Origin of the sequence: Pandoraea terrae (genome assembly GCF_902459695.1) — a bacterium.
GTDB classification, from domain to species: domain Bacteria; phylum Pseudomonadota; class Gammaproteobacteria; order Burkholderiales; family Burkholderiaceae; genus Pandoraea; species Pandoraea terrae.
Genome location: NZ_CABPRZ010000030.1, coordinates 1 through 57,671, shown reverse-complemented (window position 1 = coordinate 57,671; position 57,671 = coordinate 1). Strand labels below are relative to the sequence as shown.

At 60.5% G+C, this 57,671-nt stretch carries 41 protein-coding genes and 2 pseudogenes (1 of these 43 running past the window's edge); 25 read left to right on the top strand and 18 right to left on the bottom strand.

Annotated features, from left to right (window positions below):
- A protein-coding gene (locus tag PTE30175_RS24425) for a PAS domain-containing hybrid sensor histidine kinase/response regulator (RefSeq protein ID WP_150699664.1) crosses the window boundary here: on the bottom strand, positions 1-783 show its 5' end (the start). Its footprint begins 834 nt before the window's first position; the window shows 783 of its 1,617 coding nt (coding positions 1-783); it begins with the start codon at positions 781-783; its stop codon lies off the left edge, out of view.
- A gap of 258 nt (positions 784-1,041) precedes the next feature.
- Between PTE30175_RS24425 and PTE30175_RS24420 the strand changes: the two genes are divergently transcribed.
- From PTE30175_RS24420 to PTE30175_RS24405, 4 genes are all read left to right on the top strand, one after another.
- Entirely contained in the window at positions 1,042-1,545 is a 504-nt protein-coding gene (locus PTE30175_RS24420) for an inclusion body family protein (protein ID WP_150699663.1), read from the top strand.
- 91 nt (positions 1,546-1,636) lie between these two features.
- Positions 1,637-2,173: an AidA/PixA family protein gene (locus PTE30175_RS24415; RefSeq protein WP_150699662.1), complete on the top strand. Its 537-nt coding sequence runs from the start codon at positions 1,637-1,639 to the stop codon at positions 2,171-2,173.
- Positions 2,174-2,374: 201 nt separating this feature from the next.
- Complete coding sequence (locus tag PTE30175_RS24410; RefSeq protein WP_150699661.1) at positions 2,375-3,118, top strand: helix-turn-helix transcriptional regulator; 744 nt, start codon at positions 2,375-2,377, stop codon at positions 3,116-3,118.
- 107 nt (positions 3,119-3,225) lie between these two features.
- A complete protein-coding gene (locus PTE30175_RS24405; RefSeq protein ID WP_150699660.1) occupies positions 3,226-3,714 on the top strand; it encodes an Rrf2 family transcriptional regulator in 489 nt (162 codons plus the stop codon).
- Between the two features lie 66 nt (positions 3,715-3,780).
- On the opposite strand, the gene PTE30175_RS24400 is transcribed toward PTE30175_RS24405, so the two are convergent.
- From PTE30175_RS24400 to PTE30175_RS24390, 3 genes are all read right to left on the bottom strand, one after another.
- Positions 3,781-4,746, bottom strand: a complete 966-nt coding sequence (locus tag PTE30175_RS24400) for a glycerophosphodiester phosphodiesterase family protein (protein ID WP_150699659.1) — start codon at positions 4,744-4,746, stop codon at positions 3,781-3,783.
- A 99-nt stretch (positions 4,747-4,845) separates the two neighbouring features.
- A complete protein-coding gene (locus PTE30175_RS24395) occupies positions 4,846-6,243 on the bottom strand; it encodes an MFS transporter (protein ID WP_150699658.1) in 1,398 nt (465 codons plus the stop codon).
- 5 nt (positions 6,244-6,248) lie between these two features.
- Complete coding sequence (locus PTE30175_RS24390) at positions 6,249-6,902, bottom strand: DsbA family oxidoreductase (protein WP_150699657.1); 654 nt, start codon at positions 6,900-6,902, stop codon at positions 6,249-6,251.
- Between the two features lie 317 nt (positions 6,903-7,219).
- Here PTE30175_RS24390 and PTE30175_RS24385 point away from each other — a divergent pair, with 317 nt between their 5' ends.
- The gene (locus PTE30175_RS24385) at positions 7,220-7,528 is read left to right on the top strand and encodes a hypothetical protein (RefSeq protein WP_150699656.1); all 309 of its coding nucleotides are present in this window, start codon (positions 7,220-7,222) and stop codon (positions 7,526-7,528) included.
- A gap of 22 nt (positions 7,529-7,550) precedes the next feature.
- Here the strand turns inward: PTE30175_RS24385 and PTE30175_RS24380 are convergent, their stop codons facing one another.
- The 3 genes from PTE30175_RS24380 to cysD all read right to left on the bottom strand — a co-directional run bounded on the left by PTE30175_RS24380 (position 7,551) and on the right by cysD (position 11,740).
- Positions 7,551-8,750: a helix-turn-helix transcriptional regulator gene (locus PTE30175_RS24380; RefSeq protein WP_150699655.1), complete on the bottom strand. Its 1,200-nt coding sequence runs from the start codon at positions 8,748-8,750 to the stop codon at positions 7,551-7,553.
- A gap of 153 nt (positions 8,751-8,903) precedes the next feature.
- Positions 8,904-10,799 (bottom strand): sulfate adenylyltransferase subunit CysN, encoded by a 1,896-nt coding sequence (gene cysN / locus PTE30175_RS24375; RefSeq protein WP_150699654.1) that lies wholly within the window; start codon positions 10,797-10,799, stop codon positions 8,904-8,906.
- The gene (gene cysD, locus PTE30175_RS24370; protein ID WP_224788953.1) at positions 10,799-11,740 is read right to left on the bottom strand and encodes a sulfate adenylyltransferase subunit CysD; all 942 of its coding nucleotides are present in this window, start codon (positions 11,738-11,740) and stop codon (positions 10,799-10,801) included. Before cysD ends, cysN begins: the two co-directional genes overlap by 1 nt.
- A gap of 211 nt (positions 11,741-11,951) precedes the next feature.
- Here cysD and PTE30175_RS24365 point away from each other — a divergent pair, with 211 nt between their 5' ends.
- The 5 genes from PTE30175_RS24365 (at position 11,952) to PTE30175_RS24345 (ending at position 16,844) form a co-directional block, all read left to right on the top strand.
- Positions 11,952-13,061 carry a DUF1214 domain-containing protein gene (locus tag PTE30175_RS24365; protein ID WP_150699652.1) on the top strand — a complete coding sequence of 370 codons (1,110 nt, stop codon included), beginning with the start codon at positions 11,952-11,954 and terminating at the stop codon, positions 13,059-13,061.
- Positions 13,058-14,242 carry a sulfotransferase family protein gene (locus PTE30175_RS24360; protein ID WP_150699651.1) on the top strand — a complete coding sequence of 395 codons (1,185 nt, stop codon included), beginning with the start codon at positions 13,058-13,060 and terminating at the stop codon, positions 14,240-14,242. The genes PTE30175_RS24365 and PTE30175_RS24360 overlap by 4 nt, the downstream gene beginning before the upstream one ends.
- 21 nt (positions 14,243-14,263) lie before the next feature.
- Positions 14,264-15,229 (top strand): DHH family phosphoesterase, encoded by a 966-nt coding sequence (locus PTE30175_RS24355; protein WP_150699650.1) that lies wholly within the window; start codon positions 14,264-14,266, stop codon positions 15,227-15,229.
- A gap of 236 nt (positions 15,230-15,465) precedes the next feature.
- Positions 15,466-15,945, top strand: coding sequence for an SRPBCC domain-containing protein (locus PTE30175_RS24350; protein ID WP_150699649.1), 480 nt, complete (start codon positions 15,466-15,468; stop codon positions 15,943-15,945).
- A gap of 107 nt (positions 15,946-16,052) precedes the next feature.
- Positions 16,053-16,844 carry an SDR family oxidoreductase gene (locus tag PTE30175_RS24345; protein ID WP_150699648.1) on the top strand — a complete coding sequence of 264 codons (792 nt, stop codon included), beginning with the start codon at positions 16,053-16,055 and terminating at the stop codon, positions 16,842-16,844.
- 91 nt (positions 16,845-16,935) lie between these two features.
- Here the strand turns inward: PTE30175_RS24345 and PTE30175_RS24340 are convergent, their stop codons facing one another.
- The 3 genes and pseudogenes from PTE30175_RS24340 to PTE30175_RS24330 all read right to left on the bottom strand — a co-directional run.
- A complete protein-coding gene (locus tag PTE30175_RS24340; RefSeq protein WP_150699647.1) occupies positions 16,936-17,721 on the bottom strand; it encodes a sulfite exporter TauE/SafE family protein in 786 nt (261 codons plus the stop codon).
- A gap of 295 nt (positions 17,722-18,016) precedes the next feature.
- Positions 18,017-19,411, bottom strand: a complete 1,395-nt coding sequence (locus PTE30175_RS24335; RefSeq protein ID WP_150699646.1) for a sensor histidine kinase — start codon at positions 19,409-19,411, stop codon at positions 18,017-18,019.
- Positions 19,411-19,719: pseudogene (locus PTE30175_RS24330) on the bottom strand (winged helix-turn-helix domain-containing protein); the annotation flags it as partial. The pseudogene PTE30175_RS24330 and the gene PTE30175_RS24335, both read right to left, overlap by 1 nt.
- Here PTE30175_RS24330 and PTE30175_RS24325 point away from each other — a divergent pair.
- The 6 genes and pseudogenes from PTE30175_RS24325 to PTE30175_RS24300 all read left to right on the top strand — a co-directional run bounded on the left by PTE30175_RS24325 (position 19,616) and on the right by PTE30175_RS24300 (position 26,918).
- Entirely contained in the window at positions 19,616-19,933 is a 318-nt protein-coding gene (locus tag PTE30175_RS24325) for a TolC family protein (RefSeq protein ID WP_150699645.1), read from the top strand. The pseudogene PTE30175_RS24330 and the gene PTE30175_RS24325 sit on opposite strands and share 104 nt — an antisense overlap.
- A gap of 197 nt (positions 19,934-20,130) precedes the next feature.
- Positions 20,131-20,994 (top strand): annotated as a pseudogene (locus PTE30175_RS24320) (ABC transporter substrate-binding protein); the annotation flags it as partial.
- Positions 20,995-21,077: 83 nt separating this feature from the next.
- Complete coding sequence (locus PTE30175_RS24315; RefSeq protein ID WP_150699644.1) at positions 21,078-22,844, top strand: ABC transporter permease; 1,767 nt, start codon at positions 21,078-21,080, stop codon at positions 22,842-22,844.
- On the top strand, positions 22,837-23,904 hold the full coding sequence (locus PTE30175_RS24310) for an ABC transporter ATP-binding protein (protein ID WP_150699643.1): 1,068 nt from the start codon (positions 22,837-22,839) through the stop codon (positions 23,902-23,904). Before PTE30175_RS24315 ends, PTE30175_RS24310 begins: the two co-directional genes overlap by 8 nt.
- A gap of 76 nt (positions 23,905-23,980) precedes the next feature.
- Positions 23,981-25,048 (top strand): porin, encoded by a 1,068-nt coding sequence (locus PTE30175_RS24305; RefSeq protein WP_420819674.1) that lies wholly within the window; start codon positions 23,981-23,983, stop codon positions 25,046-25,048.
- Between the two features lie 172 nt (positions 25,049-25,220).
- Complete coding sequence (locus PTE30175_RS24300) at positions 25,221-26,918, top strand: SulP family inorganic anion transporter (RefSeq protein WP_150699641.1); 1,698 nt, start codon at positions 25,221-25,223, stop codon at positions 26,916-26,918.
- Between the two features lie 761 nt (positions 26,919-27,679).
- Here PTE30175_RS24300 and PTE30175_RS24295 read toward each other — a convergent pair.
- A complete protein-coding gene (locus tag PTE30175_RS24295) occupies positions 27,680-29,161 on the bottom strand; it encodes a sulfatase-like hydrolase/transferase (protein ID WP_224788952.1) in 1,482 nt (493 codons plus the stop codon).
- 339 nt (positions 29,162-29,500) lie between these two features.
- On the opposite strand from PTE30175_RS24295, the gene PTE30175_RS24290 reads away from it, so the two are divergent.
- Positions 29,501-29,698, top strand: coding sequence for a hypothetical protein (locus PTE30175_RS24290; protein ID WP_150699677.1), 198 nt, complete (start codon positions 29,501-29,503; stop codon positions 29,696-29,698).
- A 159-nt stretch (positions 29,699-29,857) separates the two neighbouring features.
- Entirely contained in the window at positions 29,858-31,954 is a 2,097-nt protein-coding gene (locus tag PTE30175_RS24285) for a Na/Pi cotransporter family protein (RefSeq protein WP_150699639.1), read from the top strand.
- Positions 31,955-32,673: 719 nt separating this feature from the next.
- On the opposite strand, the gene PTE30175_RS24280 is transcribed toward PTE30175_RS24285, so the two are convergent.
- Both PTE30175_RS24280 and PTE30175_RS29300 read right to left on the bottom strand, forming a co-directional pair.
- The gene (locus PTE30175_RS24280; protein WP_150699638.1) at positions 32,674-34,026 is read right to left on the bottom strand and encodes a PDDEXK-like family protein; all 1,353 of its coding nucleotides are present in this window, start codon (positions 34,024-34,026) and stop codon (positions 32,674-32,676) included.
- 198 nt (positions 34,027-34,224) lie between these two features.
- Positions 34,225-34,563, bottom strand: coding sequence for a WYL domain-containing protein (locus PTE30175_RS29300; RefSeq protein WP_150699637.1), 339 nt, complete (start codon positions 34,561-34,563; stop codon positions 34,225-34,227).
- A 307-nt stretch (positions 34,564-34,870) separates the two neighbouring features.
- On the opposite strand from PTE30175_RS29300, the gene PTE30175_RS24270 reads away from it, so the two are divergent.
- A complete protein-coding gene (locus PTE30175_RS24270) occupies positions 34,871-35,398 on the top strand; it encodes an HD domain-containing protein (RefSeq protein WP_150699636.1) in 528 nt (175 codons plus the stop codon).
- A gap of 118 nt (positions 35,399-35,516) precedes the next feature.
- Here PTE30175_RS24270 and PTE30175_RS24265 read toward each other — a convergent pair whose 3' ends face one another.
- From PTE30175_RS24265 to PTE30175_RS24245, 5 genes are all read right to left on the bottom strand, one after another.
- The gene (locus tag PTE30175_RS24265) at positions 35,517-38,396 is read right to left on the bottom strand and encodes a dynamin family protein (RefSeq protein WP_150699635.1); all 2,880 of its coding nucleotides are present in this window, start codon (positions 38,394-38,396) and stop codon (positions 35,517-35,519) included.
- A gap of 651 nt (positions 38,397-39,047) precedes the next feature.
- Positions 39,048-40,565, bottom strand: a complete 1,518-nt coding sequence (locus PTE30175_RS24260; RefSeq protein ID WP_150699634.1) for an SAVED domain-containing protein — start codon at positions 40,563-40,565, stop codon at positions 39,048-39,050.
- 9 nt (positions 40,566-40,574) lie between these two features.
- Positions 40,575-41,519: an AAA family ATPase gene (locus tag PTE30175_RS24255; RefSeq protein WP_150699633.1), complete on the bottom strand. Its 945-nt coding sequence runs from the start codon at positions 41,517-41,519 to the stop codon at positions 40,575-40,577.
- A gap of 2 nt (positions 41,520-41,521) precedes the next feature.
- Complete coding sequence (locus PTE30175_RS24250) at positions 41,522-42,031, bottom strand: HORMA-1 domain-containing protein (RefSeq protein WP_150699632.1); 510 nt, start codon at positions 42,029-42,031, stop codon at positions 41,522-41,524.
- 7 nt (positions 42,032-42,038) lie between these two features.
- Positions 42,039-43,004 carry a CBASS oligonucleotide cyclase gene (locus PTE30175_RS24245; RefSeq protein WP_150699631.1) on the bottom strand — a complete coding sequence of 322 codons (966 nt, stop codon included), beginning with the start codon at positions 43,002-43,004 and terminating at the stop codon, positions 42,039-42,041.
- An 853-nt stretch (positions 43,005-43,857) separates the two neighbouring features.
- On the opposite strand from PTE30175_RS24245, the gene PTE30175_RS24240 reads away from it, so the two are divergent.
- The 6 genes from PTE30175_RS24240 to PTE30175_RS24215 all read left to right on the top strand — a co-directional run.
- Positions 43,858-44,823, top strand: a complete 966-nt coding sequence (locus PTE30175_RS24240; RefSeq protein ID WP_150699630.1) for a helix-turn-helix transcriptional regulator — start codon at positions 43,858-43,860, stop codon at positions 44,821-44,823.
- 66 nt (positions 44,824-44,889) lie between these two features.
- Positions 44,890-48,285 (top strand): TM0106 family RecB-like putative nuclease, encoded by a 3,396-nt coding sequence (locus PTE30175_RS24235; RefSeq protein ID WP_150699629.1) that lies wholly within the window; start codon positions 44,890-44,892, stop codon positions 48,283-48,285.
- A gap of 39 nt (positions 48,286-48,324) precedes the next feature.
- Positions 48,325-49,551 carry an HNH endonuclease gene (locus PTE30175_RS28880; RefSeq protein ID WP_224788951.1) on the top strand — a complete coding sequence of 409 codons (1,227 nt, stop codon included), beginning with the start codon at positions 48,325-48,327 and terminating at the stop codon, positions 49,549-49,551.
- A 68-nt stretch (positions 49,552-49,619) separates the two neighbouring features.
- Positions 49,620-50,348 (top strand): hypothetical protein, encoded by a 729-nt coding sequence (locus PTE30175_RS24225; RefSeq protein ID WP_150699628.1) that lies wholly within the window; start codon positions 49,620-49,622, stop codon positions 50,346-50,348.
- A gap of 148 nt (positions 50,349-50,496) precedes the next feature.
- The gene (locus PTE30175_RS24220) at positions 50,497-53,478 is read left to right on the top strand and encodes a DEAD/DEAH box helicase (RefSeq protein WP_150699627.1); all 2,982 of its coding nucleotides are present in this window, start codon (positions 50,497-50,499) and stop codon (positions 53,476-53,478) included.
- 1 nt (position 53,479) lies between these two features.
- Positions 53,480-57,671 (top strand): DNA methyltransferase family protein (locus tag PTE30175_RS24215; RefSeq protein ID WP_224788950.1); only part of this gene is annotated, 4,192 nt, incomplete at its 3' end.

Below are 57,671 nucleotides of genomic sequence, written 5' to 3'. Positions count from 1 at the left end.
GGGAAAGCCCATGCGAATGCCACGCTGTTGCGCCAGCGGCTCAACCATGCTTTCGCATTCGCGCATGGCGTCGGCCAGCGACACCGTTTCCGGCGATAGCGACACCTGCCCGGACTCGATCTTCGCGAGATCGAGGACTTCATTGATCAGTTCGAGCAGGTGCCATCCGGCCCGCAGAATCTGATCGATGCTGGCCCGCTGGGACGGCGTCGGCGGCGGGGAATCGGATGCCATCAGTTGCGCGAAACCGAGGATCGCATTGAGCGGGCTGCGCAACTCGTGACTCATGCTGGACAGGAAATCCGATTTTGCGCGGTTGGCGCGTTCGGCCGCCGCCCGCGCCTGCTTTTGGTCCTCGATGTCGGTACAGGTGCCAAACCACTTGACGAGATTTCCATCGACGTCTTTAGCCGGCAATCCGCGGGCAAGAAACCATCGATAGACGCCATCGGAGGCTCGCTTCAAGCGGAATTCAATCTCAAATTCGCAGCCCCTTTCCAGGGCGCTCGACCAGCGATCGATGGTGGGTTGCAAATCATCCGGGTGGAATGCTGGCTCCCAACCCCAGCCTTGGGTTTGCTCAATCGTGAGTCCTGTATAGGTGACCCACGGTTGGTTATAGTATTCGACCCCGCCTTCCGGGTTGGCTGTCCACACCATTTGGGGCATTGCATCTATGAGCGATCTAAAGCGCCGTTCGCTCTCGTCAATCTCGCCGTCCGAAAGCGCCGGCCCCGGAAAACAAGGCAACTTTGCCGATGCATGCACATGTGGTTTTCGCATGATCCGCTACCCAAATATGCGTAAATTTATATGATAGTGCAGCCTGGCCACGTCGCGACGTGCCATGCGCGGGGTACGCGTGCGCGTCTACCTATCCAGGTTGCTAGCTATTCTCGCCTGCCGGTGCTTTCTAGACTGGGGCACGGCCTATCGGTTGCCGCCGCCATGTCCCGACGTCCCGACCGACATGCCGCGCGCGGGGCGTGCTGCTGGCAATGCGCCCGCACGATTTCCGTCAAACCTCATTGTGGAGCGCATATGTCCCAAGTCACGGATGTGCTGGTCGCGATCGACACGAAGACGATTCTCGACCGCTACGGCAGGAACAGCAGCATCAGCAATCCGCCGCTCATCGATTTCAAGCACGTCTTCATGATTGTCACCCAAGGCAATGTGGTGAGCGGTCAGGCGGGCGGCGAACTCGATGTCGCCGCTACCATCGGCGACGTGATTCGTTGGCGTGAATGCTCGCTGTCGCTCGGCTTCGAGCAGCAATGCATTTTCTACAAATTCATCGGTAATCAGGGCAACGAATTGATCTCGCCGCCGTCGTCGCGCGAGTCGGAAGTCTGCATCCCCGTCCCGAATCCGCAAGATCCGACCAAGCCGAAGAAACAGATGGTGTCGAACTATTTCTGGTCGTGTGAAACGCTCAAACGCGGCCGCGTCACGTATCACTTCCAGTTCATGATCCTTGATCGAAGCGGGAAGCTGTGCGGCTGCTATCAATGGGATCCGTTCATCAGCATCCGCAACGACTGACGTCCATCGGGCGCCATGGCGCCCCGCGCGCGCCGGCGCGGCTTGCGGCGCGCGCGTGCGACACGTTCGCACGCCAACCACAGGAGTAACGATGTCTTCGACACAATCGTGTTCCCGGGACTCGGCGCAGATCGTCGACGTCCTGCTCGCCGTCGACGTACTGACTTTGCTCGCCCGGTATCCCGGCGCGAGCCGCGATCCCGGCATGCCGACCCCGGTCGATGGGGAAGCGTCTTTTGTCCTTGCACCGTCGATGCAAGGCATCGAGGCGGACCGGGCAGGCCGGCTGCGCGTGTGCGCCGCGGCGGGCGCGAAGCTGCGGCTGCGCGCGACAGCGCTGGCCTTGCGGGGCGAACATGCGGTGCTGCTCAGCGAGGTTCGGCAGCCGCAAGACAGTCGCTCACTGTCGAGCCCGTCGTCTGAAGTGGATGCGCACGCGGAGATCGGCGTGCCGCAGGCGCAGCATCCTGAGCGGCCGCTACGCCGGCCGGCCGTCGACCACTTCTGGCAAATGTCCGTCCTGGGGCAGGGGCGGGGGGAGTTTCGTGTCGGCATCATGCTGACCGGACGTGACGGCGTACCGCTGGGCTGCTTTCGGTTTTCGTTGGCTTACGAGATTTCCGAATAGCGTCCTGCGGCATCGATCCGGCGCCGGGATCTGCGCGTGCCGGCACGCAGGGCCTCCCGCGCCGCTGAAGTTCTTGTTAGGATGATCGCACGCGCGTGACGGCGGCGACGCCTCGCACGCGATCTTCCCGCCCCCCACGACCGGCCCCCCGCAACCGGCATTCGCGCGCCTGTGCGAAGGCCTCTGAAATGGCGAGGTGGCATGGCATCCGGTGCACTGACCTTCTGTCATTGGCTGCGGCATCTGGAATTGGCCGCGCAGCGTGACGTCGAATCCTGGTTCGCTGCCCTGACGACGCTGTCGCGCGGCTTCGGCTTTCAGCACACGGCGTTCGCCGTCCTGCCACGGCAGGGGACCTGCGAACAGGCGACGTTCGCGTGCAGCACGTATCCCTCCGATTGGCGCCGCCGTTACCGGGAATGCGATTTCGCACAGATCGACCCGCTCGTCGCCCATGCGCGCGAGCATGCCGTGCCGCTGGTGTGGACATCGCGCCAGTATGCCGGCCCGGAACAGCGGGCGCTTTACGCCGAAGCGTGCCGCCACGGGTTGCGTACCGGCGTGTTGTTGCCAATGCACGGCCCGGGGCTGTCGCCAGGCATGCTTTGCCTGGCGACGCGCGAATGCGCGCAGCCGCGCGTGCTGGCCCGCCTGACCCAAACGTTGCCGTCGCTCGCCCTGCTTCGCGACGCCGCGCAGGAGAGCGGGCGGTGTTTTGTCGAGCAGCACGCCAACGAGGCGGCGCCGCGTCTTACGCCACGCGAACGGGAATGCGTGACCTGGGTCGCACATGGTAAGTCGACTTGGGAAATTTCTCGTATCTGCGGATGTTCCGAAGCGACCGTCAACTTTCATATGGGCAACGTTCGGCGCAAATTCGGTGTGACCTCACGCAACGTCGCCGCACTCAAGGCGGCGACCATGGGCATGCTGGAGTTGCCTTGATCGTAGCGGCATTTCCGGCAGCGGCACGCGGCAATCGAAACGGCAGCGCGATAAAGATGCATCTCGTGGCCATGTTAAACTGGCGACGCCCCTTTTTGCGTGCCTTCATGCGACTGACCGACCATACCGACTACAGCTTGCGCACCTTGATCTACGCCGCGGTTCACCCCGGCGAGCTGGTGCACGTTCAATCGGTCGCAGACGCTTTCGACATTCCCAAGAACCATCTCGTCAAGATCGTCCAGAAGCTCGGGCAAGCCGGGTTCCTGCATACGGTACGCGGGCGCGCCGGCGGAATCCGGCTTGGGCAACCGGCCGAGGCGATCAATCTTGGCGCCGTTGTCCGGGCCATGGAGCCCGATTTCGCGCTCGTCGAGTGTTTCCAAAGTGAAGGGAATGCATGTGTCATCACGCAGGCCTGCGGCTTGCGCGGGGTGTTGGGCGAAGCGCTGGGCGCCTACTTCAAAGTACTCGACCGCTATACGCTGGCGGATCTGACGACCCAACCGGCTACCCTGCAGCGATTGCTGGGCGAGGCGGTTACGTCTTCGGTGCCGCTCGCCGCCGTTACCGTCAAGGGCAAGTCCCCCCGGTAGCTGTCTTCAATCACCCGCATCGCCATCGATTCGGCGCGGCAGGGGCCGGCGCGAGGGTTCATGCGCTCAACGCTGCTTCAGCGCTTCCTTGAGGCGGCTCGGCGAATCGGTCATCACCGCGTCGATGCCGAGCCTGGCGGCGGCGTCGTAAGCTTGCGGCGTCTCCACGCCGAATGCCACGATGTGTACGCCGCCCTGCGACTTGAAACACTGGACGGCGGCAGGCGTCCACCAGTGTGCGTCCACTTTCGAGACACCCTGGCCCAGCGTGAAGTGTTCAACGACCTCCACCTGGCGCTCAAACTCGATGCCGGCCCATGTGCCCGGGGCCGGCGGCGACAGGCATGCGCCGCCAAGCGCTACGCCGACGAGGCGGTTGCGCGTCGCATCGCGCGATTCGAACAGTTGCGCTTGCGGGCGACGAACCCGCATGCGATCCGTCGCCTCGGCATCGGTTGAGTACAGTCGTGTGCGTGGCCACGCGCCGGTGTCGTCGAGCACCTTGGCAACCGCTTCGACGAGCGGCGCGGCAGGGGCCTGTTTCATGTCGAGCAGGATGGGCACTGACGGCGGCACGGCCGCAATCGCCTCGCGCAAGGTCGGGATCGCCACCGGATGGTCGCGGAACGGATAGACAGGCGCGCCGTCCGCCCCTTTGCGGGTAAATGCGTAACCGGCGTTGAGCGTGCGCAGTTCGGCGTAGTCGAGTGCATTGACTTTGCCGCGGCCATCGGTCAGTGCCGCCAGATCGGCCGGACGGTACATCACGGGCACGCCGTCGCGTGTGATCTGCACCGTCATCCAAAGCGCGTCGGCGCCATTCTCCAACGCACTGGCGAAGGCCGGCAGGGTGTTTTCAGGCATGTCGCCCGTGCCGCCGCGATGGGCAACGATCAGCGGATTTGCCGATGGCTGCGGCGTGGCGGGGGCCGCGTGTACGGAGATCGTCACGCAAGCGGCCGACACGCAGGCCAGCAGGCCAACCGTGGCGACACGGCCGAGCAGCGGCAAACCGGTGCGCGTGAGTACCATGGCACACGCGGGAGCGCGCGGCGTCGAATGTGGGAGCGTCATCATATGCATCAAAAGCTTAGCGATGCCCGGTGACATTGCAGTGACGATCGAATCCGTTCAAATCAACTGCCGCGCGCCGCTGGCGAGGCAGCCCAGGCCGGCGAATGCCGCGCCCCATGCCAGCGCAAGCGTCGGGCCATGCGGTCCCGCGATACCGAAGCTTAACGCGACAAGCGCTGCACCACTGGCCTGCCCGAGCAGCCGCGCCGTACCGACCATGCCGCTCGCGCCGCCGCTGCGTTCGGGTGGGGCGCTCGCCATGAACGCCTTGAGGTTCGGTGACTGGAAAAAGCCGAAACCCAGACCGCATAGCGCCATGCGCCAACTGATGTCCCACACGGCGGCGTGTTCCGGCATCAACGCCAGCAGCGTCATGCCCGCACACAGCATGGCGAGTCCGATCGCGCCGAGCGCACCGGGCGGATAACGATCCGACAAGCGTCCTGCGATCGGCGCCACGGCGGCCACGAAAAATGGCCATGGCGTCATCAGGAAGCCGGTCTCGATCGGGCTGCGGTGCAGCACGTTCTCGAAATAGAACGGCAGCGAAACGAGCCCGAGCCCCTGCGTCGCAAACGCGCAAATCGCGGTGACCGTCGCCAGCGCGAACATCGGCAAACGGAACAGGTCCACGGGCAGCATCGGCGCACGATGACCGCGTTCGCGGCGAATCAGCAGCAGCGCACTCACCACCGCGCCGGCGAATGCGAACGACGTGGATACCGCGTCGGCTCGTTGCGCGGCCTGTCCCAGCGCGAAAATCAGCAACGCAAACGTCAACACGTTGAGCAGCGCGGCGACAATGTCCGGCCGGTGGGCGCTGCGCGGCGTTGCCGGCAGATGCGTCCGGCCGAGCAGCAACGCGAGCAGGCCTGTCGGAATGTTGATCAGGAACAGCCATGGCCACGTCCCGATCGACAGGATGACGGAGGCCAGCGTCGGGCCGATCGCGAATGAAATGCCGACGACCAACGCGTTCATCCCCATGCCGCGCCCCAGCCGATGGGGCGGATAGAGAAAGCGGATCAGCGCGATGTTCACGCTCATGACCGCCGCCGCCCCGACGCCTTGCAACACGCGCGCCGTCGCCAGAAAGCCGAGCGAGGGCGCGAGGGCGCACAGCAGCGAAGAGAGCAGGAACACACTGATGCCACTGATGAACACCCGCTTGTGGCCCACGCGCTCGCCGAGCGAGGCGAACGGCAGCAGCGTGGCGACCATGGCGAGCTGGTAGGCGTTGATGATCCATACGGACGCCGAGGGCGTCGTGCGCAGGTCGATCGCCATTTGCGGCAGGGCGGTGTTGGCGATGGCGGTATCGAGACTCGCGAGCGACACGGCGAGCAGGATCGCCGCCATCGCCTTGCCGCGGCCGGCGGCCGGTGCGTCGGGCGCCAACTTCGGCTGCGCCGGCGGCAACGCGATTTCGGCAGCGGTTTCGGAGACAGGCAGCATGATCGTCAGCCCTGCGCGATGATTTGGCGGATGGCTTGCTCGAAGACGTCGGCCGGTTGACCGCCGGATATCAGGTGCCGGTTGTTGAAGATGATCGACGGTACCGAACGGATGCCGAGGCCTTGATAGTGCGCCTCGAGCGCGCGCACCTGATCGGCGTATTCACCGGACGCGAGGATCTCGCGCGTGCGGGCGGGATCGAGCCCGGCGGCGGCGGCGGCAGCGACGAGCACCTCGGGGTCGCTGGTCTGCTTGCCTTCCGTGAAGTACGCCTTGAACAAGGCTTCCTTCAGCGCCTGTTGCTTGTCATTGCCGATCGTCGACGCCCAATGCAGCAAACGGTGCGCGTCGAATGTGTTGTACGCGTGTGTGCGCAGGTCCATTCGCATCGGAAAACCGACCGATTCGGCGCGCGCCGTGATGTTCGCCTGATTCTGGGCGAGTTGTTCGGGCGAGAGACCATATTTGCGCGAAAGATAGTCGGACAGCAGCATGCCTTCGGGCGGCATCTCCGGATTGAGCTCGAACGGGCTGAAGTGCAGGTCGACATCGACGTCGGCACCCAGGCGCGCGATGGCTTGCTTGAGCGAGGCGAGGCCGATGGCGCACCAGGGGCAAGCGACGTCCGAGACGAAATCGATCTTGAGGGAAGTGGTCATGATGAACTGACTGAACGAATGGAACTGACGATCGGGGGGACGCGGGTTCCGGATGCGGCCGCTAGCGGCGCATCGCCCGCAACGGCGAAATCGTCGCATAAATCGGGGCAGCGTGTCGGCAGGCGCCGCGATCGTCCGAAAAGGCTGATGTGGCGGTGCAGCACGCCGTCGGGCGCCGCCATGCAAGCGGTTTCGTCTGGCAAAACATTCATCGCTCAGACGTGTCTCCCGCGGCGGGGTTCGCCTCGGGGACTTTAGGGGGACGCGGGCTGTTTACGCTCCGGCAGGCATACACACATCGCCGATTCGGAGGAGCCATGGGGGTGAAATTTAGGGATCCGATTCACGGTCACATCGAGGAAATCAGCATTGGCGCGTGTCTGGCCGCGTTCTTCCTGGGGCCGGTGTACCTCCTGGCAAACGGATTCCGAAGCCATGCCGTCATCTGGCTATGCATGGCGCTGCTGCCGGGCGTCGTCGGCGGCAGCGAGTGGCTCATTTTTTCCGTGCCGGCCACCTGTGCGATCTACGGCGTGCTGATTCATCTGTTGATCGAGAACAAGTACCGTTCGCTCGGATGGCGGCAAGTCCCGGACGACACGCCCCGGGGGCCCGGGGCAGCGTAGTTCAACGCATCGCGCGGCGCGATCAGACCATGCCGACGACGCTATTGAGAAGCATCTTCACCAGCACGGCCTGACGGGTTGCGCCCGTTTTGGCGAAAACGCCGCGCAAGTGCGTGCGTGCCGTGTTCTTCGCAACGCCGAGCGCTTCGGCGGCTTCATCGAGGGTCAGCCCGTCGACGAGCAACAGGGCAAGTTCGGTTTCGTTCGGCGTGAGATGGAACAGTTTGCGCAGCGTCTCGCGCGACGCTTCGGGCGATCCGACGGGATCGCGAATGAACACGGCGAGCGCGGGCCGCCGCAAGCGCTCGCGTGCGTCGTAGGTGCGGGGAATCGAACGGATCAGCACACTCAGCGGGGCGGTGCCGCCGGGGCGCGACAACGTCGTCACCTCCATGCGCGGCGTGGTGGCGTGCAGCCGCGCTTCGAGCGCCGCGTCGACCAGTTTCTGGAATTTTCGATGCTCTATCGGGCAATGCGCATGCAGGGCACCCTGGCTCAGATAGACGCCGTCGGCGGCAGCGAGCAGCCGGTCCGCTGCGAGATTGCGCTTGATGACCCTGCCGGATTCATCGAGGATCGCGGTGCCGACGCGCATCCGGTCGATGGTGCCGGCATAGAGGATCCGCTCGGCCTCGAGTTCGTCGAGCGTGTTGTACAGCGCGACGGCCTGCTGCAGATGCGGCGACAGCACGGCGATCAATGCCTTGTCTGCCGCGCCGAAATCCTGGCTGCGGTGCCCGCGCGTGACGAACAGGGTACATTCCACCCCTGTGTCGGTCCGCAGCGCGGACGCCAGGACGTACCGCAGATCGAGCGGTTTCATGTACTCCAGGTAGAACTCGTGCGTGGACCAGGCGGCCTCGCCGAACATTTCGTCGCCCGTGATCGTCTGGCCGGCCGGCAGTTCGGTGAACGGACACATCGCATAGTAGGTCTCGCTGTACGACGGCTCGCCGGGCAACAACGCCCCATAGACGGAGGCGTTGACGATCAGGCCGGCGTGTTCGCTCGCGGGATTGCGCAGCACGAGCGTTGCGAAGGTCGCATCGAAGCGCTCGCGCAGCCATTCGAGCAGACTGGCCCACGGCGTGGACTCCGTCGGGCCGCGATAGACGTGTTTCAGCAAGCCGCTGACGTCGGCAGCCGACAAGCCGGACAGCGCGAAGGGCGCTCCCGCATCGCCGGTATCGCATCCTGCCTGGTATGGGGTCGCGCGCGTCATGATGACCGTCTCCCGGAAAAAGCACGCCGATTCTCGTGAATCCGTCGTCGGATCATGGGCGTCGCGCGACCCGCGCGCATCGTCCGTTTTGTCTAGGGCCCCGGCGAACCGGTGCAGACTGGCCCGCGGGGTGCGTGCGGGCCAGCCGGTACATCAACCGCGCTCGACCAGCCACGCAACGATCTGGTCAGCCGCAGCCTCGGGCGACACCTGCGTCGTGTCGATGTGCAGTTCCGGCTGCTCCGGGCGCTCGTACGGCGAATCCAGCCCGGTGAAATGCTTCAACTGGCCTTGCCGCGCCTTTTTGTACAGCCCCTTGGGGTCGCGTCCTTCGGCAACTTCGAGCGGCGTATCGATAAACACTTCGACGAACTCGCCCGGCTGCACGAGACTGCGGGCCATGGCGCGCTCCGCACGGAACGGCGAGATGAACGACACCAGGACGATCAGCCCGGCGTCGAGCATCAACCGCGACACTTCCGCCACGCGCCGGATGTTCTCGACACGGTCGGCATCGGCGAAGCCCAGGTCCCGATTCAGCCCGTGCCGTACATTGTCGCCATCGAGCAGATACGTGTGCTTGTGCAGCGCGTGCAGCTTGCGCTCGACCAGATTCGCGATGGTCGACTTGCCGGCGCCGGACAGTCCGGTGAACCAGACGATGCGCGGCGTCTGCCCGTTGAGCGCGGCCCGCGCGGTGCGGTCCACGTCGACCGCCTGCCAATGCACATTCTGCGAACGTCGCAGCGCGAAATGGATCATGCCGGCGCCGACCGTGCTGTTCGTCAGCCGGTCGATGATGATGAACCCGCCCATGTCGCGATTTTCCTGGTACGGATCGAACGCGATCGGCTGGTCGAGGCTGAGATTGCACACGCCGATTTCGTTGAGCTCGAGCGTCTTGCCGGCCAGATGCTCCAGGGTATTGACGTTGACCTTGTACTTGAGCGTCGCACTGGCGCCGCCCACGGTGCGCGCGCCAACCTTGAGCAGATAGGTCCGGCTGGGCAGCATCGGCTGTTCGCTCATCCAGACGACGGTGACCTCGAACTGGTCGGCCACGGCCGGCGGCGCGTCGGCGCGGGCGATCACGTCGCCGCGGCTGATGTCGATTTCGTCGTCGAGCGTGAGTGTGACCGCTTGTCCACAGACGGCGGTGTCGCGTTCCCCGTCGGTGGTGATGATCGACGCCACACGGCTTTCCTTGCCCGAGGGCAGCACGCGAATGCGGTCGCCCTGGCGGATGTCGCCCGCGACGATATTGCCGGCATAGCCGCGGAAATCCAGATGCGGACGGTTGACCCACTGCACCGGCAGCCGGAATGGCGCGCGGCGCGCAATGTCGCCATCGACCGGCACGTTCTCCAGATAGCCCATCAACGTCGGGCCGTCGTACCAGCGCGTGTTCGGGCTCGCCTCGATGATATTGTCGCCGCGCAATGCCGACATGGGGATGCAGGTGACGTCATCGAGCCCGATTTGCGTGGCGAACGCGCGGTACTCTGCCTCGATGCGCCGGAAAACGTCCTCCGAGTAGTCGACCATGTCGAGCTTGTTGATGGCCACGACGACGTGACGAATCCCGATCAGCGAGACCAGATAGCTATGGCGCCGCGTTTGCGTGAGCACGCCCCGGCGCGCGTCGATGAGAATGATGGCGACGTCCGCCGTGGACGCGCCGGTCACCATGTTGCGCGTGTACTGCTCGTGGCCGGGCGTGTCGGCGACGATGAATTTGCGCTTTTCGGTCGAGAAGAAGCGATACGCGACGTCGATGGTGATGCCTTGCTCACGCTCGGCGGACAGTCCGTCGACCAGCAGGGCGAAATCGAGATCGCCGCCTTGCGTGCCGACTTTTTTCGAATCGGCTTCAAGCTGGCTCAGCTGGTCCTCGAACAGCATCTTCGATTCGTAGAGGAGGCGGCCGATCAGCGTGCTCTTGCCGTCGTCGACACTGCCGCACGTGATGAAACGCAGCAGACCCTTGGTGTGGTGCGCCGACAGATATTGTTCGATGTCGTCGCTGGCGGTGAGTTGGTCGTGATGCATCAGAAATACCCCTCCTGTTTCTTCTTTTCCATTGAACCGGCCGAATCGCTGTCGATCAGCCGTCCCTGGCGCTCCGACGTTTTCGCGAGCAGCATTTCGCGGATGATTTCCGGCAATGTTGCGGCTTCGCTTTCGATCGCGCCCGTGAGCGGGTAGCAGCCAAGCGTGCGAAAGCGCACGGATTTCTGCATCGGCACTTCTCCGTCGCGCAGCGGCAGACGGTCGTCGTCGACCATGATGAGCGTGCCGTCGCGCTCCACCACCGGGCGCGGCTTGGCGAAGTACAGCGGCACGATGGGGATCTTGTTCAGATAGATGTATTGCCAGATGTCCAGCTCGGTCCAGTTCGAGATCGGGAACACGCGCACGCTTTCGCCTTTGCGTTTGCGCGCGTTATACAGGCGCCACAGTTCCGGGCGCTGCATCTTCGGGTCCCAGCGGTGCTGCTCGGAGCGCATCGAGAAGATACGTTCCTTGGCGCGCGATTTTTCCTCGTCGCGGCGCGCGCCGCCAAACGCGGCGTCGAAACCATGCAGATCGAGCGCCTGCTTCAGACCCTGGGTCTTCCAGACGTCGGTGTGTACTGCCGAGCCGTGGGTGAACGGGTTGATGCCTTGCTCAATGCCGTCGGGATTGATATGGGTGATCAGATTCAGGCCGAGCCGCGCCACGGTTTCGTCGCGAAACGCGATCATCTCGCGGAATTTCCACGTGGTGTCCACGTGCAGCAGGGAAAACGGAGGCTTGGCCGGATAGAACGCCTTCATCGCCAGATGCAGCATGACCGCGCTATCCTTGCCGATCGAGTACAGCATGACCGGGTTCTCGCATTCCGCCACCACCTCGCGAATGATGTGGATGCTTTCCGCCTCCAATCGCTCCAGGTGCGTCAACATTGAACGTCTCCTTGTAGATTGCCGCGTCCCGCGACAGTGCGGCACGCTTTAGGGCATGGAGTGGACGTTACTGAAACCTGCCGATGGCCCGCTTCGTCTGACCGGATGAGATCGCCGCGGGACAAGGCAACGCGGTGTGTGGCACGGCGCGCGGGGGCCTTTGCCGGGGGGAGGAATGCCTCATCCGGTTGGACGAAGCCGGCGCGGCGGGCGTCAAGGTATCGTGGGTTTCCCAACGACAAGACGGAGATGGCGAATGGACACTCAAGCAGCCCGGGAAGCACTGCTTTCCGGTCAAACGTGGTCCGACTTCTGCGACACGCTCAAGCGGGCCGGTCAGCAGATCCTGCGCAGCGAAGCGCCCACCGACGAGGTGACGCGCGCCGAAGGCTATCGCTACCTGAGCCGGCTGCTGCGGATCGCGCTGGAGATGCACGTCGAGTTCGCCGACCCCGACTTTCCGGGCTTCTTCGCGCCGTCGCACGAAACGGCCAAGATCGGTGCAGACAATCCGGACAACCTCTACCAATACGCGCGCCTGAACGGCCGTAACGCGTATCGCATCACCGGACAACGCGGCAGCGTCGCTTATCTGAGTTTCGGCACGCAGAAGGGCGGATACGAAACCGACGGCAAGATGACGCAAACCGGCTTCATCGACGCCAACGGCCTGGCGATCTCCCCGGACGGCAGCTTCGAGATCGTGTTGAGCGAGACGCCGCACGAAGGGAACTGGCTGCGCATGGAGCCGGGCACCAACGCGCTCGTGGTCCGTCAGACCTTCCTGGATCGCAAGACGGAAAAGCCGGCGCAGCTTCGCATCGAACGGATCGGCGCAACGGAGCAACCGCCTGCGCTCGACCCTGTCGCGCTCAATACCGGGTTGACGCGCGCGTCGGCGTTCGTCGAGCACACCGCACGCATCTTCGCCGATTGGGCGCAAGGCTATCTCGTCCATCCCAACCAGCTGCCGCCGGCCGATCAGGCGGTCTGCCAGGCCGCCGGGGGCGATCCGAACATCTTCTACTATCACTCGTACTGGTCGCTGGAGGAGGACGAAGCGCTCGTCATCCATGTGCCGAAAGTGCCGGCGTGCGACTTCTGGAACCTGCAGATCAATAACTACTGGATGGAATCGCTCGACTATCGTCATCACACGATCTGCGTGAACAAGCACGCAGCCCATTACGATGCCAACGGCGGCGTGACGCTGATCCTGAGCGCTCGCGATCCCGGCCGTCCCAACTGGCTGCAGACGGCGGGGCACCGCAACGGCACCATGTGCCTGCGCTGGGTCGGCGCCGCCGAGCCGGTGCATCCGGTCACGCAAGTGGTGAAAATCGCTTCGCTGGGAGGTGCGCAATGAACGGCAATCCCGTGACCTTCCTGCCGGCGGACGTCGACCGGGTACTCGCGCGTGCCAGCGAACGCGCCGGCGGTCTTGACGATTTCGGCGACGGCCCGGTGCGCGAAGCGCTGACCGTGCTGTTCGCGTCGCTGACGAACGAAGCCAACCTGAACGCCCAGGGTGCGGCCATGCTCGACGAAAAAATCGTCGCGCAATTGGTCAACCGCCTGGTGATCGAGGACTACTGCCGCCGGTATCCGGAGATCAAGGCGCAGACGATCGACGATCCGCTCGTGATCGTCGGCCTGCCGCGTACCGGTACGACGCTGCTGCAACGCACGCTGGCGGTCGATCCGCGTTTCCACTCGGCGGCGTGGTGGGAGACGCGCTACCCCGCGCCGCTGCCGGACGAGGCGGTCACCGATCCGGCGCGCCGCATCGGGCTGGCCCGCGGCGAAGTCGAGACGATGGTCCGGTTCATCCCGCAGATCCTCGCGATCCATCCGCTGGATGCGATGCTGGCGGACGAGGAGTTCATGCTCATGGAACACTCGTTCATGTGCGCGATGGACTCGTACGTCAACGTGCCGAGCTATACCGCGTGGCTGGATCGCCAGGACCAGACGCCGGTCTACCAATACCTCAAGACGATGCTGCAGTTCCTGCAATGGCAAAAGCGCCAGCGCGGCGTGGCGCCTGCACAGCGCTGGCTGCTCAAGACGCCGCAGCATTTGCACACGCTGGAACTGTTGTTCCGGGTGTTCCCGAAGGCGAAGGTGGTGCTTACGCACCGAGATCCGGTGAAGACGATCCCGTCGATGGCCAGCATGGCCCACACCCTGTGGCAGATGTACGCGGACGCGCCCGATGCACGCGAAGTCGGTGCACAATGGAACACGCGCATGGCGCGGGCGATTCATCATGCGATGGACGTGCGTGCAGCCATGCCGGCCGATCGCTTCCTCGACGTCCGTTTCGAGGACACGGTCAGCAATCCCCTGGGCGTGGTCGAGGCGATCTACCGGTTCGCCGGCATGACGCTCGACGATGCGGCGCGTACGGCGATGCAATCGTGGCTGGCGGGCAATGGCCGGGAAAAGCGTGCATCGCACGACTACCGGCTGGAGCAGTATGGTTTGAGCGAGGCGCAACTCACGCGCGACTATGCCGCCTATCGTGCGCGGCACGTGGCCGTGTAGGCGGGAAGGGAACGGTTAGCCATGACTCATTACTACGCGTTCAACGGCGATGCCGACGGACTTTGCGCACTGCAGCAGTTGCGGCTCGCACAGCCATGCGACGACGGCGTGCTCCTGACCGGCGTGAAGCGTGACATCGCGCTCCTGAAACGGGTCGTCGCGGGGCCCGGCGACCGCGTGACGGTGCTCGATATCTCGCACGCGCAAAACGACGCCGATGTGGCCCGTCTGCTTGCCGCGGGTGCCACGGTGCGGTATTTCGATCATCATTTTTGCGGCGACGTCCCGCAACATCCGTGTTTCGAGGCGCACATCAACACGTCGGAGAACGTGTGCACGGGGGTGCTCGTCAACGGCTACCTGAAGGGCGCGCATCATCGCTGGGCAGTGGTGGCGGCGTTTGGCGACGAGATGCCGCGCGTGGCCGACGCGCTGGTGCGCGCACACGACATCCCGGCCGGGTCGATCGATACGCTCGCCGAACTCGGGCGATTGGTCAACTACAACGCGTACGGGGAGTGCGTCGGCGATCTGCACTTCGACCCGGCGCAGTTGGCCGAGGCGATGCTGCCTTACGCCGATCCGGTGGCGTTTGCTGAAGATGCGCAGACTTTCACGACTCTGCGTGATGGATTCCGCGACGACATGGCGAAGGCTTGCGCCTTGACGCCGGCGCGCGAGGTGCTTGGGGCCGCACTGTTCGTGCTGCCGGATGCCGCGTGGGCACGGCGCGCCAGCGGCATGTTGGCGAACGAGCGGATGCGCACGAATCCCGCGGCGGCACTGGCGGTGGTCTCGCCGCGTTCGGCGGGGGGGTATGTCGTGAGCGTGCGGGTGCCGGCGCAGAGTCCGATTGCGGCCGATGCGTTTTGCCGCGAGTTCGCCACCGGCGGCGGACGGGCGCGCGCGGCCGGCATCAACCATCTTCCCGAGAGCGAACTCGACCGCTTCAGTGCGCGCTTCGAGTCAGCTTTTGCCGACGTGTAAGCGTGTTGCCGATGCGGCGTGCGTGCGTATTTACCCGGAGTCTCATCCGATTGGAGTAAGCGGCGCGCAACGCGCCGTGCCTAGAATCGGATTGCACGTCCTGGTCCGCACAGACGTCGTCGAACGACAGCCGGGACGCGCGACAACGGGTGGCTCGCGGGCAAGCATGCCCGCAGGCGTCCGTCCATCGACAAAGCGCTGGGCCGGTAGCCCGGTGCGACAAGGAGGAGGAAGACATGGCGAAAGCCGAGAACCTCGTCACTTCGATCGAAGTGATCATCGATGCCCCTGCTGCGGTCGTGTGGGAGGTGCTGACCGATTTTCCGAGGTATTCGGAGTGGAATTCGTTCTGCCCGAGGCTCGATACCACCGGCAGGCTGGGCGACATGGTGTACATGCAGGTTCGCATACCGGGCGTGGAGGGCACGATTCCTGTCAACGAATACCTCATCGCATGCGAGCCCGAGCGGCTCCTGTCGTGGGAACAGCGGCCGACCGACGAGAACAAGGACGCGGCGCGCCGCGACCAGTATGTTGACGCGATCGATTCCGCGCGTACGCGATACGTCACGACCGATATCTTTCTCGGCGTCAATGCCGACACGATCATGCGCGAGCATGGCGCGTGGGTGAAGCAGGGCTTCGATCAGATGGCGCGAGACGTCAAGCAGCGCGCCGAAACGCTATACGGCGCGAGCCGCCGCGAGCGCGCCTGATCCTGCCCGTACGGCGGTTCGCTCCATTTTCACCCGCTTTCCAACCGCGTCGGGCCTGCGCCGCACGTGAAGGTGCGCGCAGCCCCGGTCATTTCAGGGACAACATCATGCTGTTGAAGGACAAAGTTGTGATCGTGTCGGGCATCGGCCCCGGCATGGGTATCAAGCTTGCCGTACTCGCCGCACAGGAAGGCGCGGCGGGTGTCGTGCTGGTGGCGCGCACGCCCGCCAAGCTCGACGACGCCGAAGCCGCCATTCGTGCGCTCGATCTGCAAACGCCGCTGCTCAAGATGCCGACGGATATCGCGGTGCGCGCCCAGTGCGATGCGGTCGCGCGCGAGACGATCGCCCGCTTCGGCCGCATCGATGCGCTGATCAACAGCGCGTATGTCCATGGTGAATTCGCAACGGCGGAGCACGCGAAGCTGGAAGACTGGCATGGGCCGCTGGATGTCAATCTGTTCGGCAGCATGAACATGACACAAGCCGTCGTGCCGCAGATGAAGGCGCAGGGCGGCGGGAGCATCGTCATGATCAACACGATGGCCACGCGTCGCCCCAATGCGGTGGAAATCGGCTACGCCGTGTCCAAGGGCGCACTCAGCACGGCGGCCGCTTACTTGGCCGAAGACCTCGGCAAGTATGGCATCCGCGTGAACTCGGCCTATATGGGCTGGATGTGGGGCGCGTCGGTGCAGGGTTACTTCGAGGCGCAGTCGAAGGAGCGCGGCGTCACCGTCGAATCCCTGAAGGCGGAGGTCGCGAAGGACATCGCGCTGCGCCGCATTCCGGAAGACGGCGAATGTGCGAAGGCGGCAATTTTCCTGGCGTCCGACTATGCCAGCGCGATCACCGGCGCACAGCTCGATGTCAACGGCGGGCACTTCCTGCCGAGTTGAACGCTGCACGGCATCCGCTGACTAACTTCCCTCGTCGCTGCGCCCAGCACCGCGCGGCGACGAGGGAATGGCACGCCGGTGCCATGTCGCTTCACCCTTGCAGCCACATCCGTCCGCCGACGAGCATCAGAATCGCGGCGATCGCCCCACGCAGATAGCGCGCGTCGATACGCGTACTCAGGCGCGCGCCGAGCATCACCCCCGGAATCGACCCGGCGAGCAGCGCGCCGAGCAGGGCAACGTCCAGATGCCCAAGCGTCACATGCCCCAGGCCGGCGACGAGCGTGAGCGCGGTCGCGTGCGCGATATCGGTGCCTACCAGCTTCGCGGGCGTCAACCGGTACGGATACAGGTAGAGCAACGCGGCGGCGCCAAGCGCACCCGCGCCCACAGAGGTGAGCGTGACAAGACAACCGATCAGCACGCCGGTGACAACCGTCAGCGCCGGTTGCACGGCTTTGAACTGTATGGGCGTTTCCGTACGGACACGTTGTCCGAGATGATGCAGCCGCGCCTTGAACAGCATCGCGACGCTGGTGAGCGCAAGCATGATGCCGAGCGTTTGCAGTACCCAGTGTTCGTTTGCGGCATCGAGCCGGAATGTGTGAAGCCACAGCAGCGTAACGGCGGACGACGGCACGCTGCCCAGCGCAAGCCGGCGGAACACGCGCCAGTCGATCGCGCCATGCCGGCCGTAAATCCATCCGCCGACGCTTTTGGTGATGAAGGCGAAGAGCAGGTCGGTGCCGACGGCGGTTTGCGGCGCGACGCCGAACAGGAAGATCAGCAGCGGCGTCATCAAGGCGCCGCCGCCGACGCCGGTCAGTCCGACGAGCAGGCCCACGAGAAATCCCGCGAATGGGGTGACCGTCATCATGATGTCCAATCGAGCGCGTAACGGCATACGCGCGGGTATGAGGGCGCAAGGCGGGCGCCGTCGCACAGGCCGCAGACGCCGCATCGCAAACAATGGGATACCGGTGTCAAATTAGCACCGCGTGCGCGAATGCTCTTGATCCATCCGGATGAGGTGGCGGGTCGTTCGGGCGGTACAAGGCCGCGTGCTACGATGCCCGGAAACGACGGCGCGCGGCTGCAGATCGCTACGGCGCGGCGCCGATGCCACCTGGCGATACGGGGAATACGGCCTGCATCGCTTTGCGCAGATACCGTTACGGACCCGCCGGCGGGAAATGGACGCTGACCACGAGGCCGCCGCCGGGCGCATCGCCGAGTGAGATCCGCGCGTGGTGGACGCGCGCGATTTCGTGCACGATCGCGAGTCCCAGTCCGCTGCCTTCCACATACTGCCGGGTCGGGCTTCGGTAGAAGCGTTCGAAGACCGCAGCCCGTTCGGGTTCCGGAACGCCCGGGCCGTTGTCGATGACTTGAAGCAGTGCGCCTTGCGCGGTTCGCGCCACACGCACGGTGATGATCGCCCCATCGCCCGCGTAGCGGATGGCATTGTCGATGAGATTGCCGCACAACTCCGCGAGAAGCTCGCGCTGGGCGAGTATCTCGGTGTGAGCCTCCTGTTCGAAACCGAGATCGATGTTCCGGGCGCGCGCCACTGGCGACCAGTCCAGCGTTACGCTGCGCGCGAGCTTGTCGAGCGCCAGCGGCGCAAGCGTCACGGGATGACCGCTGTCGGCCTCGAGCCGCGACAGGGAAAGCAATTGGCGTACACTCTTGGCGGCCTGTTGCACGGCGCTGTTGAGGCGGGTCACGCGCTGGCGCGCCGGTTCGTTGAGGGCCTCGCGCAGCGTCAGTTCGGACTCGGCCTGGATGATGGCGAGCGGCGTCTTGAGTTGATGGGCAGCGTCCGTGAAAAAGCGCTGCCGCGATTCCTGCATCCGTCGCATCCGCGCGATGTACTGATTGATCGATTCGACAAGGGGCTCGACTTCAGTCGGCAAGCCCACCTTTTCGAGCGGGGCGGTGTCTTCCTCGGTACGTGCGGCGACCTTCGCCGAAAGCTGGTTCAACGGCCTCAGACCGCGCCCGACGCCCAGCCACACGATGGCAAGCGCCAGCAACACCAACAGCCCTTCCTGCTGGAGCGCGCCGGTCAGGATCTGACGCGCCAATGCCTGGCGCGACTCGATGGTCTCACCGACCAGGATCCAGACGACGCGTGTCTGGGCATGCGGAACGTCGTGCACCGGCAGCCGCAGCGCCCCCATGCGCAACGCCTCACCGCGAAACGTGGCATCGTAGAAGGCCGTGTGATAGGGCTCGGGTCTCGCCCGCCGGGGCGGCAGCGGCAGTTCGGCGTAACCCGTGACGACGTGGCCGTTGTCTTCCCGAATCACGTAATAGATCTTGCCGCCCCGATCCGATTCGAACATTTCCAGTGCGAGATAGGGCAGGTTCACCTCCACCTGCGCTTCGTGCAGACGGGTGCCTTCGCGAATCGACTTCAACGAGTATTCGAGCGAGCGGTCGAACGCCTCGTTCGCAGCGCTCATGGCGCGTTCGTAGGTGAGCCAGGCGTCGAGGGCCAGCAAGGCGAGCAACGGAAACAGCAGCCACAGGGCCACCTGCCGCCGGAGGTTCGGTTGGCGCATTACGCCGCCGGCGCGTCGGGCTCGCGCTTCTCTTCGAGCAGGTAGCCGAGTCCGCGCAGCGTCACGATCGCGACGCCACGGCCCTCCAGCTTCTTGCGCAGGCGATACACATAGATTTCGATCGCGTCCGCATTGACCGATTCATCGATGCCGAAGAGCTTCTCGGACAGCGTTTCCTTGTTGATCGCCCGGCCGTTGCGAAGGATGAGCACCTCGAGCACCGCGCGCTCGCGCGGGGTCAGGGCCAGCAGTTCGCCGTCGAGACGGAAGCTTTTGTCGACGCTGTCGAATTCGAGCGGGCCGCAGGCGGCGCTGTTGGAGGTCGCACAACGCGCGTACGCCGCATCGGAACATCGCTATCTGGCGGGGGGGGGCAATATTCTCGAGTTGTTGAATACGCAATCCTCGCTGGCCCAGGCCAAGCGACAAACTATTCAGGCACTGACCGACTGGCGCACGGCGCGATTGCAATTGGCGGCGAAGCTGGGCAAGCTCGGGGTGTGGCGAATCGAGCGGGAGTGAGTGGGGCGAGCGCGAACGCCAATCACCGGTGGCGACTTGGCGGGTTGTAATCGTACGGGCAAATGGAAAAGCTGTGACACCGTCGAGTACCGAGTTTGGATGTCGAAACAATGCGATGCAGTCTCACATTGCGCTTGGCTTATTTACGTGCGCGGCTAAAGGGGTGGACAACGAGAAACACCTTGACAACACTATATAACTATACGGAGCTCGATAACCGCTATATCAGCGAGAACGCGGCCAACAGCACGAGCGCCGACGTCCTGTGGAGTTCGGCCATGGACCTGCAGGTCAAGCTCGTCAACGACGGCATGATGGCCAGTTACGAATCGCCCGAGGCGGCGCACGTCCCGCAATGGGCGCAGTACCAGAAGCAGGCATACGGCACCACGTACGAGCCGCTCGCGATTGTCTACAACAAGCGGCTGATCCCGGCCAACGAAGTGCCGCAGACCCGCATGGACCTCATCAAGCTGCTCAAGAGCCAGTCCGAGAAATACAAGGGCAAGGTGACGACCTATGACATCGAGAAGTCGGGTGTCGGCTTCAACTATCTCACGCAGGACGCGCGTGTAAATCCGCAAGTCACATGGGACCTGGTCTCGGCGATGGGCGCGCTGAATCCGAAGCTGGAATCGAGCACCGGCGCGATGATGGAGCGCATCTCGTCCGGCGAGAACCTGATCGGCTACAACATCCTCGGATCGTACGCATTCGCAAAAGCGAAGAAGGATCCGTCGATCGGCTATGTCTATCCCTGCGACTACACGCAGGTCGTGAGCCGCCTCGTCATGATCTCGAAGAAGGCAAAGAATGCAAACGCCGCAAAGCTGTGGGTCGACTACCTGCTGTCGAAGCGCGGCCAGACGCTGCTGGCCAATCAGGCCAACCTGTTCTCCATTCGTGCCGATGTCGATGGCGAAACGTCGATGGCCGGCCTGACGAAGCAGCTCGGCGATTCGCTCAAGCCGATTCCGATCGGCGCAGGTCTGCTGGTCTATCTCGATCAGTCGAAGCGGCTTGAATTCCTGAAGCATTGGCAGCAGGCGATCAAGCGCTAATACCGGCGGCCGCCTGAACGGCGGCTCGCCCTTTCTCCCGTCAACTTTCTCATATGCGCCTTCTCGAGCGCAGGGAGACACTCATGCTTACGCAAAGCACAGACAACGCGCCTGCAGTCCTTTCAGGCGGCGGCGCCGCCCATGTGCCGCGCCTCGCCGATCCCCGCTGGCGCGGACTGTCCGCCATGTTGCGCTGGATCGTGATCGCCGTCCTGACGGTGGCCGTGTTGCTGCCGTTGTCGTTCATTGTGGTACAGAGTTTTCTGACGGCGCCGTTCTTCGACGCCCAACGGACGCTTGGCATCGCGGGCTACCGGTTCATCTTCGACGACCCCGATTTCTGGGCAGCGGCGAAGAACTCCTTCATCATCGCGGGCGGGATGCTGTTCATCTCGATCCCGCTTGGCGGCATCCTCGCGTTCCTGATGGTACGCACCGATCTGCCCGGCCGCCGCTGGCTCGAGCCGCTCCTGCTCACGCCGGTATTCGTCTCGCCGATGGTGCTCGCGTTCGGGTACGTCGTCGCTGCGGGCCCCGTCGGCTTCTACTCCGTGTGGTTCAAGCAACTGACCGGCCTGGACAACGCCCCGTGGTCGATCTACTCGATCGTCGCAATCACGATCATCGTCGGCCTGACGCATGTGCCGCACGTGTACCTGTATTCGTCCGCCGCGCTGCGCAATCTCGGCTCGGATGTCGAGGAAGCCGCGCGTGTCGCGGGGGCGCGTCCGTTTCGCGTGGCGCTCGACGTCAGCCTGCCGATGACGATGCCCGCGCTGCTCTTCGCCGGCGTCCTGGTGTTTTTCCTCGGCTTCGAAGTGTTCGGCCTGCCGCTGGTGCTTGGCGATCCTGAAGGCCATCTGGTGCTGGCCACCTATCTGTACAAGCTGACCAACAAACTGGGTGTGCCCTCGTACCACCTGATGGCAGCCGTGGCCATGTGCATCGTGGCCATCACCTTTCCGCTCGTGCTTCTGCAGCGGCGCCTGCTCAAGCGCGCAAGCAAGTTCGTCACCGTCAAGGGCAAAGCCGGCCGCCAAACCGTTTTGCCGCTTGGCGTGTGGCGCTGGGTGGCGCTGGGCATCGTGGCGCTCTGGTTGTTCCTCACCGTTTTCGTGCCGCTGTCGGGCATCGTGCTGCGGTCGTTCGTCACGAACTGGGGGGAGGGCGTGGCGCTCGCGGAAGTGCTGACGCTGGCGAACTTCACCGACCTGTTCGAGCAGGACAACCTGGTGAGGGCGACCGTCAACACGCTCGGCATCGGCGTCGTCGGGGGGGCGGTAGCGGTGGGCTTCTATTCGCTCGTCGCTTTCGCCGGGCATCGCCGCAACGATTGGGGCGCAAAGCTGCTCGACTATCTCGTGCTCTTGCCGCGCGCCGTGCCGGGCCTGCTTGCCGGGCTGGCGTTCCTGTGGATCTTCCTGTTCGTGCCCGGCATCAAGGAGCTGAAGAACTCGATGTGGAGCATCTGGATCGCGTACACGGTCGTGTGGCTCGCGTACGGCATGCGCCTGATCCAGAGCGCGCTGCTGCAGGTCGGTCCCGAACTCGAGGAAGCCGGCCGCAGTGTGGGCGGCAGCCGTGCGCGCGTGAGCCTCGACGTGACCCTGCCGCTGGTGCGCTTCGGCCTGCTCGCGGCGTGGCTGCTGATTTTCATGATCTTCGAGCGTGAATATTCGACCGCCGTCTACCTGCTTTCTCCCGGCACCGAAGTGATCGGCGCGCTCCTCGTGTCGCTGTGGGCGACCGGCGCCGTCGATCAGGTGGCGGCGCTTTCAGTCATCAATATCGCAATGGTCGCCGCCGGTCTCGGCGTGGCATTGCGCTTCGGAGTCAAACTTCATGGATAAGCTCATCGTCGACAATCTGTGCCTGAGCTACGGCGCAAATCCGATCTTGAAGGGCGTGTCATTTGCGTTGAAGGCGGGCGAGGTGGTATGTCTGCTCGGTGCGTCGGGAAGCGGAAAAACCACGCTGCTGCGCGCCGTCGCGGGCCTCGAGCAACCGTCGAGCGGACGCATCGCTCTCGACGCGCAGGTCTTTTTCGACGGCGAGGACGAAATCGATTGCCCGGTCGAACAGCGGTCGCTCGGGCTCGTGTTCCAGTCGTACGCATTGTGGCCGCATCGTACCGTGTCGGACAACGTCGGATACGGACTGAAGCTGCGCAAGGTGGGTAGCGCCGAGCGCAAGCGCCGTGTACAAGGCGTGCTTGAACAGCTCGGGCTCGGTCATCTCTCCGAGCGCTTTCCTTATCAACTCTCGGGCGGCCAGCAGCAGCGCGTAGCCATTGCGCGTGCGCTGGTCTATAACCCGCCGGTCATTCTGCTCGACGAGCCGCTTTCCAACCTCGACGCCAAGCTGCGCGAAGAGGCGCGTGCATGGTTGCGAGAACTCATCGTGTCGTTGGGCCTGTCTGCGCTATGCGTGACGCATGACCAGACCGAGGCGATGGCAATGTCCGATCGCATCCTTTTGCTGCGCAACGGACGGATCGAGCAGGAGGGCACGCCGGCGCAGCTGTATGGCGCGCCGCGCTCCCTTTATACGGCGGAGTTCATGGGCAGCAATAACCGGATCGACGCGACAGTGACGTCGATAGACGGCGAACACGTACGGCTGCGCGGCAACGGTTTCGAGCTCCAGGCACGCGCCCGCGAAGCCTTGCAACCGGGCCAGGCCGCGCAAGCGGTGATTCGCCTCGAGCGTGTGCAGGTGGCGGACGGCCCCGGCCAGAACCGCCTGAACGCCAACCTCGTCACGTCAATGTATCTCGGCGACCGCTGGGAATACCTGTTCCATTGCGGTGAACTGCGCTTTCGCGCCTTCGGGCATATTCCTCGCGACCCGGGGAACCATTGGGTCGAGTTTCCCGCCAACGACTGCTGGGCGTTCGCGCAAGCGAGCTAACGACTGGGCAATTGCAGAAGAACCGCGCGGGAATCCACCCACGCACCAAAACCAGAATCAACACATGGAGAAGACAATGAAGCGAAGCAGTATCGGCATGGCAACCCTGGCGGCATGCGCCTTGGGCGGGAATGCGCATGCGCAATCGAACGTGACGATCTACGGCATCGTCGACGCCGGCGTCGAATATGTCACGCACGCGAGCGACGCCGGCGGCGCCGCGCGCTTCATCTCGGGCGGCAAGAATACTTCGCGGTTCGGCTTCCGGGGCTCGGAAGACCTGGGCGGCGGGTTGAAGGCAGTGTTCCAGTTGGAAAGCGGCTTCAATGTGGCGAACGGTCAGTTCGACGACGGCCCGGGGGCCATCTTCGACCGCCGTGCGACCGTCGGCCTGAAAGACAAGCGATGGGGGCAGGTGACCCTCGGCCGCACGTTCACTACCACGTACGACTACATGTTGCCGTTCGATCCGATGGGGTATGCGCCGAACTACTCCTGGGCAACGAGCTCGACGGCGACCGGCGGGCGCAAGGACGGATTGTTTTCGCGCGCCGCGAATGCCGTGCGCTATGACGTCGAATTCAACGGCTTCAAGATCGGTGCGCTGTATGGCTTCGGCAACGTGCCGGGCAGCATGAAGACCAGCGCGAAGTACGATATCGGACTGGGCTACGAGAACGGGCCGTTCGCCATCGTGGCCACGTATGATCGCCAGAACGGCGCAGCCGGCAACGTCGCGCCGGCCGACACGACAGACTATATCCAGGGCATTCATGCGGGCGCGAGCTACGATTTCGGCGCCGCCAAGGTGATGGCCGGCTATCGCAACTACAGGAAGACTTTCACGACGGCAAGCGCGGCGCTGCGCAGCGACATGTACTGGCTCGGCTTCTCATATGACTTCACGCCTGCCTTCACCTTGTATGGTGCCGTGTACCATCAGGACATCAAGAACGCCAGCGATGCCGATCCGGCGCTGATCTCGCTGCGTGCAAACTATTCGCTTTCGAAGCGTACGACGCTGTATGTGTCAGGTGGATATGCCTTGGCGAAGCACGGTCAGAAGGTCGGTCTTTCGCGTGACCTTGCGGGCGCCGCGGATACGCAAGCCGGTGTGACGGCGGGCATTCAGCATCGCTTCTGACGTGATGAGCGCCGGCTGACCGGGCGAGCGCAACGAAATACGCCCGCTTCGGCGCAGCGCAATGCGGAACGGACCACCTGGCGCCAGTGCCTGACGTGGTCCGTTTTCATTTGATTGCCGGCGACTGTATCATTGCCTTTCCGGCCACACGTATTGCTTCGGGAGCCTCGCCATGCCACCTGTGCCTGCCGCACCCGGCGACTTGTCGTCGTCCACCGCGCGTGCGAACGGTACGCCGCCGCCGGACACGGACAGACGCTGGACCCAGGACATCGTCGCAGGCTGTTCGATTGCAGGCTTGCTGTTACCGGAAGCCGTCGCGTACGCGGGCATCGGCAACTTGCCACCGCAAGCGGGGCTGATCGGCCTGCTTGTCGGGCTGGTGGTCTACGGTCTCGCAGGCACCAGCCGCTTCGCGGTCGTCTCGGCAACCTCGTCATCGGCCGCCGTGCTTGCTGCCGCCACGTTGTCGATGGACGTCGCCGGTGGTTCATTGCGGTTGGCGCTGGCAGCGGGACTGGTGATGCTGGCCGGCCTGTTTCTGTTGATCGCCGGGCTGGCTCGCCTGGGCGGGATCACCGACTTCATCGCGAAGCCAGTGTTGCGCGGCTTTACGTTCGGACTTGCCGCCACGATCATCCTCAGGCAGATTGCCGGCGTGGCCGGCGTCAAATCGGGGTACAACGATCTACCGCGCTTCGCGTACCAGCTGCTGCAGGAAGTGGGCGCATGGAACCTGCGTGCGCTGGCCGTTTGTCTCGCGGCCGTTGTCCTACTGTTTGCCGTGAAGCGTTGGCGCAGAGTGCCGGGCGCAATGGTGGTGATCGTGCTGGGGATCGCCTCGGCCTATGTCGTCGATCTGCCCCGCTACGGCATCCATGAGGTCGGCGCAATCACGATGCCGCACGTCACGCTCGGCCTGCCCGACCTGTCACGCGTTCAATGGCTGCGTCTTGGGGAACTGGCGGTCGCGATGGTGCTGATCATATACGCTGAGTCATACGGCTCCATCCGCAGCTTTGCCCTCAAGCACGGCGACCCGACCTCACCCAATCGCGACCTCATGGCGCTCGGCATTGCCAATCTCGGCAGCGGTGCGCTGTACGGCATGCCGGTCGGCGCCGGGTATTCCGCCACCTCCGCCAACGAAGCCGCCGGCGCGCAATCCCGGCTGGCGGGCGGGTGCGCCGCCGTGCTGATCGCACTGATCGTGGCGCTGTTGCTGCCGCAGCTCGCCCGTACGCCCGAGCCGGTGTTGGCGGCCATCGTCATTCACGCCGTCAGCCACACGCTCACGCTTGACGCGTTCCGGCCGTACTGGATCTGGCGGCGTGACCGTCTGCTGGTGGTGGCCGCTTGCGTTGCGGTCCTGCTGCTCGGCGTGCTCCACGGCCTGCTCACCGCCATCGGCATCAGCCTGGCGTTGACCCTGCGCAAGTTCTCCGAACCGAAGGTCAGCCAACTCGGACGCCTCGGCGACGGGCATGATTTCGTCGACGTTGCCGCGCATCCGGAGGCGCGCACCGTGCCCGGGATACTGATCGTGCGGCCCGAGGCGCCCATCTTCTTCGCCAATGCCGAGCGCGTGCTGGCCCACGTGCGGCAAATGCGCGCGGAGGCCGAGGAGGGGATTCATACCGTCATCATCAGCCTTGAGGAGTCGCCTGATGTCGACGGATCGACGATCGAAGCGTTGCGGACATTTGCCGCCGACGTGGCCGCCTCCGGCCAGCGTCTGCTGCTCGTGCGTCTGAAGCCGCCAGTGCTTGATGTGCTTTCGCGCGCAGCCAGTGATGCGTTGACGCGTGACGCGTTGCACGACCTCAGTGTGGACCAGTGCGTGCGTTCGATTGCGGCGAACCCGGCGTGATTCTCACAAGCGCCTGTTCCGCGCGACGGCACAGGTGATGACGAGCGACCAAAAGAGGATGGATATTACCCACGCGGCGCTATTGTAAAAAAGGCCCCGGCCCGTGAGCGAAGATGCATCCATCCCGGGAAGAAAAGGGACCCATGGTGCGGCTTGACTTATGAGCGCCAGTGCCAAATTTCCTGGCAAGCAGGCCACCAAGGTTGCTAACGACCAGATGTCGATCCTGTCGAATTCGTGAAGTGCAAAGAATTGCATAGTCGGTCACGTTTATCCGGAGTTGAGCGCTTCGCGGTACTTCAGGTCAAGCAAGCCTCGTTCCAAATCGCGTAACCGATTGTTTGTATTGAAAAATCAAATCACGCAAGCAAGAAGACAGGGATGGAGGGCCTGTCAATGTTTCATTTCCGATACGCCGGGCTGCGTGTAAAAACAACCCGGCTGACGCCGGGCTGCGTGTAAAAACAACCCGGCTGACGCCGGGTTGGGAAAGCTGCCCGCACCTGGGAGCACGAAGTGTGCGGGAAGGATTCCAGCTTAGACGGGAGCGCCACATCGTGTAATCGCAGGACTGCGTTACGACGAATGGCTTAAGGAATATCACTTGATGGTTAACCCATCCGCATGTGAGGTTCCCCCGCAAAGCCGTCCTATTGGCAACTGGAAGAATCCGGCATGATACTGACGCGACGATCAGGAACCCTTCATGGAATCCCTCACCATCGCCGCCATCAGCGACAAGTTAATGCCTACGGGGGCGATCACTTCACGCGTTGCGGCGAGCGAGTCGGACGCCTCGCGCCGGTACAGCTCTGCGTGCCCTGACAACGCTGGACTTCCTCGAGGGTCCCGTGCAGTGTCGCCTTCTCGTCGTCGGACAACAACGAGAAGGTATTGCGCAGCTCGTCCGGGTCGGTGGTGCGATCGTGGTACTCCCTGTCCCCATTAGCGTACTCGACGTACAGCGACGCGAGCCCTCGCATGGCTTCATACGTCGTCGGGTTTCCGCTGCGGATACCCGGTAAATCCGGATCGACCAAGTTCCGGACCGGTCCACGTTGCTCAACGAGCGCCACTGTTCCCCAATCCGAAACTTTCTGCCCATGGACTAGCGGCGCCAGGCTGCGGCCGTCGATGCTCGCAGAAGTCGCCATGCCGGCGATGTCGGCGTCGGAAAGCGAGCGATGCGCTTTAAGCCATTGGGCCGCCTTTGCATCGGGGGCGGCGTCAAACGCTGGCGTGCGTGGAGCGCGCAGGCCCGGCAGCGCATCAGCGTCGCGCGGCGCCGGTGTGTACGGTGCGTGCGGCGCGAAGGTCGCGATCTCGATCATGAACGGCGTGCCGGCCGACTGCTGGATGAAGCGTACCGCCAAATCGGAGAGGACATCCGTCATATAGTCTTTCGGCTTGTTGCCGTAATGGACAATCCTTCCGTCTTGATTGAGGTCATAGTTAAAGCCCGGGTATCCGTTCCCTGCCACTGCCCAGAATGTCCAGCCTGGCGCAGGCGGATGAACCGCAGGTAAATAGCCGTTCAAGTACTTGCCGAGCATGGCTGTGCGATAGCCGGCCACTTGGAGTGCGGTCGCGAAGGTCGCCTGTTCATGACCGCGCTTATTAAACCCGAGATAGCCACCGTCTTCACCGACGTTGCGGTAGATACCCGTATTGTGGGGATAACGTCCAGTGAAGATCGAGGAACGCGAGGGACAACATAGCGAGTCGGTGACGTAGTAATTGGTGAAAGTGGCGCCCTCCCTCTGCATCTTGAGGACGTGCGGCATGTATTGCACCAAGTTCCAGGAAAGGTCATCCGTGAGGATAAAGACGATATTTGGCCGTTGACTCGCTGCAGATTGGGCCGGTGCGCCCTGCACGACTGCGACGGGCGGGGGCGGGCTCGCACGCGACAGTTGGCCGCTCGGCTGGGATGGCTGCGTGGGAAGTTGCCCAAAATCTGGATGCTTTGCTTTGCATGCGGCCACGAGCGATGGATCGACTCGCGGCAGAGGCTTGCCAGCCCGGTTTGGCTGCGCCGTTCCCTGTATGAGCGGCCGAACACAATCCACCTGGAGGCCTGTACCCCCCTTCGCACCGCCTCGCACAAAGCCTGCCTGGCGACACGCGTCGGCAATCTGTTCACATGGTCCAAGGGCCGCGGCCACCTGAGGGGCAAAGAACGAGCCCAATACAAAGGCGGCTGTACACAGAGCGAGGATTCGAATTCGTTCTTGATGCCTCATCGGTGTCTCTCTCTGATCAATGCGATCTTGTGCAGAAAGGTATTCGATGTATCCCGTGAGCATGCTGCAAACAAATTATAGTTCAGTGGTTCTGAGGATCCCCCCGCGCCACCGTGCCGCGAGCGCGCGGACCGGGAATTGCTGCAGGTGCAACATTGACAGCTCGCGCATAGCGACTAGAATGCAGCTTCCGGGCCCGCTTTTACAGAGCTTGGTCAGCAAAAAACCCCGCGCAAGGCGGGGTTGCGTTATCTGTCATGAACTCCCCGCGCTGGCACGATGGCCGTGCGCCATCCTCTGGTCAGCGTGTTGAAGAAATTCTCGTCGCAGGAGGCACAGATGCTGAGTCCACATGAATTCGCCACATTGATGTTGTTGAAGGATGCACCAGATCAAGTTGATATGACTCGCCCTGATCTCGAAGCCCTGCTGGAACGTCAACTCGTCGAACTCGACAGGCTGGCATCAGGACATCAGCGTCCGCGCGTCACTGCGCGAGGTCACCACTTGCTTCAACGCGTTGAGCGGATCCACTAAGCGATGACGCCTGCGTCGGACGACCGGGCGCACGTGGCAGCGATCAAGTCCAGACTGTAACCCAGGCGTAACCCCGAGACCGGATTTTTCCACTTTTCAGTGGCACGGTTTTTGGGGGACCCTCACATGGGCAACGGTTTGGCGCCGGGGGTCTGAATCGTGAATTTTACGTACACGCTGATCGATCTCGCTGGCGCTATTGCGCTGCTCCTGTGGGGCACCCACATGGTTCAAAGCGGTGCGCAGCGCGCATTCGGGGCCGCCCTTCGTTCACTCCTGGGTCGAGCGCTGCGCGGACGACTCCGCGCCTTCCTCGCCGGAATGGGCGTGACGGCGGTATTGCAAAGCAGTACGGCGACCGGACTCATGACTGCCAGCTTCGCTGCCGAAGGGCTCGTCGACCTGGTTCCCGCCCTTGCCGTCATGCTCGGCGCAAACGTCGGCACGACGTTGATCGCGCAACTGCTGTCTTTTGATGCCGCGGCCGTTTCACCGGCCCTGATCCTGGTTGGCGCGCTGATGTTCCGCAAGGTATCGAACACGCGTGCACACAATCTCGGCCGCATGCTCATCGGCTTGGGCTTGATGCTGATTGCGCTGCACCAGTTGATCGAGTTGATGACGGACTACGAGGATGCCCCCAGTCTTCGCATGCTGCTGGGTGCCGCGTCCACCGTACCGCTGGTCGATGTCCTGCTGGCTGCCGGCTTGACCTGGGTCGCAGATTCGAACGTTGCGACCGTCCTGCTCATCACATTACTTTGCGCGCGGAACGTGGTACCGCCGTATACGGCTTTTGCACTGGTGTTGGGGGCGAACCTCGGCACCGCGATCAACCCCGTCCTGGAAGGGACTGCGGCAAACGATCCGGCGTCGAGGCGACTGCCGGTTGGAAATCTGCTCCCGCGGGCAGTGGGCGTCGTGGTGGCGCTAGCAGCGCTCGGGCCAATCGGCCGCTTCATGGTCACGATCGAGCCAGACAATGCGCGTGTGGTTGCCGATTTTCATACGCTGTTCAACCTGATGATTGCCTGCCTGCTCCTGCCGTTGCTTCCCCTCTACGCGAACCTGTTAAACCGGCTATTGCCGTCGCGCGAGGAAGTCGACGCCCCGTCGCGACCGCTCTACCTCGATCCGACGGCGAGGCAGATTCCGACCAGGGCGGTCGGCAACGCGGCACGCGAGGCATTTCGATTGACTGATGTCCTTGGCGGAATGCTGTCGCGCACCCGTACCGCGCCGGCTGAACGTGACCCAAAGCGCATCGAGGAGGTCCGCCAGCGCGACGAAGTTCGGGATAGCCTCAATGCCGCGATCAGGACTTACCTGATGTCTCTTGATCACGAGCAGCTCGCGGAGAACGACCATCGGCGCTTGAATGAGAGAACGCACGTCGCGTATGGCGAAGCGGGCAATGGAATCGAAATACGGGAGCGCGGGGGGCACACGCTCGAATACGTCGACGCTGGTGGCAAGACGCAGACGTATTTCCCGGCCAAATCACTGTGGCTCACCTTGCAGGATCTCCAGATCGTTCAACAATTAGAGCCAGCAGGGGGAGAGACGCAGTCAACGCTTTCCACCTATATCCACGGGGCCGCACGCTTCGACGACAGTCGGCTGTCCATTATTGGCGAATCCGAGAACAGTACGCGCACAGTCCAGGTCTCCTTTGCGGCCCGGGAAATCAGCACGGCAGACCGGCAAGGCCTTCGCGAATGGCAAGACGAGCTCGGCATTACTTTCTCGGACGTCCCGCTTGGGACTGCAACGCTCGGCTACAACCGCTCCGACCGTGAGATGCAGGAACCCGATCAGTGGTGGGCGTCGTGCCACGTGCCGGAAAGCAGCATGCGGGCGCTTTCCGAGGGTGTTGAGGACGGGCGGCTCACTGCTGTCAAGGTCGGCCTAAGCCTGAGGCACGTTTACGTGTCCGACCGCGTTGTTGCTGATTTTCCCGGGGAGTCGTGTCTGTTCCTCCGGCCAGGCAAGAGCGACCACGGCATGGATCCGCCGGAAATCGCAACCGGATACGTTGTGCATTTCGCGCTTGATCTCGCGAAAGTCAGCTTACGCCGGCTCGAACACAACGAGAACTCGCACGACGCCTTGCCGCTTCAAGCGCCATCGAACATTGCCGAGGCAAATGCTATTAGCGTACAGGTGGAGAAGCTCGGCAAGCTGGTCACCCACTTGAAATGGCTTGCAGTGCTTGTCGCTGTCCTGATTATCGTTTTCGCGTTTAAGCACCGATGATCGAGTGACAAAATGTCCTGCAAGGTGCCCTCCGCGACGGCAGCAGCCCGGTTCTCGAATCATGACCCCGAAGCGGTGCGGCCACTTTGCCGTGGTAACGAACGCTTTGCGGAGCAAATGCCTGATTGAGGAGCAAACGCCTGATTGCGGAGCAAATGAAAAGGGCCTGCATCTCTGCAAGCCCTTGAATTCGTTTGGTAGGCCGTGCGTGACTCGAACACGCGACCAACGGATTAAAAGTGGACCATCGGGGGTTGCGCGCTGCTACAGGGGTGCTCATGTTTCAAATAAAATCAATGACTTACGGAATTCATCTCCGCAGTCAACCGCACCGGTCCGCAGGGCTGTCCGCCTCCCAATCTGCCTCCATGCGCTCCAACGGACTCGTCAAAGTTTAGCAGCTCGGCCAAGCGTCGCCAATCACGATAAGTGGTTGCCACACCTGTCGGCGGACGTGAACGCACGCCCATCATCTCATCTTTGACATCAAGCTCCTTGCGCAATTCTTCCTCTAGAGAGGGGAGTTTGGTTTTACCGTTGTAAACGGGAAGGCGGTTTCCGTGACCTTCGTGCGTGGGCTGTCCACCCGCTCGCCGACTCCAAAGTACAGGTCGCCATCTTCGTTTCCCCCATACACGGTAAGGCCCCAGCGCTCGGTAGCGGTGGCCTTGGCTCGGTGCCATAACATTAGAGTTATGGGCTGCCGATGGGGGGCCAATTCAGCCTTCAATTTTCGCGATAATAGGCTTTAATACGTTGTGCACTTCTTCGTAACGCTTGAGTAGCGCCTTAGGCAAATTCTCTTCACTATGGGGTGTATGTCCAATGCGGCGCAGCTTCGCATCGATGCGGGCGCCCAGTTCCTTGTCGTACAGTGCGGCTAGCGCCTCACGCACCTCGGGTTCGAGACCTTCCTTGAGAAATGGGGGTCTGAAATTCACGTTGATGGAGTACTTGCGGGGCGTTTCCGGCCCCTCTTCATCCCGGTAGTCTTCGCTGGACTTCATCTCGAGAACACGGATACAGACCGGCCAAAAGCAGTCGCCACGTGCGTCCGGTGTGTCCGTCATCAGCTTCAACCAAGAGGCATCTGTGACGAAAATCGCGCGCTTCCGAAGGTCAAACTTCGGCTGTTCGCCTGGCGCAGCCTTGCTCAGCTCATGTCCGATAAAGGATAGGGACTTTTGTTTCTCAAGCTTCTCCGCCAATTCCTTGTATTGATGCGTCCAAGCCCATAGCTGGCTACCGAAATCGTCGAGGTCCAGGTCTTTGGCGGGGAGGTACTTGCGCCTACGCGCTCTACCGATAGCACCCACGACCTCTCGATGGTTTCGCGCCAATTGCGCAAGCAGCGCCTCTAGCTCAGCTTCCTCTTTGGACTCGTATTCTGCCTGACGCCGGCAGTACGAGATAACGAGTTGCTGGCCAGGTTCAACGCCGCGCTCAACACGAGCTTCCGCTCGGCGGGCAGCCTTTTCCAGCCACATGTAGTCGAGATACGACCAGTGCCGAATTTCTTTGTCGTCGAAAATCGTGGACTCATCTTTGTAGCGGTCAAGCAGTACGAAGCCGACTTGATAGCCATAGTAAGGCCCGCCGCGTTTCTTCAGAGCCAGTGCATCATTACGATAATTTTCGAGTTGGATGCCTCTCCAACTAGCCCCTGCCTTGTTCTCAACAAGAATGACAAACCGGTGAATCGGGTCGACGAGCAACAAGTCTTGGCGACCCCTGCCCACCATTGACTTCTCGCGGATGACAATAAGGGACTGGAACCCCGTGACGGCAATCCTCCCTGGACTCCAGTGCTGGAACAGGCCCTGTGGTTTTGCGGATTCGCGGTTGGCCTCATGTACTGCAACCAAAAAATCTTTGAAAATGGCTTCGCCTTGGCCATGACCCTCTCGGGGGTCAAATAACCACTGCAAGATGCTGGAGTGCTGATTCTCGTTAGGGTTAATGAGGTCAAAGATGTCATCAATCCGGCGGGAAACCTCGGTTGAGCGAGTTAAGACGGGGTCGCTCAGGAAGCGTTCAAACTGTTCCTGGGTGACAGAAGCTGTAGTTGCCATTTCCTTTCCTTCACGGGCCGGCTATCGTCGTAGGTTGTGCGATTTGTGCGGGGCAGCAATTCGATGGTATCTGCAACTTCGCCGGTAAACGTGGTGATTTTTGTCAATCTACTGGTTTGGGCTCGGTTGCCGTGGCCGCAAGCTCACCAGCCTGTGGCATAAGTATCGGGTTATCGTTCTCGCCATTACCTCGAATTTCTATAGTCCATACAATTCATAAGCCGCTCGCGCCTCCTCCACGAATTCGTCCCGTAGTGCCGCAGGCTCAATAACCTCAACGTATGGTCCAAATGCACGAAGCCACCATCGGAACCGTTCACTGAACGTGACCGTTCCGGTGACCATAGTGGACCCGTCAGGCTGCTGTTCGATTTTCTGGTAGCTCGACAGCGGTGTCTCGAGCAGGAAGTTGCGGGCTGCATTTGTGAATCGCAATACTAGGCAAATTTCGCCTTGTGGGAAATAGTCAAATTGGCGCTCACGGCGTCCAACTGCGAGGCGCAAGCCGTTGGCCGGGGCTGCCAAGGGGGCATTCATGAAAAAGTGCGAGAGCGGCGGTGGCGCTTCCGCCTCAGCGGCCTGCGATGCGAAAGCGGTTGGCAAGAACGGTAAGCCGCTCGCCGGTGCGGCAAAGACCGCATTTATGAAGAAGTGCGAGGCCGCTGCGGTGAAGTAAGTCGGCGCTCAACAAAAGAGCCGGTGCGATGCCGGCTCTTCTAGTTTGCCGCGCAGCTACGACCCACAACGCAAACGTTTCTGACGTCCATTCGGATAGCGCAACGACGGCGTGAGCGCCGCGCGGTAGCATACGTTATGTGATTTCCACCGGACCGACAGACGGCACATGAAAAATCTCATTAGAGCTATTGCCTTCGCGGCAAAAAAACATCGTAATCAGCGTCGCAAGGACCACGAGGCGTCGCCCTATATCAACCATCCGATTGCTCTGGCTGATTTGCTTGCCAACGAGGCGTCCGTCGAGGACGAACGGGTGCTGATGGCCGCTGTTCTGCACGATACCGTTGAAGATACCGAGACGACTGGGCAAGAACTTGCGCGCGAGTTCGGAAAAGAGGTGGCCGACATCGTGCTGGAAGTGACCGACGATAAGTCATTGGGTAAGGCGGAGCGCAAGCGCCTGCAAATCGAGCATGCGCCTCACATCAGCCGCCGAGCGAAGCTGGTCAAGCTGGCTGACAAAATCTGCAACCTGCGTGACGTCGCTGCCAGTCCGCCCGCCGGTTGGGACTTGGCACGCAGGCAGGGGTACTTCGATTGGGCCAAGGCCGTGGTGGATGGTCTCAGAGGGGTACATCCGGGGCTGGAGCATATTTTCGATGAGGCCTATAAATCAAGGCCGACCACCGATTAACTGCGTCTTCCGCAGCGCAGAATCTCCGGTCTGGTCGGCGGATGTGCGAGCTAAGGGGAGTCGAACCGCACTGGCCGAGAGGTGCGGCGCCACTGACGCCCGCATCGAATGCCATAAATTAACGTTCCGTCTGCTGGGTCAAGAAGTGGCCGGGCAGGGCGAACACATCAATTTCAGACTCACGAACGCGCCGACTCGCGGGACGGTGCGTTGCTAACCCCATCGCCGGCTTGTAGATATCCAGTCCCCGACCTAACTTGAAGAGCACGCCGTGGTCAACCACCAAGTATCGGTCGTGGAGACCAGTCTCACGCCGCACCTTCAGCAGCACGCCAAAATTCTGGAAGAGGTCTTTGGCCGTGTTGTCGATGGCGCGCTCTTGGTGAGCCACCGACTCTGTCGGTGCGAACCCGGTAATGATTTCGATTTCCTTGGGACGCGCCGCTTCGGCAACGTGCAACAGGAACTCATTCATGTTCCGAATCTGATGATGTGCCGCCAAATAAGGGTCAATGAGCGTCATGCGCACAGCCCCCTTTAAGTAGGTGGGCTCGAAAAGCTTATCGTACGGCCAACCGACTGAGCCGTCTTGCAGACGGATGCGTTTGACAACCACGGTGGCGTCACGCTGCACGCTTGCCGCCCAGCCTCCTGACATTGCGTCGGAACCGACGGCTGTGGTCCTGGTAGACTCGGTGTCGGGCGCAACTACGCGCAAAGAGTCGTTATCCACCGCATGCGATTCCGGGGATACGCCCAGCTTCATCGAGTCGTCCACCGAGGTGGTGCCCAACTGCATCAGTTCGTCTGCGCGACGGAGCACGTCTGCGTTATCGCCTTCAATCGCGGCGACCAGCGACTGGACAGCCTCTTTTTGGCCCACCACGAGGGCCGTAGCAGCAGCACGGATGTTGTCGGTCGCCTGTTCGAGCAACACCTGAACTTCATTCAAAGCATCGCGAGGCGCCCCTTCCGCCTCCATCACTAAGAAGTTGCCGAATTCCAGTCCCCGCGCAGTGAGATGGCTCATCAACGCCTGCGCCAGAAGCGCCTTGACTTCGCGGTAAAATGCGAGAACCTCGGCGGACTGACTGTCGGTGGTACCCCCACCCCAAATGGACGACACCGTTGCACGCCGCTCCGAAATTCGCTCAGACACTTCGTCGGAGACAAAGTCATTGAGCATGGTCGTCACACGCAACTCTTCTGTGGCGATGAGCTCCTGCGCGCCCTGAAGCGAGCGCTCCAGAGAATCCCTCAGCTTGGTCGTGACCTCAAAGGGTAACGTTGAGCCGAGCTCCAGCGAGTCGGAAATCTTGTCCCCCTCCTGCGAAAGGCTTGTCAGATAGACTTCGAAGCTCTTTGCGAACGCCGAGAACAGCTCGGTATACTCCCCGAGCATCTGCTGCACCTTGGGAAATATGCGGTTAGCGACGCGGGTCTGAAAGCCATGCATGTAGCCCCAGTAGCCCGACCGGCGTGTACGCCAGTGCCGCCCAACATCATTCATCTCGAACTCAACGAGCTGCTGCTCCGCGAGCAGCGCGATGTTCTCGACCAGAATTCCATGCTGGGTGCGCTTGCCTCGCAGCCGGTCAGCGAGCAGTGTCACCTGCTGGTTAACTGCCCCTTCAAATCGTGCGCTAGTCTTCCCAAATTCGTCACGAAAGGTGCGGAGCTTCTGCTCAGCAACCTCCTTGTCCTTGATGTCGCGAATGGCGACGAGCTTGGTCTGCAGAACCGCCTGCAGGTCTAAAAGGCTCGTTCGCGCTCCGGTGGAGATGTTTTGAGCGGCGAGCGCAAGCCTGGATTCCGTCGACAGCAGTCGCAGTAACTGCGCCTTTAGCCGCTCGACCCCACCAGGGTCGGACTCGTCGATGGCGTATTGAACCGGCTTTTTGGCCTTCCAATCCCGGTGAAGGGCAGCCGACGTGAACGCAATCTCGACGTCGCCCAACTGTTCTCGGTAGCGCCGCATCGCGGGCGAGTCATCGTGACTCAGGCCATCGAGTGTCGCATTGATTTCGGCGGCAATTCGGCCCCGTTCGCGCTGGATGCGCAGTGCGAGCGATTCCGGCTCTTCGTCGTTGTCATCGGCCAAGCGAACATGCTGCTCATAGGTTTGGTCAACCTGAGTAATGACAACAATCAGCTGTTTGACCGTGCCCTTGCGCAATAGGGAAAGCAGAAATTCCTTCTCCGACTGGCTGTACGCCACACCGGATTTGGTGAGGAATAAGATGGCGTCGACATCCTCGACGGTCTTTTCCGTCAAGCCGACACGAAAGCGCTCGGTGTCGTCGAGGCCAGGGGTGTCGATGAGCAGCACTCCCTCATCAAGAATCGGCGCCGGAGAGGTGATTTCGATAGCCTCAACCAGACAGTGGTGCGGCTTCGCACCCGACGTGAACTCCTTGAGCTTCCTACGAAACTCAGTCTCAGCCTGCCTGCTTCCGTCAGCCGCTAGGCAAATTTCGATGGTGTAGCCGCCAGGCTTGATGAACTGTCGCTCCAGAGCTGGCAAATCAAAAACTTCTTCTGGCTCACCGTCTCGGGTCTTCTTTGGCTTGCCGAAGCCGTTCCAAACCTTAACCCGATGCGCATCGATATGCTTAGCATCTTCGCCATACAGCGCCTGTAGCTTAACCCACTCATCTTGTGCTACAAAGCGAACTGTTGCTTTGACCTGCGTCCCATGACGGAACATGGTAATCGCCGCAGTCTCAGGGTTAGTATCCTCGCTGGCCAGTCGTGCGCCGAGCAGTTCATTGACAAAGGACGATTTCCCTGTCTTGAAACGGCCGACGACGGCCACCTTGTAGTCTTCCGGTAACTCCTGGGCCGCCAAGAGTTCATCAATCGCATCCGCCGTCCGTTTGCACTCTTTGCCAATCTGCGCAATCGTGAGGCCCGAACGCTTGAGCAGCGATTCGCGGACCTGACCAAGGTGCAGGGCGAGGGTACGAATGTCATCGCGCACTTGCTTTGGTGTTTTCATCGTATCTCCCTTACTTTGTGCAAGAAAACTAACGAATGGACTATGCAGAGCAAACTGGGCGGCCGTTGAGTTTCTTCGGAAATCGGGGGCTCCGCCTCCGATTGCTCAATCTTTGAACTCGGCCTCATCGGTCAGCGTACGGCGCGGAATGAACACGCGCACGCACCCAAACAAGGTACCGATATTGCCATATATCATGGTCCACGTGCCGCGCAGACGCGCCGGGGAAACCGACAGTTGCTTCTCGGTGACTGGGCAGACGCGTTCCTGATATTGCTATTGATTTTGCGTAGATGAGCAAAAAGTGAGCATCTTTGCAGAACAAATAGCATCCCGTCCCCTGCAACATTCCGTCCCGGCTTGACGTCGGAGGGCAAACATACATTTTGTATGTGGTGCACGCGTGCGCTGCAAGTGAGTGATTTCACAAGGAAATATCGCGTGCGGGCAAAGCCTAGAGAATTTGTGGGGTCGCGTTGAGTCATATGGCGGGCAGCGAATCGGCTCGGCCGGTGGGCTGTACAGCATGACCCAAGCGCGCCCGGCTCTTCTGGCCCGACGGCTTGTTTGGGACGCCATTTTCTCGGAATCGCGCGTAGTGCTCGCTCAGATTGGGTGTGATTCTCTCCGGCGCTGCGAACGGAAACTGGCTCAAACGGGCAGCGAGAGCGACGCGCAGTAGTCGTTTCCTCTTTGGTTTTCGAAATCAAATTCGTACAAGGTCAACTTGCCGATGGACACGTGCCTCTGGCCGAGGAAGAATGCGAAGGCGACCGGCGCCGCAATGAACAAGTGTACAACTCCCGGTCGCTGCAACTTTTGCTTCTCCGCACGGATTTGCGCAACGAGTTGCTCCGCCAAAGCAAAGGCGTGTGCGCCGCTCTTTATCGCCGTATTGCTGCTGCCACAATCTGGCGCCGCGCGGAGCACCGTATGGACGGGCAGTGCCGTACGCTCAATGAACGATTGCATGGCAGCCGATACGTCATGCGTCAGGCTCACGGCAACGGCTATATCAGCAGCGGTTGGTTCCCAAATAGTACCTTCAAGCTGCCACCGTGCATGGTTCATGGTCAGCACTTCATCATCGGTGCGCCAAACATCGCTGCCTAACGTCCGCTGTGCAAGCTCAACATCTCGGCCGGATTTGATATTCACTATGGAGCCGGCAGCAAATGCTAATGTGAGATGCGTGTCTAGGACGAGACGCAGCGCTTCGTTGTTTCGTGCCGCATCCGTCAAAAATGCCGTAAGGCGTGGGTACAGGTCGGCTTTCCAGTCGTTCTGCTCGCGGATGTATCGAGTGTCGAAACTGTCAACAAGGTTAAGCACCTTGCAGCAGCGGCCTTCGAGTCGGTCGAAGGCGTGCTCAAACGATTTGACGCCAAAGGTTCGCCGTTCACCAGGCGCACCCTCGAGCAAGCCTTGAGTTAGACATGCCTCGCGTAGTTCTGACTGGCCGAATTGCAGCTTTCCCTGGGATAGCCATTGGAAGGGGAGGTCGTCGTAGATGAACGAGCTCTCATTAGCTGGAATGCGGCGGAGCCCCGCGAGGCGGAAGTAAATATCCAGCATTTCGCGAGCGCCATCTAGCGTATCGCGTGCGACGCCGAAGCTGAGGGTCGACGCAAGCCTACGCAGACCGTCATCATCCACATTGAGGTGGTCACGCCACGCCTTGCGCAACTGCCCCCTTGCACTGCGGTCCGTGGAACCGTCGAATAGATGTTCAAGATTCAACGCCCCGGAACGTTGCCGGATAAGGGGGCGCAACGCGTCGGCCTTAGCCACAGTCCAGTTGGTGAGCAGCTTGAACAAAACGCCATCGTCGCCAGTAGAGCAGGCGAGTTGTGCCGCATGAGCCTTTTCCAGAAACGACACGGTGCTGGCATTAATGAAATCGGGCCGTACAAGGTCGGCGTAACCATATTCATCGAGTGTCACATGCCACTTGCACTGGATATGCTCCCGCAGTACTCGATGACCAACGTGTTCTCTAGCACGTCGGGCGTCATACTCCACCCAAATATCATCAAACCCTTTGGGGCCGATTTCGAAGCCGACACTTACCATATGAGAGTCGGGGAGCAAGAGTTGGGCGGCGTGCATCCAGAAGACACGTGCCTGGAATGCATCTCCTTCCCGCCGGGCGGAGTTGGCTAGCGTCACCGTGGGCTCCTACGAAGTCGGGGAGTTCTGGAACGGCGGCGTCGCACGCATCGCGCGTGCCAATTCGGCCGCTCGTTCGAACTTGACTGCTTTGCTCGGGTACGCGTCAAGCACCAGCGTCGGGAGTAGCCTTTGCGTGAGGTCAGAATATGTGAAGCCGAAGGCACTGTCCGCTGACTTGCCAGTCAACGAAACCAACGTATCGATTTGCGATGGCGTGAAGCCGACCTCTGTTAGGGGCGCTTCCATGACGGCACGTCGTTGAATGTCGTTTGGTCGAGCGAACTGGAAAACTTCGCCGGCGCGCCGCTGAACGGCGGGGTCAATCGCGGATAAGCGATTCGTGCACAAGATTACGGCTGCAGGCACGCCGCTTTCTGCCAAGCGGTCAACACCTCGGATGAACGCATTCACGCCTGCGCGGTCTTCGTGGTGCATTTGACCGTTCTCGCGGCTCTGAGTCAGCGCATCACCTTCATCAACGAGTAGAATGACGCCCCCGCTGGCCTTCCCCTTTGAGCGCTGCAATTTCGTCGCGGCGCTCAATGTCGTGTCAAACGCTGCGGAAACCAGACGCGTCATCTCGCCGACTTTTCCAGTTCCCCGCGTAGCCAAGCTCAACGGGTAAAGCGTGACCGAGATGTCTTCGGCGCGTGCGACGGCATCACCAATCGTTTCGGAGAGTTCGGTCTTCCCTGTGCCGACGTCCCCGGCCAAGATGACAAGCGGCGGCCTGCGCTGGACGTAGTCTAGAAGAATCGCGGCGGCCGGGTGGAATTTGTTCGCCCATTCCTTTGGTCCCTGTGGATTAACAAGGATGCCGAGCAACTTCGTGAGTCGTTCTTTGATGTCCTCGATGCCGACAAGTCTCGCCAGTCGCTTCTTGGCTGCGACGTTGGGGAATTCGAGGCATCGGTCGAACAGCTCGTTTTTTGGTGGTTGTTCGTTTGTCATGGTTACCGTACAGAGCTTCGGCCAATTCCTCGGCCGCCAGCAAGATAGCTTTTGTCCGTTTCCCAGCGCCCGGACTCAAGAGGCGGCTCGTTTCCAGTGCCACGTTGGAAAGGCAGAGACGCGCGAATCGACGCCCTTTGGCCATCTGATAACTGCCACCAACGGTCGTTATGTGTCAGGTAGGAGGTGAAACTCGCGCCTGCGACATCTAGGTTGGGCTTGACGCGGCCGGGGTCGTGGTTCTCTACCAATGTGCCGCCGGGCAAGGCCACGTATTTGACAGCCGCTCTGGTCCAAAGGCCGTCACGCTTGAAGCCGTAGGTGACGGTGCCAAGCACATCATATTTCAGGACCTCGACGAGCTCTGCTTCGTACCGGCTTATCCATTCGGTTGCGGGCGCCCCATAGAAATCCTGAAATCGCTGCAAGTCGGCCGCGACCTTAGACGCGATGTGCCGTGCGTGAACGACAGTGAACGATTCTGTAAAAGTGGTCGAACTCGATTCGCTCATCCAAGCCTCACGCGTTGAAGGAAGGGCCGAAGACCTTTTGCCAATACCGGACTGTTTCACTTTTTGTGACCGCCCGCGAGGCGGATGCTATGGCATCACCGGCGTCGAGTGCGGCCTCAACGATGAGTTGCTTGTTGTTCTCGTCATAGAGTTTTGCGACATTGTTTTCGCAATTGACAGGGTCCCAGATGCGGACCGTGTCGCTCGTCTTGGCACACGAACTGGGGTTGTAGTAGTCGGAGAATGCGATAGTCGTCGCAAACTCGTCTGCAGCAACGAAATTGAAAAACTGGGCGAGAGCGCCGGGGTAGTCGCCCAATGCTGCGCCTCTGTCGGCGAGATGGGCGAGGATTAGCTCAGCCATAAACGACTTGAACCGAAAACCCTCGACTTCCCGCTTCTGGATTGCCGCCCAGTACTTAATGAGTCGCACGAGCTGACTGAAGTGCGTCTTGTTTGCTTGCTTGCGCTTCGCAATAAACTCGAGATGCATTGGAATGCTGGTCAGCAGGGTATCACCGGTATCCTTTGAGTAAAGATAACCACGCCACTGCTTGTCGCCGTCGTAGAGAATAGGCACAACGTCGACTTCATTCCCGGTCGTCTTGAAGGTGACCGAAACCGAATAATCCTTCCTCGTAATTTGCTCCGGCTGAAGATTTGCAAAAGCGGTTTCAAGCTTTTTGGCGAGCCAGTCGATAAGCTTCCCAATTTCATGCGGCGCCGAGTCCGACGACACATAACAACCGACGTCAACGTCGCTAGTGGACTGGAGCGCGGTGCCTTTGGCCAAGCTGCCAGACAACATGACACGACGCAGCTCGAACTGAGGGTGCTCCTCCAGATAGTTCTCGAGCCGCTTCGTTAGCCGCAGCGCTTGACCCTTCAAGTCATCTGCGTCTTCTTGCGGTAGATTTACGCGCGCGCGAGCGAATCGCACAATATCGGCGTGCCCAACATGTTCCAGTCCCATTCAGCCCCCCAAAGAGTCGAGATTTCCGTTTCGAACGCTGCCCTGCCGAGTGGTAATGGCTTGGCACACATCAACTTACCGCGCTGCCGAACCTTCACCTGGCCAGATAGTTAATGCTTGGAACGCCGTATCATTGGCCCAATCCAATTGAAGCGAGTGGTGAGGCTCGGTTGACTGTTGCGATACCGACCTGAGAAAACACCCCAATTCAGGAATACGCATACCCCGCCGGACGTATGCCGGAACGTCCCGATAGTGTGCTGCAGCTCCTTGCCGTTCTTCGGCTGTGAGCCAGACACCTTCGCGCCGCAGCATTAACGAAACCCAGTTAGCGCTGATTTTCATCACGTGCTCCTTTCAGTATTCGTTTGGGTATTCTCAGGCTCCATGTGGCTCATAGAGTGAGCCAGTCTGGCAAAGAGGGCTGAGGCACGTTTGATGTGGCATTTTCCCGACATCTATCGACGCCGTTCGATAAACGTCGATAAAATGCTCAACTAGCTCATCTCGTGAGCTTGGAATGGTTCCACAATGGGAGCGCTGGGTTACTTCAGCGAGCTCCCTGTGGTGCCAAGATGACCGCGCACGCGAGGATTTGGCGTCGGCAACATCGATGCCCGGAAGATGCATTGCCTACGAGTTCGGGACAACGATGTATACCTACAAAGGGGCGAGAGTGTCGTACCTAAACAATAGGTGTCGCGAACGGATTTGCTTGGCTGCTGGCGATAGCGTGTTCAGGGGCCCGACGCCAGCACAGGATGTCAACGCGGTGATGGATGCCGGTGGCAAAGTCATTACCGTGGGGCATCGGCCCCAGCGAGTCAACCGAGAGTAGTCGTTTGGAGCTAGGATGAATCGGACGGAACGGCTATACCGCATTGACCATCTCCTGCAGGAACGGCAGGTCGTTCCAGTGCAGGTGTTCCTGGAAGAGCTGGAAGTATCGCTGGCCACCTTCAAGCGAGACCTCGAATATCTTCGTGACCGTCTTAACGCTCCCATCGTTTGGGACCGCGATGAGGGCGGTTATCGGTTCGACAAGCAAGGGGCGGGGGATAGATACGAGCTGCCAGGACTGTGGTTCAACGCCTCTGAGATACATGCGTTGCTCATGATGCAGCAGTTGCTCAAGAATCTCGAGCCCGGCATCCTCGCTCCGCATATCGACCCACTGCTTTCCCGGCTGCGATTGCTGCTTGACCAAGACGGGGTCCCAATCGAAGCCGTGGATAAGCGGATTCGGCTGCAACGAGTCAACGCGCGGACCTATGAACCCCAGCATTTCAGTCCGCTTTCGACGGCGCTGCTTCAGCGGCGCCGTGTTGTCTTGGACCACTATAGCAAGGGCCGCGATGAGACTGTTCGCCGCGAGGTCTCTCCCCAGCGCCTGACTTACTACCGGGAAAACTGGTACTTGGACGCGTATTGCCATTTGCGCGATGACCTGCGCAGCTTTGGACTTGACGCCATACGAGGGGTCCGGTTAGGGCAGGAAGCGGCAAAGGAAATATCGGATAAAGAAATCTGCGCTGCCTTGGACGGTGGGTATGGGATTTTCGCTGGGAAAAGCGTGGAATGGGCTGAGTTAGCTTTCTCGCCGGAGCGCGCCCGTTGGGTTGCGCACGAAACATGGCATGCGGAACAGCGGGGCTGGTTTGCCGACGATGGGACCTACCACCTGCGCGTTCCCTATAGCGCACCGACCGAATTGGTCATGGAAATTCTCAAACATTTGCCCGACGTTCGAGTCGTCTCGCCGGTCTCGCTTCGGGAGATGGTTGGCAAGAAATTGCGGGATGCATTGACGAATTTTTGAGATGGCTCATTCCATGAGCTGGCGGTCCAATACGCTGGTAACAGTGGGAAAATTTCGGGGAGCACTATGCAAAAGCTAGACGGCGGTATCGCTTACTCAGCGTCTGACCTGGTGAATTTCCTCGAATGTGAGCACCTTACGAGTCTAGACCTTATCGACTTGGAGGCCCCGCTTCCACGCACAAAAGACGGCGACGAAGCAAAGCTGATTCAGGACAAAGGGCATCAACACGAGGCCCGCTTTGTCGAGACGCTCAAGGCCCAGCACAGTTCATTCGTCGACATCGCCGGCCTCGGTGGGAGCCTGGAGCAAAAGATTGCGGCCACCCTGGAAGCGATGCGCGAAGGTGTTGAAATCATCTACCAGGCTACATTGCGTGACGGTTGCCTCATCGGTCACGCGGATTTTCTTCGGAAGGTCTCTCGCCCCTCCAACCTGGGCAGCTACAGCTACGAAGTTCTCGATACCAAGCTGGCTCGGACCACCAAGGCCAAATTCATCGTTCAACTCGGTTTCTACTCGGCGTTGCTGGAAAAGGCCCAAGGCGTTGAGCCTCTGGCGATGCGCGTAATCTTGGGGGACGAGACCGAGGATTCGTTCCGCTGTGCTGACTATGCCAAGTATCTCAGTCTGTTGATTGACCGCTTTTTGGATAGGGTGACCGGTGACCCAGTCGAAACGTATCCCGACCCGTGCGCAAAGTGCGGCCAATGCAAGTGGAGCGGTCTTTGTGACGAGCGCCGACTGGCAGACGACCACCTCTGCCAGGTTGCCAACATCACCAAAATTCAAGCCAAGAAGCTCCATGAGGCCGGCGTGCCGACGTTGGCCGCGCTCGCTAAGTTCCCAGTCGAAGCCAAGATTCCCAAAATGGCCAGGGAAACCTTGGACAAGCTTCGTCATCAAGCATCGCTCCAGTATCAGGCTCGACAGACTGGGGAGAATCAGCTCGAGCTGCTCCCTGTTGACCCGGACGCTAGCCGTGGCTTCGCCCGGTTGCCCGCTCCAGATGCCGGTGACCTGTTCTTTGACATGGAGGGTAACCCCCTTGAGGAAGGTGGACTCGAATACCTCTTCGGTCTTTACTTGTTTGAGAGTGGCGAAGCCAAGTTCAAGCCGTTCTGGGCCCATAGCCGCGCAGAGGAGAAGGTTGCCTTCGAGCAGTTCATGGATTTCGTGACGGAATGGCTCCAGCAGCATCCGGCAGCCCATATATATCACTATGCTTCGTACGAGGAAACGGCGCTCAAGAAGCTGATGTCCTTGCATGGCACTCGAGAGGCCGAAGTGGATAACCTCTTGCGTGCCCGCAAGCTCGTGGACCTTTACAAGGTGGTGCGCGAAGGCGTTCGCGTCTCCGAGCCGCGCTACTCCATCAAAAACATCGAACATTTCTACCTTGAGCAGCGTACCGGTGATGTAAAGAATGCGGGGGCCAGTATCGTCTATTACGAACACTGGAAAGAAACGGGAGACCCTAAGTACCTCAAGGACATCGAGGACTACAACTTTGATGACGTTCGCTCGACATACGAATTGCGAGAGTGGCTGTTGACGTTGCGTCCAGCCGGCATGCCTTGGGCAACGCTGGGTGCATCTGACTCGGCCCAGAGCGGACCTATAGTCGGGGAGATGACCGAAGACGAGAAGCGTCTCATGCTCTATCGTCAACAGTTGGTCGACGGATTGCCGGCTGACCGGGCATCCTGGGGAGAGCGAGAGCAGCTCCAAGAGCTTACATACCAGCTTCTCGACTTCCATCGTCGCGCTGCCAAGCCGGAATGGTGGGCGATGTTCTCCCGAATGGAAATGACCACGGATGAATTGCTAGAAGACGGGGAGTGCATTGCTGGGCTGAAGTTGGACCCGGAGAGTCCACCGCGCGCGGAGAAGCGCTCCATTCTGTATACGTATGTTTTCCCCGAGCAGGAATCCAAGCTTAAGACTGGCGACCCCGCCACCATTACACAGACTGGCGAGTCGGTGAGAGACCTCACGGTGGATGCGGACAATCGCCGTGTAAGTTTTAAGCGCAGCGCCGACCGTGAGGCGTTACCGCCCGACGTCGGCCTCGGGCCAGGAAGGCCTGTGTCGACCGATAAGCTTAAGGAGGCTATTTTTCGCTTTGCTGACAGCATTGTGCAAGGGAACCAAACATATCCAGCGATTGAAGCTGCTCTCACCCGAGCGTTACCCGGCATCCGCAGCCTGCCCATGGGTGCTTCCATCGTACCCGACACCGCTGATGCGCTGCCTCAGATTATTGATGCCATCGAAGACCTGGATAGCAGCTACATTTTTGTGCAGGGACCACCGGGTGCAGGCAAAACGTACACCGGCTCACATGTCATCGCCGCATTGATGAAACGAGGTTGCCGCGTGGGCGTTGCATCCAATAGCCACAAAGCTATCAATAACTTGCTTGAAGGCGTCGAGAAGGTTGCCGGTAACGAGGGGTTTTCTTTCCATGGGGTCAAGAAGTCTACGAAAGGTAAAGCGGAGTCGATGTTCGAGGGGAAGTACATCTCCGATGTCTTCGACAACGACGACGTGGTGATGGCGTTGGGAGCCGGCGCCCGGTTAGTAGCCGGCACCGCCTGGCTTTTTGCCGACCCCAACCTGGACCAGGCCCTGGACTACCTGTTTATCGACGAAGCTGGTCAGGTAGCACTTGCGAATCTAGTCGCGATGGGAGCTAGCGCCAAGAACCTCGTGCTGTTGGGGGACCAGATGCAGCTCGGTCAGCCCGTCCAGGGCGTGCACCCGGGGCATTCGGGGGACTCCTCCCTCGACTACTTGCTGCAGGGCATGGCCACCATCCCTCCGGAACGCGGAGTTTTCCTGGGCACGACTTGGCGCATGCATCCCCACGTCTGCCGGTTCATCTCCGATGCCGTGTACGACGGCCGTCTTGAGCCGGAACCGAACAATACACACCAGAGCTTGTTGCTGTCAGCAGGTGCTCATCCTGCTCTGGCGCCCACGGGGTTGCGCTACCTCCCTATGGAGCATGATGCCTGCTCCCAGCGTAGCGAGGAGGAAGCATCATTGGTCCAGGAATTGGTCGCAAGTCTGCTCGAGCAACGGTACCGCGACAAGCAGGGAAATGAGCACCCAATGGCTTTGCATGACATTCTGGTGGTGGCCCCATACAACATGCAAGTCAATCTCCTGAAGCAGTTCTTGCCGGAAGGGGCACGGGTCGGAACTGTCGACAAGTTTCAGGGCCAGGAAGCCGAGGTGGTCATCATCTCGATGGCGACCTCCAGCGGCGACTATCTTCCACGTAATATTGGCTTTCTGTACAGCAAGAACCGGTTGAATGTGGCCATCTCGCGGGCGAAGTGCTTGGCGTTATTTATTGCCAATCCCGCACTAATGACTATCGGGTGTTCGAGCCCGGAGGAAATGGCATTGGTGAATACTCTATGTTGGGTCCGGGATTACTCCGGAAGCAATTGATGGCACAAGCCAGTAGCGCCTACAAAAAGTCAATTACAAATGAAGAAAACACAAATTTTAACGGCCAACGATATTAAGCGGGGGCTAGTAAGGGTCGCTCAATCGGACACGATTTTCCCGTCAGATGTGTTCGGCCATAAACGGCTTCCTCGCGAGAAGTGTATTGAAGTGAACTTGCCGAATGGAGATAGCTATTTAACGGACGTGCTTACGTATCCGGACGGACGGCCGAGATTTCTCCGAGAGGGGGCGTCGGTGAGGCACTATCTCGAGGCGATAGGAGCACGTGCGGGGGATGTTTTGGAACTGACTCAGGTTGACGGTAGAAGCTACTTGCTGAACGTCCTTTCAGGTCGTTCCGGCACGGAATCGGTATTTCCTGGCGAAGCTAACATCCCGGATATTCCGGCCGTTGCCACGAATGCCATCGATGAGACACCCCCGGACCTTGTTTCTCTCATAACGGTAAACGAATATGCTGATGCCATTTCTGAGGCCAGTCGCGTGTTCACCGCCGAACAATACGAAATGCTCGTTGGTCATGCACTTGCGCCCAACAGGACTCTGTCGATGGAGCGATTGGCTGCGCTGGGTGGTTACGATGGGCATGAGGCAGGAAACTCACAGTACGGGCGACTGGGAGGGCTTATTGCCCGGCGACTCGGGGTGAGTGGGTTGGCAAATCAAGTGTACGTTCTGTGCACCCCGTCAAAGGAGAAAGACGAGAACGGTCACTATCAACTTACGTTGCGTGAGCGGGTTTTTGAAGCGCTGTCCGTCCTGGAGATGTTGTCCGCCACGCCGATGGCCTCCGATGGGATTCAAGATGAGCAAGACAAGTCCCCGTGCGATTCGGAGCAATGCCGCAATGAGCCCCTCACGGTAAGGCAGGCACTGATAGAGGCGAGGTTGGGGCAGGGCTCATATCGCAGGAAAATGTTGCGTTGGTGGGGCGGGGCGTGCGCGGTAACCGGTTGCACGGTAGAAAAAGTGCTGGTCGCTTCGCACGCGTTGCCCTGGAAATTGGCCACAAATCGGCAACGCCTAGACCATTTCAACGGGCTGCCGCTGGTGGCAACACTAGACAAACTATTTGATAGTGGTTTCATCGGATTCAATGGCGAAGGGCGAATGCTGTTTTCAAAAAGTTTGTCAGCTCAACAAAAGGCGGATTTGGGTTTGCGCGAAGGGATGTGTTTGCGAAAAATTGAGCCAAGAATTATGAAATATTTGTCGCGTCACAGAGAGATGAATGGTCTTGGGTAGATGTGTCAAATTAGATTGATACTGTGAATTTAATGTAAAATTTATTAAAAAATTGGGATGTTGGCGTCATGGAGATTGTGTGGAAATTTGAGAATAGCGACGTCGAGCGAGTTCGGCAGTTTGTGAGCGCGCATCGAGCCCACCCATTCGTTCGAGGTCGTGTTGAGAAAAACGTGCGGGGTGCGCGGGAGGGTGTTAAAAAGAATGATTTTTGGCGTGCCTATGTTGGTTGCTTGGTGACGACTCAGCAATCGTCCGGCGATGACTCGTATGTGTCGAAATTTTTAAAATCAAGGAGCGAACTGCTTAGGTTTTCGGCGTGGAGCGGTGAGGGGTTTCAATTGAGTGAAATTGAAGCTGAACTGCGCGGTGCGGGATTGAGAAGAAATAAAACTATAGCGAAACAGATGCTCGAGACGGTTCATCTGCTACAAGAGGGAGAATGGGGAAATGCGACCGCTCAACTCAGTAGCCTGTTGGGTGCAGACGTTAGTCGCAAAGAAGAGCGTTGTGTTGCAGAATATTTTGCTAAAAAGTATGCTGGATTGGGGCCCAAGCAGTCGAGAAATCTCCTGCAGACCCTTGGTCTTACCAAATACGAAATCCCGTTGGATTCGCGCGTGTCGAAGGCCCTGCAAAAGCTGGGGTTCCCCATAAAGCTTACGGCACAATCCCTTGCCTGTAAGCATTTCTATGTTTTTACCCTCGACGCTGTTCAGGAGCTTTGCGTCAGAGCAGACGTGTATCCGTGTGAGTTCGATGCGTGCGCGTTCGTCAGCGAGGAGAAGCGAACTTAGGGTTGCCAGGCAAACATGGAGAGGGGTTCGAGAGCGGCTGGTTCCGCCAGAGGCGGCTCATTCCGGCTTCGCCGCCCTCTCATCTTGTCAAATTTCGGGGATTGGCCCTTCTTTTTTATTCTATTAATAGAGCAACCGTATTTTTAATATGCTTCCATTCGCACCCGGGGCTCGCGCTGTTATCCGTGACGAAGAGTGGCTCATCCGCCGCGTGGACCCTGCCGCCGATGGTGGTTGGTTGCTGACCTGCGACGGTATTTCTGACCTGGTTCGTGGTCGTTCAGCCCTGTTTTTGACCAGGTTGGAAGATGCCATCGAAATCCTCGACCCGGCGAAGACCGAGCTGGTGCCAGACGTCAGTTCCGCCTACAACGCCACGCTCTTGTATCTGGAAAGTCTACGCCGCCGCAGCGTCGCCAATGACGAGCGCATTCATTTGGGACACCGGGGCGTGATGAATCTGGTCCCTTACCAGCTTGACCCTGCTCTGCAGGCCCTGCGTCAACCTCGGTCGCGTATCTTGATTGCTGATGCCGTGGGTCTGGGCAAGACACTGGAGGCTGGCGTGCTCAGCACCGAGCTGATACAGCGCGGCCGGGGCAAACGCATCCTCGTGGTCACGCAAAAGGCCATGCTCACGCAGTTCCAGAAAGAATGGTGGAGTCGTTTCTCCATCCCGCTGGTGCGGCTGGACTCGGTGGGTCTGGCACGAGTACGCAACCGCATCCCGGCCAATCACAATCCATTCAATTACTTCGACCGCAGCATCATTTCCATCGATACGCTCAAGAGCAATCTCGAGTACCGAAACTATTTGGAAAACGCTTGGTGGGACATCATCGTAATTGACGAATGCCACAACGTCGCTGCGCGCGCGGGAGAGACGGGGCTGTCTCGCCGCGCTCGTCTGGCCAAGCTGCTGGCGACTCGGTCGGACACGCTCATCCTGCTGTCTGCCACACCACACGACGGTTCAGCGCGCAGCTTTGCCTCGTTGATGAGTCTGCTGGACCCTACCGCCATTTCCGACCTAGATAACTATACCCCGGACGATTTTCGGAGCAAGGGCCTGGTGATTCGGCGCTTCAAGAAGGATATTCGCGACCAGGTAAGCGCTGACTTTCAGGAGCGCAAAACGACTTGCCTGCGCCATCCAGCCAGTGCATCGGAGGAGGCTGCTTACCACGCCTTGCTGGACGTGGCGTTCACGCAAGGCGGGCAACGCAAGGCAGGGCGGCAACAAGAACTGCAACGCATCGGTTTGCAAAAAACGCTGTTCTCCAGCCCGGCGGCCGCATTGGAGTCTACCCGCAAGCGCATGGCCCTGCTGCAAGGCAAAACCAGCCCCACAGCAGATGAAAACAACGAGGTACGCGGCCTGCAAGTGCTGGCAGATGCACTTCTGGCTCTCACGCAAGATGCAAGTGCCAGCAGCTTCAGCAAATATCAGCGTCTGCTGCTGCAACTGCGGTTGCCGGACTTCGGCTGGAAGGTGAACGATGCCTCAGACCGCTTGGTCATCTTTTCGGAGCGCATTGAAACGCTGCGCTGGCTGCAGGAGCAGCTTGCTACCGACCTCAAACTCAAGTCCGGCCAAATCGAGGTATTGCACGGCCAGATGGCTGACACCGAACAGCAAGAACTGGTGGAGCGCTTTTGCCGCTTGGACGACCCGCTGCGTGTGCTGTTGTGCTCTGACGTAGCGAGCGAAGGCCTTAACCTGCACTATTTTTGCCACCGCCTGGTGCACTTCGAGTTGCCTTGGTCGCTGATGGTCTTCCAGCAGCGCAATGGCCGCGTGGACCGCTATGGTCAACAACGGCAGCCGCATATTGTTTACCTGTTCACCGAAACCGTGAACGAAAAAATCAAGGGCGACTTGCGCATCCTGGAAATCCTGCAGCAAAAGGATGAGCAAGCCAACTTCAACCTTGGCGACCCGTCTGCTTTCCTCAACGTCTACGACCCAGATAAGGAAACTGAAAAAGTCACCGGCTTCATGGCTGACGGCCTAAGCCCGGAACAGGTCGACGCCACGCTGGACCAAGCCGCTACGGCCGAAAACGACAACGACGGCGACTGGCTGATGCAACTTTTTGGTGGAGGTGCCGATGCTACTCAGGCCGATGGCGCCAATTCCGTACCCGCGCAACAGTCTGGCAACCCTCTACACGACATTGATGAGCCAGCTTCTTTGTTCAGTAGCGATTTCCACTACGCGAAAACTGCGCTCACCCAACTTAATCAGCGAGAAACCCTGTGTCAATGGGTGGCGCACAACGAAGAACAAATCATCGCCATCACTGCGCCACCAGACCTGCAGGAGCGCCTGCGCCAACTGCCGCGCGAGGTGCAGGCCAATAATGACCACTATTCTCTGTGTGCCGACACGAAGCGCATGGCCGAGACGATTGAAGCCGCTCGGCAGGCTCGGGCCGAAGACGACACCTGGCCGCAGTTGCATTACTTGTGGCCGCAGCACCCTGTCATGGATTGGCTGGGCGACCGTCTGCTTACGCACTTCGGCCGCCATCGCGCTCCCATACTACAAAGCCATAAGCTGCAACCGGGCGAACAAGCCTTCATCCTGATGAGTCTGGTTCCTAACCGTAAGGGGCAACCGCTGTTAGTGGAGTGGCAAGTGGCTAGTCGAGTTGCCGATGGAGCGGGGCAGGGCGCTTTTGTGCTGGAGCCCTTTGAGGCCTTTGTGTTCCGAGCCGGCCTCAAAGCTGGAGGCCTGCCCAATCGGGGCCACTCACCCGAGTTGGTGGATGCCATCCCATCCATGCAAGGCGCCTTGCCAGAGGCAGTCAACGCCATGCACGTGCATATGCTGCAAAAGCAAACCGCCTTTGCCAGCCAGTTGGCGCAACGCCTGGAAGGTACTCTGACCGAACTGCAACGGCTGCAAGGCCGCCAGATTGAGCAACTCACGCTCGACCTGGAGCGCCAACTCGAAACAGTTAAGCGAGGTCGCTTCGAGCAGCGCAGCCAGCAAATCAATCGCGTTTTTGACGACTACCGCCAGTGGGTGCAGGACACCCTGACCACCGAGCCGCAGCCCTGGATTCAGGTGCTCGCCGGTGTCTGCCATCCTGCCCCAATGTCCTCATCCACTGCCGGAGACTGACATGCCCGTATTGGACGCCGTTCATACTTTCGCTGGTATTTCCAACGAAAACGAGTTTTACAGCCACCACTATCTGGCCGAGGTATTCAAGGGCGACATCAAGGCCCGCCTCGACGCCTGGGATGCCGAAGAAGCCGCTCACCCGGGCGACGATGTCCACCGTGCGCCTCCAAAACGCCTGTCCGCCTGGGGACAGCGCTGGTTTGGTCTGCGCAGCCAAATCCAACGAGTGCGTGACGATGCCGAACGCTGGCAGCTCTTTAGCCAAATTCAGGCGGGTTTGTTGCAAGCCCTGGGATACGCCAGGCCCTCTACGCTAACCAATAGCTACGAGCTGGTGCCAGGCTTGCCCATTCCGTTCTGGTTTCTTCAACTGCCGCAACTGGCCGTCATCCCTGCCTATCGGCCCGGTGCCGAAAATGAAGACCTTCTCGACCATACGCTGACGAGCCTGCACTATGGTGGTGACGCTGTACCGAATGCGCTGAATGGTGAAAGCTGGGCGGACATGCTGTCGGACGCCGTTTTTGGCGCCGAAACCGCGCCCCGGTATGTGCTTCTGGTGGGCTTGGACCAATGGCTGCTGTTAGACCGCTACAAGTGGCCTAACAACCGCGCCCTGCGCTTTGACTGGGCGGACATCCTCGACCGCAAAGATACCGATACCCTCAAGGCCACCGCCGTATTGCTGCACAAAACCAGCTTGGCGCCTGGCGAGGGCAACGGCCTGCTCGAATCCTTCGACGAAAACGCCCACAAACATGCCTTTGGCGTGAGCGAGGACCTCAAATACGCGCTTCGCGAAGCCATCGAGCGGTTGGGCAATGAAGCCGCCAACCAGCTGCGCCAACAGGCATCTGACGCCAGGAAGGGGTTTTTCAGCGGCAAAGACCAGCTCGACCCCGCCGACCTTAGCCTCGAATGCCTGCGCATGGTGTATCGGCTGCTGTTCATGTTCTACATCGAGGCAAGGCCCGAGTTGGGCTACGTGCCCATTGACAAGAGCGAGGTCTACCTCAAAGGCTATAGCCTGGAGAGCCTGCGCGACCTAGAAATGCAGCCGCTCTCGACTCCCCACGCGCGAAATGGCCTGTACTTCGACGCTACCCTTCGTCGCCTGTTTACGCTGGTGGCCCAAGGTTGCGGTTTGGGCGAGCCGACGCAGCACCAATTAGGCGCTACCTTGGCCGGCGCAAAGGACACCTTCGCCCTTGCCCCGCTGGACAGCCGCCTGTTCGACGACAGCGCCATGCCGTTGCTGGGCAAGGTACGCTTTCCCAACCATGTTTGGCAACGCATCATTCGTCTCATGTCACTCAGTCGCGGGCAGGGCAAGGGCAAACGGAGCGGGCGCGTCAGCTACCAGTTACTGTCCATCAACCAGTTGGGCGCAGTGTATGAGGCGCTACTAAGTTACCGGGGATTTTTTGCCGCTGAAGACCTATACGAAGTCAAGCCCGCCCCCAAGAAAGGACGTGTCTCCGCCGGCGATGACGAAGGCGATGAGGATGTGGAAGCGGGCGACGACAGCGACGAAGCTGTCGACCTCGGCCGGCCAGGCCGTGCTGAAGTCAACGGCGCAGATTTGCTCGACAATTCCTGGTTTGTTCCTGCTAATCGCCTGAACGACTACAAGGAGGATGAGCGAGTTTTCGACACCAACGACGCGGGGCACCGCGTGCTGCGCAAGCATGAGCGGGGTAGCTTCATCTACCGTCTGGCGGGGCGTGACCGGCAAAAATCCGCTAGCTACTACACCCCTCAAGTGCTGACCAAATGCTTGGTCAAATATTCTCTCAAAGAGCTGCTGGGCAGCGGCCGTGTTAAGAATGCCGACGACATACTTGCGCTCACCATTTGCGAGCCTGCCATGGGCAGCGCTGCATTCCTGAACGAGGCCGTCAATCAACTCTCCGAAGCCTACTTGGAGCGCAAACAAGCGGAGCTGGGGCTTCGCATACCTCACGACGACTACGCGCAAGAGTTGCAAAAGGTGCGCATGTATCTGGCTGACCGCAATGTGTTTGGCGTGGACCTGAATCCCGTTGCGGTCGAGTTGGCGGAAGTTTCCATCTGGCTCAACGCCATTTACGGCGAAATCGACGAGCACGGGCGCCCGTTGCCCGCCCGCGTGCCCTGGTTTGGCTATCAGTTGTTTGCAGGCAACAGCCTCATCGGTGCGCGGCACCAAGTATACAACGCCTCTGCCGTCAAAAAGGGCGCCAAACCCGCTTGGCACGAAGAGTCACCGCGTCGAGTTATGGCCAGCGAGCCGCGCCGGGGCGACGAAATCTGGCACTTTCTGCTGCCCGACCCCGGAATGGCCAATTACTCCGACAAGGTGGCCAAAGCCTTGTACCCGCAAGACTTTGAGCGCCTGAAAGCATGGCGCAAGGCCGTGACAGCGCCGCTGACCAACTATGAAACGGTCCGCCTGCAACAATTGAGTCAGCGTGTCGAGGAACTCTGGGCGGAGCATGCCGTGAGCCTGTCACGTGACCGCGCGCGCACCGAAGACGCGCTGACCGTCTGGCCATACAAGTGCAGCCTGGAGGATGGAGAGGGTGCCCACAACGTCTCCCGTGCCCAGAAAGAGGCAATACGCGAACAAGGCCTGTTCAATGAAGACGGTGACTTGGCCACACCATTCCGGCGCCTCAAATTGGTCATGGACTACTGGTGTGCCCTGTGGTTCTGGCCCATCACACGTAGCCAGTACCTGCCTAGCCGGGAAGACTGGTGGATGGAAGTGGGGGCCATACTGGAAGGGAATGTCATCGACATCACCCTCCAGCAGGGGCTCGACCTACAGCCGAGTGAACTTGAAGAGCCGCAGGTTCTCACTCATGACGTGCAGGGCACCTTGGCAGGTTTTGAAGACCAGCGACAGTTGAGTCAGATAGCAAGTGGGTCGAATCTGCACGACAAATTTGGGCAACTGCGCATTAGCAAGTTGCGGCAACATTTCCCGCGCATAGCAGAGGTGGAAGCGGTGGCCGAACACCGTCGCTTTATGCATTGGGAACTGTGCTTCGCCGATGTGCTGCTGGAGCGTGGGGGCTTCGACCTAATTCTGGGGAACCCGCCTTGGCTCAAGGTGGAGTGGAACGAGGCCGGCATTCTGGGTGAGCGCAACCCTCTTTTTGCCATTCGCAAAATCAGCGCGAGCGACCTTGCCAAGCTACGCGCCGACGCGTTCAAAGACTTTCCTGACCTGCAAGTCGCTTGGGCGGATGAATTGCAGGAGGCCGAAGGTACACAAAACTTCCTGAGCGCGGAGCAGAACTACCCGCTACTCAAGGGCATACAAACCAATTTGTACAAGTGCTTCATGCCGCTTTCCTGGTGGCTTGTAAGCAATAACGGAGTGGCAGGCTTGCTGCATCAGGAGGGACTTTATGACGATGCAAAGGGGCGGCTTCTGAGAGAGAGCGCATACAGGCGTCTCCGTCTACATTTTCAGTTCCAGAATCAAATGATGCTCTTCCCGATTGGTCACCGGGAAAAATACAGCATCAACGTCTACGGGCCAGAGCGGGCCAAGGTAGGATTTGATAGCTTGGCAAACCTTTTTCTTCCATCAACAATTGATGGTTGCTACCAACATGACGGTGAAGGTTTGCCTGGCGGCATCAAGAGCGATAGTGGGCAGTGGAACACCAATGGCCACCGCGACCGCATAGTGAGAGTGGACGATGCTGCTCTAGCCACCTTCGCCGAACTTTACGATGAACCGAACACCCCGCCGCGCCACGCCCGCTTGCCTGCGCTGCATGTAGGGGCCTTGAACAGCGTCCTGGGTAAATTGGCCCGGTTCCCGTATCGACTGGCTGATTTGGGAAATGACTATATCTCCACCGAAATGTGGCATGAAACCATGCAGCAGCACGACGGAACGATACGCCGTCGCGTCAACAATGAATCTGGTTTTGCCGCTAGTCCTGAGGAATGGGTTCTGTCTGGGCCCCACTTTTTCTTGGCAAACCCTTTCAACAAAACCCCGCGCAAAGTTTCCACCGAGAAAGGACACTACGACATCATTGACCTCCAAACCCTGCCTGAGGAATACCTGCCGCGCACTAACTATCGCCCAATGGCAGACCATGACGAGTACATGTGTAGTGGTCTAATGAACCCGGACACTGATTTAGGCGAGAATACTCGCCATGAAGAGGTGTCTGATGACCAAGCAA

Bases quoted from the DNA above. Each gene is read 5' to 3' on its own strand.
- PTE30175_RS24420 (WP_150699663.1), top strand. From the start codon at position 1,042: ATGTCCCAAGTCACGGATGTGCTGGTCGCGATCGACACGAAGACGATT.
- PTE30175_RS24415 (WP_150699662.1), top strand. From the start codon at position 1,637: ATGTCTTCGACACAATCGTGTTCCCGGGACTCGGCGCAGATCGTCGAC.
- PTE30175_RS24410 (WP_150699661.1), top strand. From the start codon at position 2,375: ATGGCATCCGGTGCACTGACCTTCTGTCATTGGCTGCGGCATCTGGAA.
- PTE30175_RS24405 (WP_150699660.1), top strand. From the start codon at position 3,226: ATGCGACTGACCGACCATACCGACTACAGCTTGCGCACCTTGATCTAC.
- PTE30175_RS24400 (WP_150699659.1), bottom strand. From the start codon at position 4,746: ATGGTACTCACGCGCACCGGTTTGCCGCTGCTCGGCCGTGTCGCCACG.
- PTE30175_RS24395 (WP_150699658.1), bottom strand. From the start codon at position 6,243: ATGCTGCCTGTCTCCGAAACCGCTGCCGAAATCGCGTTGCCGCCGGCG.
- PTE30175_RS24390 (WP_150699657.1), bottom strand. From the start codon at position 6,902: ATGACCACTTCCCTCAAGATCGATTTCGTCTCGGACGTCGCTTGCCCC.
- PTE30175_RS24385 (WP_150699656.1), top strand. From the start codon at position 7,220: ATGGGGGTGAAATTTAGGGATCCGATTCACGGTCACATCGAGGAAATC.
- PTE30175_RS24380 (WP_150699655.1), bottom strand. From the start codon at position 8,750: ATGACGCGCGCGACCCCATACCAGGCAGGATGCGATACCGGCGATGCG.
- cysN (WP_150699654.1), bottom strand. From the start codon at position 10,799: ATGCATCACGACCAACTCACCGCCAGCGACGACATCGAACAATATCTG.
- PTE30175_RS24365 (WP_150699652.1), top strand. From the start codon at position 11,952: ATGGACACTCAAGCAGCCCGGGAAGCACTGCTTTCCGGTCAAACGTGG.
- PTE30175_RS24360 (WP_150699651.1), top strand. From the start codon at position 13,058: ATGAACGGCAATCCCGTGACCTTCCTGCCGGCGGACGTCGACCGGGTA.
- PTE30175_RS24355 (WP_150699650.1), top strand. From the start codon at position 14,264: ATGACTCATTACTACGCGTTCAACGGCGATGCCGACGGACTTTGCGCA.
- PTE30175_RS24350 (WP_150699649.1), top strand. From the start codon at position 15,466: ATGGCGAAAGCCGAGAACCTCGTCACTTCGATCGAAGTGATCATCGAT.
- PTE30175_RS24345 (WP_150699648.1), top strand. From the start codon at position 16,053: ATGCTGTTGAAGGACAAAGTTGTGATCGTGTCGGGCATCGGCCCCGGC.
- PTE30175_RS24340 (WP_150699647.1), bottom strand. From the start codon at position 17,721: ATGATGACGGTCACCCCATTCGCGGGATTTCTCGTGGGCCTGCTCGTC.
- PTE30175_RS24335 (WP_150699646.1), bottom strand. From the start codon at position 19,411: ATGCGCCAACCGAACCTCCGGCGGCAGGTGGCCCTGTGGCTGCTGTTT.
- PTE30175_RS24325 (WP_150699645.1), top strand. From the start codon at position 19,616: ATGAGCACCTCGAGCACCGCGCGCTCGCGCGGGGTCAGGGCCAGCAGT.
- PTE30175_RS24315 (WP_150699644.1), top strand. From the start codon at position 21,078: ATGCTTACGCAAAGCACAGACAACGCGCCTGCAGTCCTTTCAGGCGGC.
- PTE30175_RS24310 (WP_150699643.1), top strand. From the start codon at position 22,837: ATGGATAAGCTCATCGTCGACAATCTGTGCCTGAGCTACGGCGCAAAT.
- PTE30175_RS24305 (WP_420819674.1), top strand. From the start codon at position 23,981: ATGAAGCGAAGCAGTATCGGCATGGCAACCCTGGCGGCATGCGCCTTG.
- PTE30175_RS24300 (WP_150699641.1), top strand. From the start codon at position 25,221: ATGCCACCTGTGCCTGCCGCACCCGGCGACTTGTCGTCGTCCACCGCG.
- PTE30175_RS24295 (WP_224788952.1), bottom strand. From the start codon at position 29,161: ATGAGGCATCAAGAACGAATTCGAATCCTCGCTCTGTGTACAGCCGCC.
- PTE30175_RS24290 (WP_150699677.1), top strand. From the start codon at position 29,501: ATGCTGAGTCCACATGAATTCGCCACATTGATGTTGTTGAAGGATGCA.
- PTE30175_RS24280 (WP_150699638.1), bottom strand. From the start codon at position 34,026: ATGGCAACTACAGCTTCTGTCACCCAGGAACAGTTTGAACGCTTCCTG.
- PTE30175_RS29300 (WP_150699637.1), bottom strand. From the start codon at position 34,563: ATGAATGCCCCCTTGGCAGCCCCGGCCAACGGCTTGCGCCTCGCAGTT.
- PTE30175_RS24270 (WP_150699636.1), top strand. From the start codon at position 34,871: ATGAAAAATCTCATTAGAGCTATTGCCTTCGCGGCAAAAAAACATCGT.
- PTE30175_RS24265 (WP_150699635.1), bottom strand. From the start codon at position 38,396: ATGAAAACACCAAAGCAAGTGCGCGATGACATTCGTACCCTCGCCCTG.
- PTE30175_RS24255 (WP_150699633.1), bottom strand. From the start codon at position 41,519: ATGACAAACGAACAACCACCAAAAAACGAGCTGTTCGACCGATGCCTC.
- PTE30175_RS24250 (WP_150699632.1), bottom strand. From the start codon at position 42,031: ATGAGCGAATCGAGTTCGACCACTTTTACAGAATCGTTCACTGTCGTT.
- PTE30175_RS24245 (WP_150699631.1), bottom strand. From the start codon at position 43,004: ATGGGACTGGAACATGTTGGGCACGCCGATATTGTGCGATTCGCTCGC.
- PTE30175_RS24240 (WP_150699630.1), top strand. From the start codon at position 43,858: ATGAATCGGACGGAACGGCTATACCGCATTGACCATCTCCTGCAGGAA.
- PTE30175_RS24235 (WP_150699629.1), top strand. From the start codon at position 44,890: ATGCAAAAGCTAGACGGCGGTATCGCTTACTCAGCGTCTGACCTGGTG.
- PTE30175_RS28880 (WP_224788951.1), top strand. From the start codon at position 48,325: ATGAAGAAAACACAAATTTTAACGGCCAACGATATTAAGCGGGGGCTA.
- PTE30175_RS24225 (WP_150699628.1), top strand. From the start codon at position 49,620: ATGGAGATTGTGTGGAAATTTGAGAATAGCGACGTCGAGCGAGTTCGG.
- PTE30175_RS24220 (WP_150699627.1), top strand. From the start codon at position 50,497: ATGCTTCCATTCGCACCCGGGGCTCGCGCTGTTATCCGTGACGAAGAG.